This is a genomic window from Pedobacter sp. AK013 (assembly GCF_014205835.1).
In the GTDB taxonomy this organism is placed as follows: Bacteria; Bacteroidota; Bacteroidia; order Sphingobacteriales; family Sphingobacteriaceae; genus Pedobacter.
Map to the genome: position 1 here is coordinate 57,672 of NZ_JACHCQ010000022.1, position 56,337 is coordinate 114,008.

General features: G+C 37.8%; 56 protein-coding genes (1 of these 56 cut by a window edge). 32 read left to right on the forward strand and 24 right to left on the reverse strand.

The window, feature by feature from the left end; all coding sequences use genetic code 11:
• The 3 genes from uvrA to HDC90_RS15325 form a co-directional block, all read right to left on the reverse strand.
• On the reverse strand, positions 1 to 1,317 hold the 5' end (the start) of the coding sequence (gene uvrA, locus HDC90_RS15315; protein WP_184467841.1) for an excinuclease ABC subunit UvrA. Its footprint begins 1,599 nt before the window's first position; 1,317 of the gene's 2,916 nt are visible here — the first part of the coding sequence; the start codon lies at positions 1,315 to 1,317; its stop codon lies beyond the left edge, outside the window.
• Between the two features lie 361 nt (positions 1,318 to 1,678).
• Entirely contained in the window at positions 1,679 to 2,725 is a 1,047-nt protein-coding gene (locus HDC90_RS15320) for a ferredoxin--NADP reductase (protein WP_184467843.1), read from the reverse strand.
• 320 nt (positions 2,726 to 3,045) lie between these two features.
• Positions 3,046 to 3,828: a lytic transglycosylase domain-containing protein gene (locus tag HDC90_RS15325; protein ID WP_184467845.1), complete on the reverse strand. Its 783-nt coding sequence runs from the start codon at positions 3,826 to 3,828 to the stop codon at positions 3,046 to 3,048.
• Between the two features lie 264 nt (positions 3,829 to 4,092).
• On the opposite strand from HDC90_RS15325, the gene HDC90_RS15330 reads away from it, so the two are divergent.
• The 4 genes from HDC90_RS15330 (at position 4,093) to HDC90_RS15345 (ending at position 8,182) form a co-directional block, all read left to right on the forward strand.
• On the forward strand, positions 4,093 to 5,595 hold the full coding sequence (locus HDC90_RS15330; RefSeq protein ID WP_184467846.1) for a pseudouridine synthase: 1,503 nt from the start codon (positions 4,093 to 4,095) through the stop codon (positions 5,593 to 5,595).
• A gap of 240 nt (positions 5,596 to 5,835) precedes the next feature.
• Positions 5,836 to 6,945: a lactonase family protein gene (locus HDC90_RS15335; RefSeq protein ID WP_184467848.1), complete on the forward strand. Its 1,110-nt coding sequence runs from the start codon at positions 5,836 to 5,838 to the stop codon at positions 6,943 to 6,945.
• Positions 6,946 to 6,963: 18 nt separating this feature from the next.
• Positions 6,964 to 7,458 (forward strand): SRPBCC domain-containing protein, encoded by a 495-nt coding sequence (locus HDC90_RS15340; RefSeq protein WP_184467850.1) that lies wholly within the window; start codon positions 6,964 to 6,966, stop codon positions 7,456 to 7,458.
• Positions 7,459 to 7,462: 4 nt separating this feature from the next.
• Complete coding sequence (locus tag HDC90_RS15345; protein ID WP_184467853.1) at positions 7,463 to 8,182, forward strand: phytanoyl-CoA dioxygenase family protein; 720 nt, start codon at positions 7,463 to 7,465, stop codon at positions 8,180 to 8,182.
• A gap of 97 nt (positions 8,183 to 8,279) precedes the next feature.
• Here the strand turns inward: HDC90_RS15345 and HDC90_RS15350 are convergent, their stop codons facing one another.
• The 6 genes from HDC90_RS15350 to tilS all read right to left on the reverse strand — a co-directional run bounded on the left by HDC90_RS15350 (position 8,280) and on the right by tilS (position 13,263).
• Positions 8,280 to 8,726 (reverse strand): KTSC domain-containing protein, encoded by a 447-nt coding sequence (locus tag HDC90_RS15350; RefSeq protein WP_184467855.1) that lies wholly within the window; start codon positions 8,724 to 8,726, stop codon positions 8,280 to 8,282.
• Positions 8,727 to 8,878: 152 nt separating this feature from the next.
• Entirely contained in the window at positions 8,879 to 9,448 is a 570-nt protein-coding gene (locus HDC90_RS15355) for a hypothetical protein (protein ID WP_184467858.1), read from the reverse strand.
• Positions 9,449 to 9,589: 141 nt separating this feature from the next.
• Positions 9,590 to 10,732: an N-acetyl-alpha-D-glucosaminyl L-malate synthase BshA gene (bshA, locus tag HDC90_RS15360; protein WP_184467859.1), complete on the reverse strand. Its 1,143-nt coding sequence runs from the start codon at positions 10,730 to 10,732 to the stop codon at positions 9,590 to 9,592.
• Between the two features lie 138 nt (positions 10,733 to 10,870).
• On the reverse strand, positions 10,871 to 11,269 hold the full coding sequence (locus HDC90_RS15365; protein WP_184467861.1) for a GxxExxY protein: 399 nt from the start codon (positions 11,267 to 11,269) through the stop codon (positions 10,871 to 10,873).
• A 173-nt stretch (positions 11,270 to 11,442) separates the two neighbouring features.
• Entirely contained in the window at positions 11,443 to 11,931 is a 489-nt protein-coding gene (locus HDC90_RS15370; protein ID WP_029282618.1) for a hypothetical protein, read from the reverse strand.
• Complete coding sequence (tilS, locus tag HDC90_RS15375; RefSeq protein WP_184467863.1) at positions 11,932 to 13,263, reverse strand: tRNA lysidine(34) synthetase TilS; 1,332 nt, start codon at positions 13,261 to 13,263, stop codon at positions 11,932 to 11,934.
• A 65-nt stretch (positions 13,264 to 13,328) separates the two neighbouring features.
• Between tilS and HDC90_RS15380 the strand changes: the two genes are divergently transcribed.
• Positions 13,329 to 15,758: an OstA-like protein gene (locus HDC90_RS15380; protein WP_184467865.1), complete on the forward strand. Its 2,430-nt coding sequence runs from the start codon at positions 13,329 to 13,331 to the stop codon at positions 15,756 to 15,758.
• A gap of 102 nt (positions 15,759 to 15,860) precedes the next feature.
• Here HDC90_RS15380 and HDC90_RS15385 read toward each other — a convergent pair whose 3' ends face one another.
• Together HDC90_RS15385 and HDC90_RS15390 are read right to left on the reverse strand one after the other, a co-directional pair.
• Entirely contained in the window at positions 15,861 to 16,457 is a 597-nt protein-coding gene (locus HDC90_RS15385; protein WP_184467867.1) for a non-canonical purine NTP diphosphatase, read from the reverse strand.
• Positions 16,458 to 16,553: 96 nt separating this feature from the next.
• Positions 16,554 to 17,207, reverse strand: coding sequence for a hypothetical protein (locus HDC90_RS15390; protein WP_184467869.1), 654 nt, complete (start codon positions 17,205 to 17,207; stop codon positions 16,554 to 16,556).
• A gap of 209 nt (positions 17,208 to 17,416) precedes the next feature.
• On the opposite strand from HDC90_RS15390, the gene HDC90_RS15395 reads away from it, so the two are divergent.
• The 6 genes from HDC90_RS15395 (at position 17,417) to HDC90_RS15420 (ending at position 22,782) form a co-directional block, all read left to right on the forward strand.
• A complete protein-coding gene (locus HDC90_RS15395; RefSeq protein WP_255497696.1) occupies positions 17,417 to 17,899 on the forward strand; it encodes a hypothetical protein in 483 nt (160 codons plus the stop codon).
• A gap of 54 nt (positions 17,900 to 17,953) precedes the next feature.
• Positions 17,954 to 19,312 carry a peptidylprolyl isomerase gene (locus tag HDC90_RS15400; RefSeq protein WP_184467873.1) on the forward strand — a complete coding sequence of 453 codons (1,359 nt, stop codon included), beginning with the start codon at positions 17,954 to 17,956 and terminating at the stop codon, positions 19,310 to 19,312.
• Positions 19,313 to 19,317: 5 nt separating this feature from the next.
• Positions 19,318 to 20,280: a MoxR family ATPase gene (locus tag HDC90_RS15405; protein WP_184467875.1), complete on the forward strand. Its 963-nt coding sequence runs from the start codon at positions 19,318 to 19,320 to the stop codon at positions 20,278 to 20,280.
• A 916-nt stretch (positions 20,281 to 21,196) separates the two neighbouring features.
• Positions 21,197 to 21,682, forward strand: a complete 486-nt coding sequence (locus tag HDC90_RS15410) for a DinB family protein (protein ID WP_184467877.1) — start codon at positions 21,197 to 21,199, stop codon at positions 21,680 to 21,682.
• A 259-nt stretch (positions 21,683 to 21,941) separates the two neighbouring features.
• Entirely contained in the window at positions 21,942 to 22,463 is a 522-nt protein-coding gene (locus tag HDC90_RS15415) for a hypothetical protein (protein WP_184467878.1), read from the forward strand.
• 127 nt (positions 22,464 to 22,590) lie between these two features.
• A complete protein-coding gene (locus HDC90_RS15420) occupies positions 22,591 to 22,782 on the forward strand; it encodes a hypothetical protein (RefSeq protein WP_184467880.1) in 192 nt (63 codons plus the stop codon).
• Between the two features lie 208 nt (positions 22,783 to 22,990).
• Here HDC90_RS15420 and HDC90_RS15425 read toward each other — a convergent pair whose 3' ends face one another.
• From HDC90_RS15425 to cysS, 6 genes are all read right to left on the reverse strand, one after another.
• On the reverse strand, positions 22,991 to 23,875 hold the full coding sequence (locus HDC90_RS15425) for a glycerophosphodiester phosphodiesterase family protein (RefSeq protein ID WP_184467882.1): 885 nt from the start codon (positions 23,873 to 23,875) through the stop codon (positions 22,991 to 22,993).
• Positions 23,876 to 24,105: 230 nt separating this feature from the next.
• Positions 24,106 to 24,963, reverse strand: a complete 858-nt coding sequence (locus HDC90_RS15430; protein WP_184467884.1) for a nuclear transport factor 2 family protein — start codon at positions 24,961 to 24,963, stop codon at positions 24,106 to 24,108.
• An 88-nt stretch (positions 24,964 to 25,051) separates the two neighbouring features.
• Positions 25,052 to 26,026, reverse strand: a complete 975-nt coding sequence (locus tag HDC90_RS15435; RefSeq protein WP_184467886.1) for a M28 family peptidase — start codon at positions 26,024 to 26,026, stop codon at positions 25,052 to 25,054.
• 114 nt (positions 26,027 to 26,140) lie between these two features.
• Complete coding sequence (locus HDC90_RS15440; RefSeq protein ID WP_184467888.1) at positions 26,141 to 26,554, reverse strand: endonuclease domain-containing protein; 414 nt, start codon at positions 26,552 to 26,554, stop codon at positions 26,141 to 26,143.
• A gap of 168 nt (positions 26,555 to 26,722) precedes the next feature.
• Positions 26,723 to 27,403, reverse strand: coding sequence for an aspartate/glutamate racemase family protein (locus HDC90_RS15445; RefSeq protein ID WP_184467890.1), 681 nt, complete (start codon positions 27,401 to 27,403; stop codon positions 26,723 to 26,725).
• A gap of 41 nt (positions 27,404 to 27,444) precedes the next feature.
• Complete coding sequence (cysS, locus tag HDC90_RS15450; RefSeq protein WP_184467893.1) at positions 27,445 to 28,905, reverse strand: cysteine--tRNA ligase; 1,461 nt, start codon at positions 28,903 to 28,905, stop codon at positions 27,445 to 27,447.
• A gap of 399 nt (positions 28,906 to 29,304) precedes the next feature.
• Here cysS and HDC90_RS15455 point away from each other — a divergent pair, with 399 nt between their 5' ends.
• From HDC90_RS15455 to HDC90_RS15470, 4 genes are all read left to right on the forward strand, one after another.
• Complete coding sequence (locus HDC90_RS15455; protein WP_184467895.1) at positions 29,305 to 29,736, forward strand: GNAT family N-acetyltransferase; 432 nt, start codon at positions 29,305 to 29,307, stop codon at positions 29,734 to 29,736.
• Positions 29,737 to 30,130: 394 nt separating this feature from the next.
• A complete protein-coding gene (lipA, locus tag HDC90_RS15460) occupies positions 30,131 to 31,024 on the forward strand; it encodes a lipoyl synthase (RefSeq protein ID WP_184467897.1) in 894 nt (297 codons plus the stop codon).
• Positions 31,025 to 31,138: 114 nt separating this feature from the next.
• Entirely contained in the window at positions 31,139 to 31,690 is a 552-nt protein-coding gene (locus tag HDC90_RS15465; protein WP_184467899.1) for a sigma-70 family RNA polymerase sigma factor, read from the forward strand.
• Between the two features lie 2 nt (positions 31,691 to 31,692).
• The gene (locus HDC90_RS15470) at positions 31,693 to 32,550 is read left to right on the forward strand and encodes an anti-sigma factor (RefSeq protein WP_184467901.1); all 858 of its coding nucleotides are present in this window, start codon (positions 31,693 to 31,695) and stop codon (positions 32,548 to 32,550) included.
• A gap of 376 nt (positions 32,551 to 32,926) precedes the next feature.
• Here the strand turns inward: HDC90_RS15470 and HDC90_RS15475 are convergent, their stop codons facing one another.
• On the reverse strand, positions 32,927 to 34,423 hold the full coding sequence (locus HDC90_RS15475) for an NAD(P)H-hydrate dehydratase (protein WP_255497697.1): 1,497 nt from the start codon (positions 34,421 to 34,423) through the stop codon (positions 32,927 to 32,929).
• A gap of 168 nt (positions 34,424 to 34,591) precedes the next feature.
• Here HDC90_RS15475 and yiaA point away from each other — a divergent pair, with 168 nt between their 5' ends.
• The 12 genes from yiaA to HDC90_RS15535 all read left to right on the forward strand — a co-directional run bounded on the left by yiaA (position 34,592) and on the right by HDC90_RS15535 (position 46,209).
• Complete coding sequence (gene yiaA / locus HDC90_RS15480) at positions 34,592 to 34,999, forward strand: inner membrane protein YiaA (RefSeq protein WP_184467903.1); 408 nt, start codon at positions 34,592 to 34,594, stop codon at positions 34,997 to 34,999.
• Positions 35,000 to 35,194: 195 nt separating this feature from the next.
• Positions 35,195 to 36,508 (forward strand): ethanolamine permease, encoded by a 1,314-nt coding sequence (gene eat / locus HDC90_RS15485; RefSeq protein ID WP_184467904.1) that lies wholly within the window; start codon positions 35,195 to 35,197, stop codon positions 36,506 to 36,508.
• Positions 36,508 to 37,869, forward strand: a complete 1,362-nt coding sequence (locus HDC90_RS15490) for a glutamine synthetase family protein (protein WP_184467906.1) — start codon at positions 36,508 to 36,510, stop codon at positions 37,867 to 37,869. Before eat ends, HDC90_RS15490 begins: the two co-directional genes overlap by 1 nt.
• Before the next feature lie 131 nt (positions 37,870 to 38,000).
• Positions 38,001 to 39,149, forward strand: coding sequence for an iron-containing alcohol dehydrogenase (locus tag HDC90_RS15495; protein WP_184467908.1), 1,149 nt, complete (start codon positions 38,001 to 38,003; stop codon positions 39,147 to 39,149).
• A gap of 116 nt (positions 39,150 to 39,265) precedes the next feature.
• Complete coding sequence (locus HDC90_RS15500) at positions 39,266 to 39,979, forward strand: gamma-glutamyl-gamma-aminobutyrate hydrolase family protein (RefSeq protein ID WP_184467910.1); 714 nt, start codon at positions 39,266 to 39,268, stop codon at positions 39,977 to 39,979.
• A gap of 69 nt (positions 39,980 to 40,048) precedes the next feature.
• On the forward strand, positions 40,049 to 41,449 hold the full coding sequence (locus HDC90_RS15505) for an aldehyde dehydrogenase family protein (RefSeq protein ID WP_370576640.1): 1,401 nt from the start codon (positions 40,049 to 40,051) through the stop codon (positions 41,447 to 41,449).
• A gap of 4 nt (positions 41,450 to 41,453) precedes the next feature.
• Positions 41,454 to 41,843, forward strand: coding sequence for an STAS/SEC14 domain-containing protein (locus HDC90_RS15510; RefSeq protein ID WP_184467912.1), 390 nt, complete (start codon positions 41,454 to 41,456; stop codon positions 41,841 to 41,843).
• Positions 41,844 to 42,215: 372 nt separating this feature from the next.
• On the forward strand, positions 42,216 to 44,165 hold the full coding sequence (locus HDC90_RS15515) for a beta-N-acetylhexosaminidase (protein ID WP_184467914.1): 1,950 nt from the start codon (positions 42,216 to 42,218) through the stop codon (positions 44,163 to 44,165).
• A gap of 1 nt (position 44,166) precedes the next feature.
• Positions 44,167 to 44,559 (forward strand): ACT domain-containing protein, encoded by a 393-nt coding sequence (locus tag HDC90_RS15520; protein ID WP_184467916.1) that lies wholly within the window; start codon positions 44,167 to 44,169, stop codon positions 44,557 to 44,559.
• Positions 44,559 to 45,029, forward strand: a complete 471-nt coding sequence (locus HDC90_RS15525; RefSeq protein WP_184467917.1) for a CYTH domain-containing protein — start codon at positions 44,559 to 44,561, stop codon at positions 45,027 to 45,029. The genes HDC90_RS15520 and HDC90_RS15525 overlap by 1 nt, the downstream gene beginning before the upstream one ends.
• A gap of 286 nt (positions 45,030 to 45,315) precedes the next feature.
• Positions 45,316 to 45,780 carry a BON domain-containing protein gene (locus HDC90_RS15530; RefSeq protein WP_221451868.1) on the forward strand — a complete coding sequence of 155 codons (465 nt, stop codon included), beginning with the start codon at positions 45,316 to 45,318 and terminating at the stop codon, positions 45,778 to 45,780.
• A 6-nt stretch (positions 45,781 to 45,786) separates the two neighbouring features.
• Complete coding sequence (locus tag HDC90_RS15535) at positions 45,787 to 46,209, forward strand: SH3 domain-containing protein (RefSeq protein ID WP_184467919.1); 423 nt, start codon at positions 45,787 to 45,789, stop codon at positions 46,207 to 46,209.
• A gap of 52 nt (positions 46,210 to 46,261) precedes the next feature.
• Here the strand turns inward: HDC90_RS15535 and HDC90_RS15540 are convergent, their stop codons facing one another.
• The 4 genes from HDC90_RS15540 to HDC90_RS15555 all read right to left on the reverse strand — a co-directional run bounded on the left by HDC90_RS15540 (position 46,262) and on the right by HDC90_RS15555 (position 50,629).
• Positions 46,262 to 46,897: a response regulator transcription factor gene (locus tag HDC90_RS15540; protein WP_184467921.1), complete on the reverse strand. Its 636-nt coding sequence runs from the start codon at positions 46,895 to 46,897 to the stop codon at positions 46,262 to 46,264.
• A gap of 511 nt (positions 46,898 to 47,408) precedes the next feature.
• Positions 47,409 to 48,377, reverse strand: a complete 969-nt coding sequence (locus HDC90_RS15545; RefSeq protein ID WP_184467923.1) for an FKBP-type peptidyl-prolyl cis-trans isomerase — start codon at positions 48,375 to 48,377, stop codon at positions 47,409 to 47,411.
• Between the two features lie 201 nt (positions 48,378 to 48,578).
• Positions 48,579 to 49,574 carry an FKBP-type peptidyl-prolyl cis-trans isomerase gene (locus HDC90_RS15550; RefSeq protein ID WP_184467925.1) on the reverse strand — a complete coding sequence of 332 codons (996 nt, stop codon included), beginning with the start codon at positions 49,572 to 49,574 and terminating at the stop codon, positions 48,579 to 48,581.
• 44 nt (positions 49,575 to 49,618) lie between these two features.
• Positions 49,619 to 50,629: a bifunctional oligoribonuclease/PAP phosphatase NrnA gene (locus HDC90_RS15555; protein WP_184467927.1), complete on the reverse strand. Its 1,011-nt coding sequence runs from the start codon at positions 50,627 to 50,629 to the stop codon at positions 49,619 to 49,621.
• 240 nt (positions 50,630 to 50,869) lie between these two features.
• Between HDC90_RS15555 and HDC90_RS15560 the strand changes: the two genes are divergently transcribed.
• From HDC90_RS15560 to HDC90_RS15570, 3 genes are all read left to right on the forward strand, one after another.
• Positions 50,870 to 51,289: a nucleoside-diphosphate kinase gene (locus HDC90_RS15560; RefSeq protein ID WP_039479466.1), complete on the forward strand. Its 420-nt coding sequence runs from the start codon at positions 50,870 to 50,872 to the stop codon at positions 51,287 to 51,289.
• 157 nt (positions 51,290 to 51,446) lie between these two features.
• Positions 51,447 to 52,220 carry an FKBP-type peptidyl-prolyl cis-trans isomerase gene (locus HDC90_RS15565; RefSeq protein ID WP_184467929.1) on the forward strand — a complete coding sequence of 258 codons (774 nt, stop codon included), beginning with the start codon at positions 51,447 to 51,449 and terminating at the stop codon, positions 52,218 to 52,220.
• 334 nt (positions 52,221 to 52,554) lie between these two features.
• Positions 52,555 to 52,731: a hypothetical protein gene (locus tag HDC90_RS15570; protein WP_184467931.1), complete on the forward strand. Its 177-nt coding sequence runs from the start codon at positions 52,555 to 52,557 to the stop codon at positions 52,729 to 52,731.
• Between the two features lie 109 nt (positions 52,732 to 52,840).
• On the opposite strand, the gene HDC90_RS15575 is transcribed toward HDC90_RS15570, so the two are convergent.
• Positions 52,841 to 53,131 carry a DUF721 domain-containing protein gene (locus tag HDC90_RS15575; protein ID WP_184467933.1) on the reverse strand — a complete coding sequence of 97 codons (291 nt, stop codon included), beginning with the start codon at positions 53,129 to 53,131 and terminating at the stop codon, positions 52,841 to 52,843.
• Positions 53,124 to 54,227, reverse strand: a complete 1,104-nt coding sequence (locus HDC90_RS15580; protein WP_184467935.1) for a DNA replication/repair protein RecF — start codon at positions 54,225 to 54,227, stop codon at positions 53,124 to 53,126. Before HDC90_RS15580 ends, HDC90_RS15575 begins: the two co-directional genes overlap by 8 nt.
• 105 nt (positions 54,228 to 54,332) lie before the next feature.
• Between HDC90_RS15580 and HDC90_RS15585 the strand changes: the two genes are divergently transcribed.
• On the forward strand, positions 54,333 to 54,740 hold the full coding sequence (locus tag HDC90_RS15585) for a hypothetical protein (RefSeq protein WP_184467937.1): 408 nt from the start codon (positions 54,333 to 54,335) through the stop codon (positions 54,738 to 54,740).
• A gap of 123 nt (positions 54,741 to 54,863) precedes the next feature.
• Positions 54,864 to 55,529: a tetratricopeptide repeat protein gene (locus HDC90_RS15590; protein WP_184467939.1), complete on the forward strand. Its 666-nt coding sequence runs from the start codon at positions 54,864 to 54,866 to the stop codon at positions 55,527 to 55,529.
• Positions 55,530 to 56,337 lie beyond the last annotated feature (808 nt).

Genomic DNA, 56,337 nt, shown 5'->3' on the forward strand with positions numbered 1-56,337 from the left:
GGATGAAAGCTCGAAAATATTTTTGCCATCAACCTTAAAATGAAGGCTTTCTTTTTTTAAACGGGCACCATGACATTCCGGACAGGTTTTCAGTTTTCTGAATTCGTCCATATCGTCAGATGCTGATTCGCTTCGCTTCTCGTTTTGCTCTTCGAGCATTTTAATTATCCCATCAAAAGTGATGTTATAATTCTGAACGTTCCATTTGTTGTATTCTACTTCAACTTTGATCAGATCAGGCGAACCGTTTAAAATGATATTGATTATCTCGTCACTTAATTTTTCGATCGGAGCAGAAAGCGAGAAATTGTATTTTTTAGCTAAAGCTTTTAATACCTGGAACATCCAAATGTCTCTATATTCGCCCAAAGGCGCCAAACCACCGTTTAGGATACTCAGTTTTGGATTCGGGATAACCGATTCTTTATCCACCACGAAGATATAACCCAAACCATCACAACGCTCGCAGGCACCATAAGGCGAGTTGAACGAAAAACTATTTGGCTGGGGTTCATCGTAAGATATACCCGTGGTTGGACACATCAAAAACTTACTGAAATGCGCAACGTTATTGTCTTTATCGCTGATCTTGATTACACCTTTACCAATTTTCATTGCAGTTTGCAGCGAATCTAGTAAGCGTTTTTTATCTTTCACATCAATAATCAAACGGTCAATCACCACTTCGATATCGTGGATTTTATAGCGATCTACCTGCATTTTAGCGGTAATATCTTTTATTTCTCCATCTACACGAACCTTAACATAACCTTGTTTACGTATCTGCTCGAAAAGTTCGCGGTAATGCCCCTTCCTACCTTTAACAACAGGGGCAAGAATATTTACGGCTACGCCATCAAATTTATTAAAGATATTCTGCAGAATCTGATCTTCGCTCATCCGCTCCATCTTCTCGCCAGTATTGTACGAAAAAGCATCAGCAACACGTGCATAGAGCAAACGCATAAAATCGTAAATCTCGGTAATGGTACCTACTGTAGAGCGAGGGTTTTTACTGGTGGTTTTCTGTTCAATGGCAATAACCGGACTCAGCCCAGAAACTTTATCCACATCGGGGCGTTCCATCCCGCCCATAAACTGGCGGCTGTAGGCACTAAATGTTTCCATATACCGGCGCTGCCCCTCTGCGTAAATCGTATCAAAAGCCAGCGAAGATTTACCGCTACCACTTAAACCAGTGATTACAACCAGTTGGTTGCGCGGAAAACTTACATCTATATTTTTTAAATTATGTACCCTCGCACCATATACTTCTACATCTTTTTGCTCGCCGAGGTCGATAGATTTATTGCTCATATTTATTTAAAGTTGGAGGCAAAATTCAGTCTATAAAAAGACGAAATTTCAATCCGCAAAATTGCTAAAAATTTTATCAAAAAGAAAGTCAAAACCAATCTTGATTAAGGATTAAATGTCATAATGTAGACTTCTATTTCTAAGGAAACCAGAGGTAAACAAAAGAAGGAGATTAAAAACGCAAAAAAGTTTTCGTCATATTTCACAAACGCGGTAAATGATACAATGGTTTTGTATTTTTAGAAAAGACCGAAGAAACAAAATTTCATATTCATTAATTGGATTTAAGAGATCTCTCGACTCCGTTTCTCTCCGCTTGAGATGACAAAGTAACATCTCGTAACCAATGGTCAATAGACTATTACCACTCTATCGTCGTCCCATTCTCAGTCGGGTGCCCTGTACAAACCAACACCCTGCCTCTTTCCAATTCATCATCAGTAAGCACTTCATTATAATCCATCCTTACACCGCCCTTGGTACAATTGGCTACACACGTACTGCACACGCCCCCGCGACAACTATAAGGTAGTTTGATTTTATTTTCAAGTGCAACATCCAGAATTCTTTTTGGCCAAGGAACATCCAGTTGATAAGTTTCTCCTTTAAAGTTTAAAACTACCGAGTAAGTATTTTTATCAACAACTTTTTCTGCAGAACCGTCGTCTTCATCCCGCTCATCTTCCGGCAACACAAAGGTTTCTCTTTTAATCTGTTTAATGTCGAAGCCCATACCCAGTAAGGTAATCCGGCATAAATCCATATAAACGATCGGTCCGCAGCTATAAAACAGCGCATTGTTTCGATCAAAATGTAAATGCTCTTTGATTAGCTTTTCGATATAGAATTTATTCAGCCTGGCCGTCATTAAGTTTTTGTTATTGCTAAAAACCCAAACAATCTTTAACCTTTCAGGGTATTTCTTTTGCCACTCGTTCAGCTCATCATAAAACAACGCCTCCTCCATTGATCGGTTGCTATATACCAATGTAACCAACGATTTTTTCTCACGCACCAATGCCGTTTTCAAAATCGAGAACAATGGGGTGATCCCTACCCCTGCAGCGAACAAAAAAAGATCACGTTCCAGGTTTTCATCAGGCAAATAACTGAACATGCCTTGTGGTTCTTGGGCCAACAGAATATCGTTTACCGAAGTTTTATGGTGCAAAAACCTCGATATTTCTCCGTTTTCCACTCTTTTTACAGTAATCGCTAAAGGCTCATCCACATCGGGCGAGCTATTAAAAGAATACGAACGCCTGATTTCCTTATGCTTCCCTTCAAAAACCAGTGATAAAAACTGTCCAGCGAGATATTTAGGGTAATCCTCCCCTAAGGCTTCAAATTGGAAAGTAATGTTATCACCCGACTGGTTAATGATTTTTTGGATACGCAGTTTGAACATAGTACAAAGAAAGGAAATTGATTTATTAGTTCAATCGTTCATTGGTCATTAGTTCATCTTAGGGGTTAGGGAAAACACCATGAGATAAACTAGTGTTTTAAAATACTTATTTAATACGTTGCAGAGGCTTGAACATTGCTAACCGAGTCAATAACTGCTCATTTGGTTCATTAGTTGGCATGATGCAGAGAAATTAACCTTACGCCCTCTTATGCTAGATCTGTGTAATCGCATAATCAGTGTAATTACCTGTAAATAAAAAGCGTCCTGATTCGAAAACCAGGACGCTTTACCAAATGCTTGTCTTTATCTTAATTAGGTTATTCGCCGTTGTAGGCCAATAATACTCTCGGTTTTGCGTAACCGTAACGTTTCGGATGTTCCATAATCTGTTTCATGGAGATTACTTTATAAACATAGCCACCGGTTTCGCGGTTCAGCTTCATTTTGTAATAATTATCCTGATTTTGATTATCGATTTGCTTGCGCAGGCGTCCGTCGCCAATGTTGTAAGCTGCAGCAACTAATGTCCAGCTTTCTAGTCCCTGATACATTTCTTTAATGTATTTGCAGGCAGCGATAGTCGATTTACGCAAATTATAGCGTTCATCAACATTTCCATTTACTCTTAATCCATAGGTACGGGCTGTGCCTGGCATAAACTGCCAGATTCCGGCTGCACCTTTTGGAGAAACCCCTTCCGCCATTCCAGATTCGACTAAGGCCAAATACTTAAAATCGTTTGGAATTCCGTAGGCAGCAAGAATTGGCTCAATTACAGGAAACCATTTTGCAGCTTTTGCATGCAATTTATTGGTTTGTGTGTTTCCGTAAGTGTGTGCTGCAAGGATTTTTTTCATTTTGCGTTCTACCTTTTTATCGCCTAATGGCAGGGTTTCTTCTGCAAAATTTAACTGTGCCATTAAAGATAGCGGCTTTTCCGCATTTTCAACTTTTAGGCTATCAGATTTGGGTATTGTAGTGTTTAATTTTTCTTCTTTTAAAAGACTTTTTTGTGCTAAGGGCATTTGGTAAGCGAACACTTTTGCCAAGATAAATAGTGTTGCCACTACCGCAAATGGTACGATGTGTTTCTTTAACATTTTCCTCCTTTTTTTGGTGAACTTATATAAAAACGCTGGCAAAGCTAAAAAATAATAAGCACATTATCAAATAGTTACAAAATTACCTGCAAAAATCGTTGTTTAAAGCACTTTAAACAGCGATTTTCAATTTTGATTTTTAACCATTTTTTCTTATTTTAGATGCTATTTTTTTTATCTGATTTTTTCGCTCCGGAAATTGTTATGTTCAGCTATTTTTTATAAATTTGCAGCCCGCATTTTTAATGTGGTTAAAAGCGTATCATGATAAATAAAAACAACAGGAACAGTCGGGATGACAAGTCCAAACCAGGCAGTCGGAAAACAGAAGGCAGAAGTAATTCGGCCGGGTCTGACAGAAGAAGATCAGACGACAAAGACAGCAAATTCAAAAAATCATCCGATTCAAAAGATGGCTTCAAGCCTAGAAGCGCAGACGGTAAAGATTTCAGATCGAAATCTTTCGGAGATAAAAAAGATTCCAAACCAAGAACGGGAGACCGTGACTTTAAATCGAAAGATGGAGATTCGAAAGGATTCAAATTTGGAGACCGCGAGTTTAAATCAAGAGACAATAACTCAAAATCAGAAGATCGCAGGTTCAAATCGAGAGATGGGAGATCAAGAGATTACAAACCAAGAACAGGAGACAGAGATTTTAAACCCAGAGAAGGTGGTGCAAGAGATTATAAGCCAAGAACAGGAGAACGCGATTTCAAATCTAAGGATGGAGATTCGAGAGATTTTAAACCGAGAACTGGCGACCGCAATTTTAAATCTAGAGAAGGTGGATCAAGGGATTACAAGCCAAGAACAGGCGACCGCGATTTCAAACCGAGAGAAGGTGGCTATAAAGAATACAAATCGAGAAGCAAATCTGATGATTTCAAGCCAAGCGCTGGAAGTTCAAGAGATGTAAAGCCTAGAGAGCCAAGAGAGGGTGATACCCGTCCGTTTAGAAAACGCGAAGAGGTACAGCCAAGAGATACAGAATTTAACCGTCCACAACGCACTGTAATTACCCAAGGCCGCAAAACAAATGAAGATAAGGGTCTAATTCGCCTTAACAGATATATTTCAAATGCAGGCATCTGCTCTCGCCGTAAGGCTGATGAGCTAATTACTGCCGGCATTATTACGGTAAACGGCGAAGCCATTACCGAATTAGGACATAAAGTTGACCCTGCAAAAGATTTAGTGCGCTATAATGGCGAACTATTGAAACGCGAGAAGAAAGTTTACGTGTTATTGAATAAACCAAAAGACTACATTACCACTACCGACGATCCGCAGGAGCGCCGTACCGTAATGCAATTGGTTGACAAAGCGAGCCGCGAGCGCATTTATCCGGTTGGCCGTTTAGACCGTAATACAACAGGTTTATTGTTGATGACAAACGATGGTGATTTAGCAGATAAATTATCCCATCCTAAAAACGGGATTACCAAAATTTACAATGTTGAATTGGATAAATCTTTATCACAAGGCGATTTAAACAAAATTGCTTTTGGTTTAGAGCTGGAAGATGGACTGATTAAACCTGATAACATTTCTTATGTTGCGGGTGGAACCAAAAAAGAAATCGGTATCCAGATCCATAGTGGTAAAAACAGAATTGTTCGTCGTATTTTCGAACACCTGGGTTACAACGTAGAAAAATTAGACCGTGTAGTATATGGCAATCTGACGAAGAAAGACCTGCCACGCGGTAGATGGCGTTATCTCGAAGATCATGAATTGATCCAGATTAAACATTTAATAAAATAATACATAAAGGCAGCCGATCGGCTGCCTTTTTTTGTACATAACAGAGGTTGTCATTCTGAACGCAGTGAAGAATCCCCATCAATGGGAGTCAAATGCCTAACTTTTATACGACAAAAAGATCAAAGCATCCATCAACCGTCTGCGCAAATCAAAAACAGATTCTTCACTGCGTTCAGAATGACAGTTACCTCTTTTACATTAAAATTTTCCCATATTTGTTAAAATCAACATCATCGTTTCATGAAAAAATTTAGCTCATTACTTACGCTCACTATACTATCTACCTTAACATTTGCTCAAAAAACTAACTACAATCTGATTGTGGGCACCTATATAGCGCCAGGAAAAAGCGAGGGGATTTATACTTATAACTTTAACACCCTAACTGGGGCTGCTGCTGTAAAAAGTATTGCAAAAAACACCGCTAATCCAAGTTACGTAGCTGTTTCACCAGATAACCAATTTATTTATGCCGTTAATGAAACCGGGGCTACCAGCACAGTAAGTGCTTTTAAATACAACGCGGCAACCGGCGCCTTAACTTTTTTAAATAAAGTAGACAGCCACGGTGCCGATCCATGTTTTATTACCGTTGATGCCAAAAATGTAATTGTAGCCAATTATAGCGGAGGCAGTTTGGCCGTATTTTCGCGAAAAGCAGATGGTGCATTAACCGAAGCTTTACAAACAATCAAACATACCGGAAAAAGCATCGATCCTAAAGGCAGGCAGGAAAGCGCACATGTACACATGGTTAAATTCACCCCTGATCATAAATATTTAATTGTTAACGATTTGGGTGAAGATCAAATTTACATTTACAAATACAATCCTGCAGCTAAAGAAAAAATCCTAACCGTTAAGTCTGTAATTAAAACTAATGCAGGCACTGGTCCGAGGCACATCACTTTCAGTCCAAATGGAAAATTTGCCTATTTAGCGCACGAATTTAATGGCAGCGTAACTGTTTTCGGTTATTCAAATGGGAATTTAACCAAAATCCAGGAGATTGGCACTACACCAAAAGACTTTTCAGGAAAAGTTGATGGCGCCGATATCCATGTTTCGGCTGATGGAAAATTCCTTTACGAAACCAATCGCGGAGACGCCAATAGCATTTCTGCCTTTTCGGTCTTGCCGACTGGAAAATTGAAATTTATCGAAACAGTAAGTACAATGGGCAAAGGGCCAAGAAACTTCACCATCGATCCTACTGGAAAATTTCTCTTGATCGGCCACCAATACACCAATAACATCGTTATTTTTAATCGAAATAAAACCACTGGTAAATTAACCGATAGTGGTAAACGCATCGATGTGGGTGCCCCAGTTTGTTTGGTTTTTAATTAATCGCCTAAAATTAAACCAATGGAAAACTTCGACTGGACCAAATTCACCATTAAGATTGCTGTTAAGGCAAAACTTGAGGACATGTACAATGCCTGGACAAAAACCAGTGAAATTGAGAAATGGTTTTTAAGTGAGGCTGAATTCTCCGATGAGAACAGCGTATTGATCCCCAAAACACAAAACACACTTAAAGGCGATAGGTATAAATGGATTTGGTATCTGTATGATGATATTGAAAATGGAACGATAACCGAAGCCAACGGCAAAGACGAGTTTCAGTTTACCTTTGCAGGCGAATGTTTGGTTGATATTAAACTCAGAGAAGAGTTCGAATACGTAATTGTAGAATTAACTCAAAAAAATATTCCAATAGATGATAATGCCAAGAAAAATATTCGCCTGGGTTGTCATAATGGCTGGAGTTTTTATTTGGTCAATCTAAAATCTGTTTACGAAGGCGGCTTAGATTTAAGAAATAAAGATAACCGCTTTAAACCCATGTTGAATAATTGAGATAATGGATTTAATGGTTAAGGAAAGAGAACTTAAGGAATTAGGATTTTCGGTAATAGATGATGTATTTACTGATCAGGAAGTTGAAGATATCCTAACAATTATTAATAAGGCAGATTCTACAAAAGAAACCTTTAGAAAATCGGATGATCTCTTTGCCATACGTCAGTTCTTAAAGGAAGTACCGGAAACAATCGACCTTATTTTTAATCACAAACTCAAACATATCGTAAAAGAGGTTTTGGGCGAAGATTATTTTCTTGTTAAATCGATCTATTTCGACAAGCCCGAGACTTCGAACTGGTTTGTTTCCTATCATCAGGATTTAACCATTTCAGTTAACCAGAAACTGGAAATAGCCGGATTTGGCCCGTACACTAACAAACATAAGCAGTTTTCCGTACAGCCGCCACTTAATATACTCGAAAGTAATTCCACCATCCGCATCCACCTTGACAATACAAACGAGGAGAACGGTGCATTAAAAGTAATTGCCAATTCACATAGCAAAGGTATTTACCGTCCCGAAACCATAAACTGGGACATAGAAAAAGAAACAAGCTGCAATGTAGAGAGAGGTGGCGTGATGATTATGAAACCATTGCTCCTGCACAGCTCAAACAGAACAACCAACAATCAAAAAAGAAGGGTAATTCATCTTGAATTTAGCAACCAGCTTTTACCAGAAGAACTGCAATGGTCAGAATATCTTGAGTTTGAATAGTACATGATAGATACTAAAACAAGTTCAGCATGACGGAATAAAAAATAGCCCCAATTTTTATTGGGGCCATTCGAATATTATATTATACTATCGCTTATTATGCTGGTTCTGCAACCCTGGCCACATTACGATATGGAAATTCATTAAAGATATGCCTACGGGCAAAACGGCCTGGAGAATCGGCGTTAACCAGCTTCACGTATATTGCCCTTGGTACATCAAAATATTCGTAAGCACTTCCATCAAAAAACTGGATATTTAAAACCTGTTGTTTGTATTCGAAGTCCTGAATATTCGATAAGGTAGTAGTTTGCGTGTACGTTTCAATATTCTGTTCACGTGTTTCTGGCGCAATACTTACCAAGAAATGATAAGCTTCGATAATTTCTTTACTTCTAGCTTCTGCATCTAATTTCTCTTCTTCCTGCTGAAATTTATCGGGGTGACAATCTTTCATCAATGTGCGGTACACAGATTTAAGCTCTTTTAACTCAGCATTTTTATCTACGCTCAAAAGCTTTCTGTAATCAACTATTTTCTTCATTTGGGATAACCTCTTTTTAATTTTGCTGAAATGATTTTAGGAATCTTTATCCACCAAACCGCTTCAAGCGGCAAAGATACGATTTATAATCATTTGATTTTGAGAAAGTTTACTTTTGATGAGTATTTCTTTTTTGAGGTGTTCTCAGCAGTTCATTTTTTAGAACCGTCATCATTGATAAATTTGAATTTATAATCTGGATCAATTATCTCTCCACCAATATCCTGAAAAGATTCGAACATACCCCTCCAATCTTCAGTATCATTTTCAACATCAGTATCCCAGCAAATTAATCCGCAAAATTCATTGTCAGTATTTAATACAACACCAAATTCGCCTTCTAATGATACTTTGTCCCCCATCTTAAAGCCCTGGTTTCGCTTCCATCTACTTGATCTTCTATAAATTTCAGTTCCCAGTCTATCTCCTTTCAAAAATGGAAAAGAATCCCATTCTCCATTAGGTCTAAACAGATTCATAATACTTGTAAAATCAGGGACATTATCCCCATGAATATAATAAAGTTCTTCAACAAAGAGATCAGTAAATTTTTGTAATTCAACACCCCCTATATCTTCCTGAATTAAACCCTTTAACAATGTTTCTGCTTTGAATAAATCATCAAATAATTCTACGAGTTCAAATTTTTTCCAGTATTGACTTTTAGTAAGTTTATTAGATGACTTTTTCTTAAAGATATTTTTAAAAAAATTGTGAAGCATAGATTTAGATTTAAAAATCAAATATACATCTCATGCTCAGTAAGAAAAATATCAATATAAATCAATTTATCTTTATGTATATCGCAAAAAAGCCATCCGAAATATATCGGATGGCCAAATAAATTTTTCTAAACCTTGATTTTAATACTTAGCCTGCAAAGAGTTTTCAATTACTTCCTTATAATAGCTCACATAAATCGGTAGGATCTTTTTCAGATCAAAATCCTGTGCCCTTGCAAAAGCATTTTCTTTGAAACGGTTCAGGGTTTCATCATCTTTTAAAATTTCAATAGCATGAGCCGCCATCGCGTCAACATCTCCAACATTGCTCATGTAGCCACAAAAACCATCAACATTAAGTTCTGGCAAACCGCCAGCATTGGTGGTAATTGCCGGCACTTTACAAGCCATGGCCTCTAATGCTGCCAGGCCAAAGCTTTCGGATTCTGATGGCATTAAGAAAAGGTCTGAAACGGATAAAATCTCTTCTACTGCATCTTGCTTACCTAAAAACCTTACATTTTCACAAATATTCAACGATCTGCAAAGCTGCTCATCATAAACACGCTCAGGTCCATCGCCCACCATTAAAAGTTTTGATGGAATTACCGCCTGTACTTTTTCGAAAATCCTAATCACATCAGCCGTACGTTTCACTTTCCTGAAATTACTGGTGTGGATTAAAATGCGTTCGTTATTTGGCGCAATTGCTTTTTTGAAGTGCCCTTTTGCCTGTAAACTGAATCGTGAAAAGTCTATAAAATTTGGGATTACCTTAATTTCTTTTGTAATCTCGAAATGGTTATAAGTATCTTCTTTTAAATCTTCCGACACTGTAGTTACGCCATCACTTTGATTAATAGAAAAGGTAACCACAGGTTTATAGGTTGGATCTTTACCCACCAAGGTAATATCTGTGCCGTGCAAAGTGGTTACCACTGGAATGTGGATACCATAGCTTGCCAAAATCTGCTTTGCCATAAAGGCTGCAGAAGCATGCGGAATGGCATAATGAACGTGTAACACATCAAGCTGCTCAAAACGAACAACATCTACCAGTTTACTGGCCAAAGCCGATTCGTACGGAGCATAATCGAAGAGCGGATAATCTCTTACCGAAACCTCATGATAAAACAGATTAGCCGAAAAGAAATCGAGCCTAGCAGGCTGACTATAGGTAATAAAGTGAACCTGGTGCCCCTCGTTAGCAAGTGCTTTACCAAGTTCTGTTGCAACTACTCCACTACCGCCAAAAGTGGGGTAGCAAACAATTCCTATTTTCATCGTAAATGTATTGTTGTTACCGCAAATGTAGCCCATTTTACGCTATAATGCATGTCGGCTTATTGCAATAAAAACAGATAGCTTTTTGAGAACAATTGCCGCAGATTCGCAGATTAATTTCAGTTCGAAAATTGAAGCTTAATAGCTTCTAATGATTCTCTTGTACTGCAAAGATTTCTCATTAAAATTAATTAACAAACCTATTCCTAGTTTTGATATTGCCAGATAATTCAAAACTTGTGCATAATGTTCATTTATCAACTCAGATTTAGATTTCACCTCGATAATAACATTATCATCGACAACAAAATCAGCATAAGATTTATGTTTAAGTATAGTCCCTTTGTAATTTACAGAAAATTCTTTCTCTCTTTCGTACTTGATATTTCTATTCCTAAGTTCGAATTCTAGCGCATCCTTGTAGACAATTTCTGAAAATCCTTTCCCCAAAATACGATGTATTTCCATCATAATTCCAATTAACAAATAACATTCTTCCTGAAAAGGATAATCAATATCACTATATGAATCTCCCATAAATATAAGTTTATTTAATCTGCGAATCTGCGGCTAAAACATCCTCCCTTATATCAGCAAACTTTCAATTAAAATGCCAAATCAAAAAACCTCATGTAACCTTTAATAACAGGCAACATAGAAATCACTAAAATGTAAGATGGGGAAAATTGAGGAAATTTCTCCTCAAATAATTATTTTAGGTTTCTCATTTCCTCTTTTATCACCAAGAAAAGTTCGTTGGGCCTTTGGGTACCAATAAAATATTCCAAGCCATCGCGATCGGTTAAAACAACCGCATCTTTACCCGATGAATAAAATCGGATCGTACCTTTTGTGTGCAGGTTATAAACCGGATTATTGAAAAAATAACGGCTATAAGTAGCCTTACGAACATCAACAATACTGTTCAGATCAATTTTAACACGTTTGGTTGTCCAAAGACCATCCAAGATCATGCTGCCATTATCTACCACAATTTTGTATTGAATAAGGAAAAGCAAAAGCATGGAAACGCCTATAATCCCGAAACCTACAACGAGGAACAGATCTTGCGTATTGTCGCGATCGCGCTCATAAACGTAAGCTGCAAAACAGAATGCAGCCATAATAAGCCTAATGAAAATACGAACATAATCACGGCCAATGTACTGTTTTTCGATATAGGCGTATTTGCTTTCCAATTATTTAATTTTGAGTTCGAATATAGCAACTTTTTTTGTTGCTGAGGTTAATTTATATCTGTTATCCTGCCGCATACCTGCAATCCAAACAATTTCGCCATTTCCGTTAACCAAAATCGGCGTAACGCTTTTCAAATGTAAGGGAACTTTCTCGTCGATAAAATAATCACTTACCTTTTTGGGGTTACGCATACCGAGTGGAATAAATCTGTCTCCATTTTGCCAATTCCTCAGCACCAAAGGAAAAATTAATTTATCGGCATTAACAAAGGCTTTATTCAAATTCTTTTCGAATTTCACCTCATCTGTAAATGTTAAAGAAATTTCATCATTAGCAAAAACAATGTTTTCTGTTGTTGGATGGATAAACTGATTAGCGGCAACTGATGTGTTTTTTTCAACAATAACCAGATCATTTCTATTGATAATGGCCTGATGCGTGCTACTAAAAAAATGTGTACCACTTAAAGCTCTTAAACTATCTAAGATTTCCTGCACTACATTTTCGCCAAAATTAAAAGGCTTAAGTAACTCGTAAAGCAAGAGCTTTTGCGGGTTTAATTTAGAAACCTTTTCCAAAGGGATATAAATGCCATCTTTCCTTTTATTTAGAATTTTATCTGCAAGTTTCTGAACCCGGGTATTTAAAAAACTCTCCAATTCAGCAAAGCGTGAGATATTTTCGGCAAATGTTTTTTCAAGATTAGGATTAATCTCCTGTAAATGCGGCACTACCTGTAGCCTGATTTTATTCCGTGTATAATTCGTACTTACATTCGAGCTATCTTCCACAAAATCGATGTTATTGGTCCTTACTATTTCATTAATCTGCTGCCGATTTAAAAAGAGCAAGGGTCTGATCAGTAAATCACGTTTAGGTAAAATGCCATGCAATCCGCTTATGCCTGTGCCACGGGTAAGGTTAATGAGCACGGTTTCTACGGCATCGTTCTGGTGTTGGGCCAGTGCAATATAATCGTACCCTGCTGCACACCTAATTTCTTCAAACCAATTATAACGCAGATCGCGCGCTGCCATCTGAGTAGAAATTTTATTTTCGGCCGCATATTTTTTGGTATCAAAATGCGTTACGTAAAAAGGTAATCCTAAATTTTTGGCCAATAGTGCCACAAAACTTTCATCACGTTGTGCTTCATCAGCCCTTAAATTAAAATTACAATGTGCCACACCAATATCAATGCCTATTGCTTTAAACAAATGCAACATTAATACAGAATCTTTTCCTCCGCTTACGGCCAAAAGAATCTTGTTAGCCCGAACAAACAACTGTTGCTGTTCAATAAAATCCTGAAATTGTTTTACGGGTAACATCCACCAAAAATATTTAATTTTAACTGGTATTCCGAACGTTCGGAACAAAAAACTAACTTTGTAGTGTGCAAAAACTATTTGTCTTTTTATTTCTTTTAATCAGTCCAGTATTTTTATTCGGTCAGCAACCTGCTTCGAAAATTAAAATCGTCTCGTTTTCCAAAATAACTGGAGATACCAAGAAAAAAATCAGCTACCTGCGTAACCCTGTTTTTCAACAGGACAACGCCACTTTAACCTGCGACAGCGCCGTATTTTATAGCGAACGGAACTATTTTGAAGCTTTTAAAAACGTTCATATCAACCAGCTTACCACCGATATTTATTCAGACCAACTGGAGTATGATGGTAATAAAAAACATGCACATTTAACCGGAAATGTGGTGATGAAAGACCCCACATCCACTTTAACCACCAATATTTTAGATTACAATACCCTCAGCAAGATAGGCACTTATACCAGCGGAGGAAAAATTGTCAATCAAGATGTAACCCTTACCAGTAAAAACGGTTATTATTTTAGCAACTCAAACGATGCCTATTTTAAATATGATGTAGTTGTAGTTACGCCTCAATCGACCATAAAGTCTGATACCATGAGCTACAATACACAAAGTAAGTGGACTTTTTTTTACGGACCAACCAATATCAAGGGCAAAGATGACAATCTGTATACTGAAAATGGCCAATACAACACCTTGACGGAAGATGCTTTTTTTGGAAAGAAAAATCTTTATACACAAGGCACAAGATCTTTAAAAGGCGATAGCTTATACTATTATGGGAAGAAAGGCATTGGCAAAGCAGTTAAAAATATTGTTTTCTCTGACACGAAAGATAAGATGAAAATGTTCGGCGATTTAGGTTATTACTATAAGCTAGATCAGCGGACTTTAGTTACCAGAAATGCCTATTTAGGAATAGGCACGGAAGACTCTGTAATGGTAAAGAATAAAAAAAGACCTGATAGTTTATGGATGGGTGCGGATACACTGGAAACGCAAATGGTACTGCAAAAAACCTTAAAATTAATACCTAAAATCTCGATCAAGGCAGATAACCAGGTTGGTGAGGATGATGAAGATGGTGGAAAAAAAGAAAAAAGAGAGCCAAAATATAAACCTGAGGTTGAATCAACCCAAAAAGAAGACAGAAATAAGCGTAATGCTAGAAATAGCAAGGCCGACAAAAAGAAAAGGAACAAAGGCGATGCTGAAACAGAAGACCAGCTTAACCTGAAAGATAAAAGTATTGATAGCTTAAAATCGAAAATAGACTCCCTTAGCAAAGGACTGCCTAAAGTTAATTTAGATAGTTTACAGAAGAGCAACCTTTTAAAAGGAAAAGCCGATTCTATTATCAAAAACCTACCTAACCTTAAAACAGATAGCCTAAAAAAGTTAGCTGACAAAACCAGTCCGATTATAAAGGACGTATCGAAAACCAAAATCGATAGTTTGCAAAAAAAGGTAACCGACAAGGCTTCTCCAATTGTAAAGGATATTCCAAAAACGAAAATTGATAGCCTGCAAAAAAAAATAACAAAATCTGGCGTTAAAGATAGTTTAACAAAAGTTTTAGGGAACTTAAAACCTGGTGTATTTAAGACTGATACTGCCAAATTTAACCCGGCTGATACTGTTCAAACACGTATTATTAAAGCTTACCACGGTGTTAAAATTTTTAAAACGAATATACAGGCCAAAACCGACAGTCTGTTTTATACCAGTGCCGATTCTACTTTACGTTGCTACAGCAACCCGATCATCTGGTCTGAAGGCTCTCAACAGGTTGGCGACACCATATATGTTCAGTTCAAGAATAAAAAACTAAATAACTTACAGGCATTTAGAAATGCATTTTTAGTTAATACGCCAAAAGATTCATTAAGGTTTAACCAGATAAAGGGAAGGTTAATGACGGGGTTCTTTACCAACGGAAAATTCAAGAACCTATATGTAGATGGTAATGCCGAAAGCATTTATTATACCCAGGATGACAGCACAAAGGTGTACAAGGAAATGAACCAAACCCTAAGCAGCAGGATAAAGTTCATTTTTAAGGATAAGGAAAATGCCATTGAAGAAATTGTTTATATCAAGGGAATAGAAGGGGCTTTGAATCCTGAAAATACGATTGCAAAAGATCATGTATTAAAAGGTTTTTCATGGAAACCTACTGAGCGCCCAAAATCAAAAAAAGACGCAATAGGCTCTTCTGGCAAGCCCAAAACAAAGACCAAAACGGCTGTGGGTAAAACCATAGCTGGTGCTAAAACCACAGCCCCAACAAATAAACCATTAACAACGGTACCTGCGGTTAAGCCAAAAATCACATCGGAAAAAGATAGCTTAAATGTAGATAAGAAATTGCCACAAGTTAAACCGGCAGACACGGCCAATTTTGGCATAAAACCTATTTTACCGAAAAAGGACTCAGTTCAAACGAAAAAAGATTCTATTCAGGTGAAAAAGGTGGCTGGTAAAATGCAATAAATGTGATTGTCATTTCGACTGGAGCACAGCGGAATGGAGAAATCTTTGGACTTTTAATTAAAAGATTTCTCCACTACGGTCGAAATGACGATCCATCAAAATTTAATAATCCGGCAAAGCATCCACCTGTCCATTCAAAAAATCCAACATCTTTTTAAGTGCGATGGCCCGGTGGCTGATTTTATTCTTCTCTTCCATATCCATTTCAGCAAAAGTAATATCATAACCATCTGGCTGAAAAATAGGATCGTAACCGAAACCTTTCGAACCTGATAAACCTGTTCTGATTCTTCCTTCTATTATACCTTCAAAAATATGGTTTTTACCCTCTTGCATTAAAGAGATCACCGTTTTAAACCTTGCCTTTCTATTGGGGTTTCCTTCAAGCTTAGCCAAAACCATCTGAATATTCTCTAAACTATTCCGACTGCCAGAATATCGGGCAGAGTAAACGCCAGGTTCGTTATTTAAAGCTTCAACTTCCAAACCGCTATCATCGGCAAAACAATCTAAATTAAAATGTTCAACCACGTAGCAACTTTTTAAAGTTGCATTGCCCTCAAAAGTATCAGCAGTTTCGGGGATATCAGCCAAACAACCAATATCTTCCAAATTTAGCACTTCGTATTTGCCTTTAAGCGCAGCGCGTATTTCTTCGGTTTTATGTTGATTATTAGTAGCAAATACAAGTTTTTTCATTGTATGAAGGGTAAAAGGTTTAGGGTGTAGGGTTTAAGATTTCTGGAGCAGAATGAAAATACCATTATCTCAGCACTTGATACGCTTGCGAAACTGCTATTTAATTTTCTGAAGATGCCCCCAAAGTGTTTTCTTAGCGGTTAAATCACTATCAAGATGATGGAGATTTGGAGCAAAGATAATTCTTGTGCTTTCGTGAACGATGATTTCATTCTGCCAGGTAAGGTTCAGTTTCAGGTCGGCAATTTCTACTCCAAAAGATAACATAATGGCAGGCTTAAAAAACCGTTGCAGTTCTGCATAGTCAGTTCCGCTATAATTTGCATAATTTAAAATAGCAAAATCGGGTGTGCCCAAATCAACGGCTTTAACAATTTTCCGCAACAGTTCCCTGCCCTGCTCGGTGCTTACATCATGCTCATTATCGTTAACCAAAATGAGCACAGATTTTTTATTTCCACCTAAAAATTTAAACGTTTTTTCGGGCGCTGGTTCGGCCACAATATGCGGAATTTCAGGGCCTTGTGGATAAACTTTAGGTATATTTGTAGAATTAATCCCAGGAATTTGTGCTATTTCTGGTTTTAATACAGGTTCTTTTGCTTCAATAACAGAAACATTTTCGGCAACCAAAACAGGCTCTGGATTACGCAAAGGCAGAATTTCTACGCTTTCATCCTTTACCAAAAAAACCTCTTCAGTAAAAAATAAACGTAAAGCGTTCGCATTGTTGGTAACCTGGTTTTCCATTCGTATTTTTGTTGGATAATAATTTCTGTTAAAATTAGTTAAATATCTTATAATAGCGTCGCTAATTGTTACTTTTATCCCTTAAAATTTATAGAGTGCTCTGCGTGAAGAAAGCTTACTGCTTATTTGTTTTCAGCTTTATTTGTAGCATTTCATTTGCGCAAAATGTTGCTGTGGTAAACGGCAAATCAATAAGCGTTAAAGAATTTATGTGGGCATACAAAAAAAGCCATAACGGAAACGTTAGTGCTGCGTACGACACTTTACAAGCCTATTTAAACTTGTATATAAATTTTAAGCTCAAGGTTTTAGATGCCCGGGAGATGGGATTGGATAAAAACGCAAGCTACCAGGAAGAAATTAAAACTTATGAGGATGCATTGGCCACACATAAAAAAGTTGGGGTTAGCAGCAAAGATCAAGATTTCTTGTTGAATGAATACCGTGAAGGGGTTTTAATGTTCAATGTTTCTGAACAAAAAATATGGAACAAGGCACAGGAAGACGAGCAGGCGATAAACGAATTTTACACCAAAAACCAACAAAATTACAATAAACCTTTAAGCGAAGTTAGAGGAGAGGTAGTGGCCGATTACCAACTAAGTTTAGAAGAAAAATGGCTAAAAAGCCTAAAACAAAAATATCAGATCAAAATTAATGAAAACGAGTTGAAAAAGCTTGCCAAGTTATAACCAACCTGATTTTTTTGACCATAAGTATTAAATTTGCAAAATATAACAAATAGAATGAAGAAAGTTTTTTTAGTAGCAACCGCTTTAATTTGCCTGTTTTTAAACAGTTTCGCTCAAAAGCATACTGTAGATAAAGTTGCTGCTGTTGTAGGAAATAATATTATCCTACTATCAGATTTAAACCAACAATATACACAATATCTTTATCAGGGAAACCAACCCAACAATGATATTAAATGTAAAATATTACAACAAACTTTAACCCAAAAATTACTTAAACAACAGGCTGAAATCGATTCGGTGATGGTTGAAGATGGTGCTGTTGATGATGAAGTAAACAAGCGTATGCGTTACAGCATGCAACGTGCCGGCGGCCAAGAGCGTTTGGAGCAGTTCTTAAACAAATCGGTATTACAGTACAAAGATGAGATCAGACCATCAGTAAAAGATGAGTTGATTGCGCAAAAAATGCAGCAAAAAATTACCGAAAACATCAATGTTACTCCAATGGAGGTTGAAAAGTATTTCAAATCTTTGGGCGATAGCATCCCAGAATTTAATACCGAGGTAGAAGTTGGGGAAGTAATTTTAAACCCGCAGTTAACCAGAGCAGAAAAACAGAAATTCCGCGATAAAATTGAAGCCCTTCGTTTGAGGGTTAAAAGTGGCGAGGATATGGGGGTTTTAGCAAAAACTTATTCTGAAGATCCAGGTTCTGCTGCCGATGGCGGCGATTATGGTTTTATCGACAGAAATACCATGGTTAAAGAATTTACGGCCTGGGCATTTAAGCTAAAAGCGGGAGAAATTTCGCCTGTGTTCGAAACAGATTATGGTTTTCACTTTTTACAGGTTTTAGAACGTAGAGGTGAGCAGGTGCACGTGAGGCATATTTTAATCATGCCTAAAACTACACCAGAAAGTTTAACACGTTTAAAATTGCATGCAGATAGCATTTACAACAATATTATCGGTAAAAAACTAAGTTTCGCAGCTGCGGCAAACCTTTATTCAGATAATAAAGAGAGTAAATATAATGGTGGTATGATGCTTAATGCCGAAAATGTTCAGGCAAGAAGTACCTTTATTCCGGTTGATAAATTAGATCCTTCGGTGTTTTTGGTAATCGATAGCATGAAAATTGGTGGCATTTCTAAACCAAATTTATTTACTGCGCCTGATGGAAAACAAGGGTACCGTATTCTATATTTAAAGTCTAAAATTCCGCCGCACAAAGCAAACTTAGCCCAAGATTTTCCAAAAATCAGAGATGCGGCACAAAGTGATAAAATTAATCGTACTTTAAGCGAATGGTTTGAAAAACGTCGCGAAAGTACTTACATCAAGATCGACGATGAATTTAACACCTGTGATGAATTAAAAATTTGGACTAAAACCACAGCCGCAAAATAACACCAATGCAGTATAAGAACGAAGTAGAAGCTGTTGATGCACTTCATCAATCTTTCAACAACATTAAAGCCGAAATAAGCAAAGTAGTAGTTGGACAAGATGACATCATAAAATCTGTTTTAATCGCCATTTTTAGTAACGGACATTGTCTGTTGGTTGGCGTACCAGGATTAGCTAAAACTTTACTTGTACAAACAGTAGCTTCTGTTTTAGACCTCGATTTTAACCGTATCCAGTTTACACCCGATTTAATGCCAAGCGATATTATTGGTGCAGAGATTTTAGGGGAAGACAGGCACTTTAAATTTATAAAAGGGCCAGTTTTTTCTAATATTATCCTCGCTGATGAGATTAACCGTACTCCACCAAAAACTCAGGCTGCCTTACTTGAAGCCATGCAGGAGAAATCGGTTACCGCAGCCGGGCAAACTCATGTTTTACCAAAACCATTTTTCGTTTTGGCCACACAAAACCCTATTGAGCAGGAAGGAACTTACCCCCTACCCGAAGCTCAGTTAGATCGTTTCATGTTCAATATTCAGTTAAATTATCCTGCCTTTGCAGATGAATTGAACATTGTAAAAAACACCACAAGCAATAAAACCACGCCACTGCAGAAAATTATCCATGCAGATGATATTCAATATTTCCAGAAATTAATCCGCGATATTCCTATTACTGATAATGTTTTGGAATATGCCGTAAAACTGGCCGCTAAAACCCGCCCTAATAGCGAGTTTGCTACTGATGCAGTTAACAAATACATCAGCTGGGGTGCTGGTCCACGTGCTTCGCAATTTTTAGTACTGGGCGCAAAATGCCATGCCGCAGTAACAGGGAAATACTCACCAGATATTGAAGATGTTAAAGCTGTAGCTGAGCCTATTTTACGCCACCGCATTGTGCGTAACTACCGTGCAGAAGCCGAAGGTTTATCGATCGAAAAAATTATTAAAGATTTATTGTAATAGCTGATCGGAATTTCTAATCCCGACCTACCAGAATCGTCACCCTGAACCGAGCCTTAGCGAGCTTACCGAAGGTAATTTATTTCAGGGTTTACAGATTCCTGTGAATTATCTTTCTTTTAAAAAAAGAACACCAATATTAAACTTTGGTTACCTTTTTTACATTCCGGGCATTAAGAATAAAAGAGGTACATGGAAATCGTAAATCCCATCCTTACATTTATATGGCGAAGGATAATTTCATTAATATTCTTAGTTCTTTATATCGTTAGCTGGATATATACTTTCATATTTTTTCATACCCTGCCAGTAAGTACAAAACTAAGATGCGGCATGCCCGATTTTGGTATGATTGTAGGCATCCTATCTCTCACTTTTATCTACTTTGTCACTTTCCTGATCATCACCCTGGTGAGTAAAGGCCGGTCGAAAAAAGAATTCATGGTGATTTCAGCAATTATTCCTTTACCAGTGTACATAGGAATAATCGATATACTGACTTGAATCTTGCTTATCGGGACTACAAATCACGACCAACAAACAAAACCGTCACGTCGATCCCATAGTTATCGGATGAAATACAGCGGAACAGAGATTCTTCGACTTCGCTACCATTTACAGACTCTAAATAAAAACCGTCATCGACTGAAACGCAGTGGAATGGAGAGATCTATCTCGAGGTTAGATTTCTCGACTTCGCTATGCTCCGCTCGAAATGACGGTAACCTTTAGGAGTTATTTACGTTAACGTGTCTGTCGCTCATATTGATTTTATGCAAATAAATTATTCCGCCAGTCGGGATTTGTAATCCCGTCTAACGAACTAAGGATTTGAAATCCTTTTATACACCGGTTGGGATTACAAAATTCCGATTAAAAAACAAACTCATCATAAAGCATTATATTTGAGTTAACGATGAAAGACAGCAACCTTACAGGTGCCATTGCAGCACTGATGGATGAATATAAAAAGGCGGTAAACGAACTAATTGTGGTAATCGAACCAATTAGTCAGCACTTACTAACAAAAACCATTGAGCCAGAAAGTTCAAATACAGATTGTATTTCCATCCAGACTATTTTAACACATGTAGCCGCCTCGATGTTCAGTTATGCCGTTTATATCGAAAATTCTATTGGATTAAAAACAGTCAGACCGGAACGACTGCAGTTTGACCACATCACACCTTATATCTCAAGGCTCCGGGAAGCACTTAAATATAACGAGGACTTTTTCACCAGGTATCCCAACATCACGATGGAAGAGTTCGATCAATCTAAAAAGATAAACACAAGGTGGGGACAGCAATACGATGTGGAACAAATGTTAGAGCATGCCGTTGTTCATATTTTAAGGCATAGGCGGCAGATTAAAAATGCGCTTGGCAAGATGAAAAACTGATCAATCGAAAAAATAATTTGCAATCCACTGAAAATAAATATCTTTGCAACAAATTTTACAGAAATGCTATGTCAACTACATATCCAAAAATCGCACTTTAGCCAGTCTTGTGGCATAAAGGGCTTGGGTATTGGCTTAAATTTCCTTCCCAACCCTTAACACGGTTTTAAGTTTCAACCCTAAAACCCCAAATTTAAAAATCAATTTAATACGCATTTGTTAAGCATTTAACCGCTTATCAAAATTAATTATATCCGTTATGGACATTTATACCACTGCAGAAGAAAAATATCTGCAGGCCATTGAAGAATTGCACTGGGGCGAATTACCTAAGGCACTTCAGTATTTTAACGAAATTATTGTTTTCGACCCTGATTATGCAAGGGCTTATTTTCAGCTAGGTGATATTTATCAAAACCATTTTAAAGATTATAAAACCGCAGGTTATTATTATAAACGCTGTATTGAGCTGGATCGCGATTTCCCTGAGGTCTATAAACCTTATCTGGAACTTGTTATTACACTTAAAATGCACAAATTGGTGAAACAGGTTGCAGAAAAGGCTTTACTTATACCTGGGGTTTGCGAAGCACATATATATGAGTGTTTAGGCTTACATGCCGAGCAACAGCAAAATTTTGCAGAGGCAGCAAACTATTTCAAAAAAGCGGAACTGTTTAATGCCGTTCAGGATGAACAAAACACTTTACAGGAACACCAAAACCGCATTAAAAGCAAAATGAACAGCACAAAAGCAATGATTTATGATTTACAGGGATAAAAGGCATGGCCTTTTATCCCTGTAATTAGCTGGAATATCTTAAAATACTCCCCTTGTTATTTTAATTTTGTTGCTATCTTTACCCCACAATTACAAAGCATAAATTTTTAAATCAAAAATATTCGATATGTCAGCTCACGATTCACACGCACCGGTTCAGCAAACAAAAGGCATTTGGGCTTTGCCATTAACGGCATGGATTATTGTTTTAATCCTTCTAGTGGCTTTCACAAGACCTATTTTCCACCATGAAGAAGAAAGTTCTTCACATGAGAAAACTGAGGCACACCACACAGAAGCTCCTGAATCGCACCACTAGGCATTAGTAAAAAATCAAAAAAAAGCGCTGTAAAACAGCGCTTTTTTTGTTCCTTGCCTACAACATACATAATCTTTCCGTTTAGTTCCGAAGGTCTCTACCAATTAGAGAATGGATAAGCATCTCTGACTCGCTCTTCAAATTGAGTTTGAAACTTAATCTTATTCCAGAATCCGTATAGAGATCCGCTTAATTCTACGGATAGAATCTATTTAAGCTGCCCCATAATATTGGGATAATCCGTAATGATGCCATCTACCCCAAGGCTCATAAAATAATTCACTTCCTTTACCGTATTCACCGTCCAAGGGATAATTTTGATACCCATTTCATGGCAACGGTCTACCAAACCCTTACCAACCAAAACCGAGTAAGGACTATAAATAGTCGGTTTAAAACCTAGTTTATCAATATAATCTTCAAAGGGTTCTTTTTCATCAATCAACAATGAGGTTTGTACTTTTGGGTATTTCTCGTGCAGGTATTGCAGCGTACGCATATCAAAAGATTCGATAATCACTCTTTTGGCAAGTTTTTTCGAATTAATTACATCCATAATCAGGTCTACAAATTCTGCTGGCTCCGGATGAAATTCATTATCACCATTTTTAATCGTTTTCGTTTCGATGCTATATACAGGTTTGGCCAGTTTGTGTTCTTTAACATAAGCCTCAACCGCATCTATTGTTTCAGAAAGCAATGGTTTATAAGCTTTAAACTTCATCTGTCCAGGAAAGCGGTTGTGAACTTTACTCCCTACATCAAATTTTTTAATTTCCTCATAATCCATCTTGTAGATGTTATAACTCTTTTGGTCTTTTAAGGTAATGGGCTTACCGTTGGGCAGCAAAGAAATCTCGTTGTTAAAATAAGGTTCTTGAGAAAGCACTACCTGTTTATCTTTCGAAATTACGGCATCCATTTCTAATGTGTTTACACCTAAATCGATGGCTTTTAACATTCCTTCAATGGTATTTTCGGGCATAATACCGCGCGCACCAGCTTTGCCCTGTACATCGAATTTCTTTTTTTGGGCAGAAACATGAAAACACAATAAAATTAGGGTAGAGAGCAGAAGTAATTTTTTATACATGGGTTTTAAATGTAAAATAGGCTGTTTGATTAGTGATATCTCTGTTTTGAAGCGCAAAAACTGTGCTACTTTTACCGTTTGTTCCCACTACGCTATATCTTTCCGCTGCGCTCCAAGGATGCTACTTCAATCGGGGCTACGCTAGAACGTTATTGTGGGTAAAAGCAAAATGCCGACATAAAAAAAGGGCTTCTTTTTATGGAGAGCCCTCTTTAATTCACATTTGTTATTTATCTTTCTGCTGGTACAAAGGCCTGTACAATTAAGTTCCAGCTTGCATCGGCTCCCTTTTCATAAACGAAAACATAGTTAAAACTTTCGCGTAAATCGGCCTTGTAATCGATTGTAGCAATACCATAAGTATAAGCCAAATCGCTACCAATTGCTTTATCTACACCTGTTGTTTTTAAATTAATTTTACTGATCATTCCATTATAGAATGCAATAATTTTTCCTTTTCCATCAATGGCTTCGTTACCAGGAAAAAGTAAACGTGCATCGTTAGTTAAAAAACCTCCAAATGCAGCAATTCCGTGTGTTTTTAACAAAGTATTTAATGTTTTCTCGGTTGTTAAGATAATTTCTTTCCCAGCCTTAATTTCTTTTTCATTTAAGAACTTTGGTGCAACATGATCTTTAGGTTCGATAAATTGTGGTGTAACTTTAGCCAAAGGTTTATTGCTTTCTGTTCCTAAATCGATAGCTAATTTCCATCTGCCGTTTTCCGGTTTCCATATTGATAAATATTGACCGTATTTTTTCTCTGAAGTGCCAACTTCATATGGCCCTGTAGTAAAACCTAAATCGCCACTGCGCGATACTTTGGCCAGGTTTGGTGTCCACGTTACGTCGTTTTCTGCGGCTGCTTTACCTGCGTAAAAAGTTTTGGCATTAACCGGATTTGGTCTGAACACTAACGTGCTTGTAGTTGAATAGTCTATAAAAGCTTCTTTATCTCCATTTTTGGCAATTGACTTAGCAAAATCCTTTTCAGCATTTACTAAAGATTTGGTTGTTCCATCGCTTTTTTGGGCAAAAGCACTTAGGGCTAAAAGCGAAGCTATTGCAGTTGAAAATAATTGTTTCATTATTAATTAAGATAATATGTTTGGCGAATATAAAATTTTCTTTAATGCATGGCCTTAAAAGTAATTAACAATTACACATTGAGGCTACTTATTTTTCTCTATAAATGGTTTCTAAAACAGTTTGACCGGTGGCTTTCAAAGTATTTTTATCAATATTGGCTAAGTTATCCAATTGTGTGTGCCAATTGATATAAAAACCACTGTTATCATTATAATGGATAATATCGATAGAAGGAACGCCTGCTTTATTCATCCAAAAATGATCATCAACTAATTTTCCACTTGGAATTTTTGTAAAGTAAGACGCATAGCCAATTTCATTACCAATGTCCCAGACCCGATTTACTACATTTGGAGCAGCTTGACGAGAGACTTCATCCTGCGTAAACTGTGCACTACCGCCACCAACCATGTCGAGGTTGATACCATACAAAGCTTTATATCCTGATGCAATTGCTTTTTTAGCCCAGTACTGAGAGCCTAAACACCACGTAGTTTCATCTGGTGTTTCATCATTGGCCTTGCCATAATCTTCTAAATCCCACAATACGAAATCAACTCCAACATCTGGTTGTTTCTGATTGATCTGACGGGCCATTTCCAAAATTACCGCTACGCCACTGGCACCATCATTTGCCGCATCGAAAGGTTTTACATGGTTTGCAGGATCCGTATCCTGATCAGAAAACGGGCGAGCATCCCAATGTGCGGTAATTAAAACCCTTTTCTTTTTATCTGGATTAAAAGCCGCAACAATATTTTTCAGTTGAAAGCTCTTGCCATCATAGGTTTGCATTTTTTCACCCTCAATACTTACTTTGGCACCAAACGACTTTAATTTTGCCACCAAATAATCTGCGCATTTTTGATGTGCTGTGGTTCCCGGAATCCTCGGACCAAAATCTACCTGCGTTTTGGTATAAGTATAAGCACTATCGGCATTAAAATCAGGAGATGCCAGTGTTATTTTTTCTTCGCCCTGGTTGGTATCAGCTTGCTTATTTCTACAAGCCTGTAATCCCATCAGGGTAATAAAAGGCAGGATTAAAAGTTTTTTATTCATTGTTTAATCTAACGGAAGATTGTTTAAAGTAGTGTGTTTTATCTCTCATTCTCCCCGGCTCCTTAAAAAGTGACAGACCCCTCGGTAAACTCAAAATGCATAGGATTTATTTTTTCACGACTCACTCGTCCCCCTTCTGAAGGGGGCAGGGGGATGACGTTGCTCCCAATCTGTTATGAAATTCTGAATCGTCCTATTCACATTCTCAATATCGTTCATTACCTCATCATCGCTAAACCTTAGCACATGAAAACCCAATGTTTTCAAAATGCTTTCACGTACTCGATCTTTTTCAAATTGACCTTCCCATTCATGTGAAAGTCCATCAACCTCGATAACTAATTTTAAATCTTTTGAGAAAAAATCTGCAATATAATTTGCGATCGGTCGCTGTCTTAAAAAAGAATATCCCAACATTTTTTTATTCCTCAACAATTCACACCACATTCTTATCTCTGCTTTTGTACTATCATTTCGATGGCCTCTCGCATAAGTTTTTAATTTAGAATTATTCTGGTTGTTATCCATTGCGTTTTAAACCTTTTCTTAGAAAGGAAAATGAAGATAGCAATCGATTTGCGTTTTTAATTAATCTTTTAAATTAATCTAATCTTCATCCCCCTTGCCCCTTTCAAAGGGGGACAGACTTCCCGATAAATTCAAAATGCATCGGATTTATTTTTTCACGGTTAACTTCTAAGAAAGAATATAATCCACAATCGCCTCGCAATGGATTTTAGTGGTATCGAATATTGGCATATCAAAATCATCCTGACTAATAAGCATTGGAATTTCGGTACAGCCCAGAATAATACCTTCGGCCCCCTCTGCAACCAGTTCTTTAACAATCTCTACATAACGCGCCTTAGTGTTTTGTAAAATCAACCCTCTGCCCAGTTCTTCTTTTAATGTATACTGTATATAATTTCGGGTATCCTGCTGTCGGGGAATTAAAACCTCTAATCCGCTATCCTGAAGTTTTTTGATATAGAAATCTTTTTCCATGGTAAATATGGTACCCAAAAGGCCAATTTTTCTAAGCCCGGCATTATTTAAAGCTTTAGCGGTTTCAGTGCCAATGTGGATAATAGGCACCGCAATACGACTTTCAATTTCATCAGCAAATAAATGGGCTGTATTGGCACATAACACAATAGCCTCTACCCCACTGCTTTTTAAACTCTGGCAGGCATTTAAAAGCAGTTCAAATGATCCTTCCCAGGTTTTATCCTGCACATCGCCAAAATTAAGGGAGTAAATTAAACACTCGGCAAAATTTAATCCGCCCAAATGCCTATTTACGCCCTCATTTATAAATTTATAGTAATCTAAGGTCGATACCCAACTTATTCCGCCGACCAAACCAATTTTTTTCATGATAAAAACCGACTAATGATTTTTTACTATGAAATAATGCTTTAAGCCTTACTCCAGGTTGTGCCTTCTTTACCATCTTTAAGCTGAATACCCAATTCCTGCAGGCCAATACGGATACGATCGGAAGTGGCATAATCTTTATTGGCTTTTGCTTCAGTTCTTAGGTTAATTACCATATCTAAAACGCCATTTAAGTCATTTCCTCCAGCGTCTTCATCTTTCAATCCTAATATATCGAATACGAAATCGTTAATCAGTTGTGTTAATTTTTGTAGGGCTTCGGCAGAAATTTTTCCTTTACCATCGTAAACCGTATTGATAATCCTTACTGCTTCAAACAATTCGGCAATCAGAATCGGACTGTTAAAATCGTCATTCATGGCATTAACGCATTTTTCTTTCAATGCATCAATATCAAAATCGTTCTGCTCTGAAACCGATAGTTTATCCAAAAGGCCAATTGCCGACATTAAACGGCGGAATCCTTTTTCTGAGGCATCCAATGCATCGTTAGAGAAGTCTAAAGTACTGCGATAATGCGCCTGCAGCATGAAAAACTTCACCGTCATCGGGCTATAACCTTTTTTCAATAAAGGATGATCTCCCGTAAACAACTCCAAAGGAAGAAAACCATTACCAGCTGATTTAGACATCCGCGTACCATTTACGGTAAGCATATTGGTGTGCATCCAGTAACGTGCAGGCTGTTTATGGCTACAAGCTTCAGACTGTGCAATTTCATTGGTATGGTGCGTTGCCGCCAAATCCATTCCACCACCATGAATATCAAATTCGGCGCCCAAATATTTAGCGCTCATGGCCGAGCATTCGATATGCCAGCCTGGAAAGCCCATGCCCCATGGCGATTGCCATTGCATTAGCGTTTCTGGTTTCGCTTTTATCCAAAGGGCAAAATCTAACCTGCCACGTTTCTCATCCTGCCCACCCAGTTCGCGGGTATTGTTCAGCATATCTTCGAGATTGCGGTTGGTTAAAATGGTATAATTGTATTCTTTACTATATTTTTCTACGTCGAAGTATATATTACCATCAACCTCATAACCGTATCCATTGGCAATAATTACCTTTATCATTTCGATCTGCTCAATAATGTGGCCTGTGGCAGTAGGTTCGATACTTGGCGGCAGCGTGTTGAACATACGCAATACATCATGAAAGCCTAAAGTGTATTTCTGCACAATTTCCATTGGCTCAAGCTGCTCTAATTTTGCGCGTTTTGCAAACTTATCGTCGCCCTCGTCTCTATCGCCCTCTAAATGGCCTGCATCTGTAATATTACGTACATAACGCACTTTATAACCAGCATACTTCAGGTACCTAAAAATTAAATCGAAAGAAATAAACGTGCGACAATTGCCCAAGTGTACATCACTGTAAACCGTAGGACCGCAAACATACATCCCAACATTGGGTGCACTAAAGGGTTGAAAAAGTTCTTTTTTGCGCGAAAGCGTATTATAAAGCTGTAAGCCAGTATTCATATTGCAAATGTAATATTAAGTTAGAAAGTTAAAATGATTAAATGATGGAATGTTGCCCATTGCCCCGCTTATGATTTTTCTTTAACATTTATCCATGTTGTCAGGTGCCACCTTCTGACTGAAGTAAAATTCCACTTTATTTTTTTTATTAAGTGTCGGGTAGAAATATCTAATACCAAACAAGATAGTTGCAAGGTTTAAATTATTGTTTTATTATTAGAAAAGGTACGCAACTGCTCATCGGTAACAGCAGTCTCTCTTTCCGCTGTAGCTTCGCCGAAGGGGCTCAGGCTGCCGCTTCAATAGGGTTTAGTTTGGTTATTTGTGTACTTTTGGCTTGTAAACCCATAGAACAAATTTTAAATCCTTATTTTAGGTTTACCTATCAAACATCAATAAATGATTCAGATCAGAGAAATTTCGGAAAAAGATGCCGCAAGCGTAGCCATACTTTCTACACAACTGGGTTACGAAAGTGATATCGAGCAAACATCAGCCAGGATTAAACACATCAATAACAGTAACGAAAACTGTGCATTTGTTGCGGTAGCCGAAAATAAAGTGGTAGGCTGGATTCATGGTTTTTATACACTCAGAATAGAAGCCGATCATTTTGTAGAAATAGGTGGTTTAATTATAGACGCTCATTATCGTGGCCAGCAAATAGGAAAACAGCTTATTGAACGTGTAAAACTCTGGGCCAAAAAGCATGAAGTGAAAAAACTAAAGGTAAGGTGTAACACCAAACGCACCGAAAGTCATGGGTTTTACGAGCAGATTGGCTTTAAAGAAAATAAACGACAAATTGCTTTTGAAATGGAGCTGGATTAATTTTTTCGCGTCAGATAGAAATACCTGGCACCATAGGCAATGGTATTGTTAGCTTATGATTTTTAGCTAACATTTACAAGCAGCATATTTCATTATTTACCTTGCCCGAAAGCTTTCAGATTGTTTGTTTTTTTTTTGTGAAAAGGTACTGTACCGCTCATCGGCAAAAGTAGTCCCTCTTTCCGCTGTAGTCCCGATGGAAAAATCGGGAGCTGCCACTTCAATAGGGTTTAGATAGCACAACCTACCACGTTTAGGCAACTGAACTTGTGCAACACTAAAGTATACGACTTAGCCACAGTTAACCGATTTAAACAATTAACCTAACTTATTATTACAACGCTCAAACATTTCTACATTGTAACATTTCAATCCTATTCGTTAACTTTGTATCATGATTGATTTACCGGTAGTACCTGCTGTAACTGAAGTTAAACGTAAACCAGATTGGTTACGTGTAAAATTGCCTGTTGGTAAAGAATACGCACAAGTTCGCAGTTTAGTAGACACGCACAAGCTCCATACCATCTGCGAAAGTGGGAATTGTCCTAATATGGGCGAGTGTTGGGGTGCAGGTACGGCAACATTTATGATTTTAGGGAACATTTGCACACGTAGCTGCTCTTTTTGTGCAGTAGCCACAGGCCGCCCTTTGGCTGTTGATGTAGATGAGCCGAACCGCGTAGCCAATTCGGTAAAACTGATGGGTGTTAAACATTGTGTAATCACTTCGGTAGATCGAGATGATTTAAAAGATGGTGGCTCAATTATCTGGGCAGAAACCTTACAGGCTATCCGGAGAGAAAGTCCAATTACCACTTTAGAAACCTTAATCCCTGATTTTAAAGGTCAGTGGGATAATTTATACCGCGTATTAGAAGAAAGACCTGAAGTGGTTTCGCACAATATGGAAACGGTTAAGCGTTTAACCAAACAAGTAAGGATTCAGGCTAAATACGACAGGAGTTTAGAAGCACTAAAAAGAATTTCTGAATTTGGTTTAAGAACAAAAACCGGAATTATGCTAGGATTAGGCGAAACCGAAGAAGATATTTTCGAAGCTATGGACGACCTGGTTGCCAATGGCGCGCATATTTTAACATTGGGTCAGTATTTACAGCCAACACGCAACCACCACCCGGTTGTAGACTGGATACACCCTGATACTTTTGCCATGTACAAAGAAGTTGGCTTGGCAAAAGGCTTAAAATATGTTGAAAGCGGGCCATTGGTACGTTCATCTTACCATGCAGAAAAACACCTTTTCCCTATTGATGGGATAGCATAATTACAGTATTAAGCGACCCTTGTTAAAATGTTTTATAAGGCACTCCTATACGGAATACGTTTATAAAACATTTTTTTGTTTTTGCTGTTCTGTGTTGTATCTTAGTAACCAATAGTGACTGCATTAAAAAAATTAACCCTAACCGAGCCCGAACTTGTTCAAGCACTGCATTCAAAAGATCCTGCGGTTCTAAAAACACTGTACAGCATGTACTCATCAGCGCTTTATGGCGTTATTTCGCGCATTATCACCCATACAGAGCTTGCTGAAGATGTGCTACAAGAAACTTTTGTAAAAATCTGGCAGTCTGCTGCACACTATGATCATACTAAAGGACGTTTGTTTACGTGGATGATGAATATTGCCCGCAATTTATCGATCGACAAACTACGTTCTAAAGATTTTAAGAATTCACTCAAAAACCAAGATATAGAAAATAACGTAAATTTCGTTGATGAACAAAACAAGGTAACGTTTAACCCTGATATTCTTGGAGTTAAGCAACTTGTAGATAGCCTTAAACCGGATCTACAAGCAGTTCTTGATTTAGTTTATTATAAAGGTTTTACCCATGTGGAAGCCGCAGAAAAGTTAGATCTGCCATTAGGTACGGTGAAAACCCGGATCCGTTTGGCCATTATTGAATTGAGAAGGAATTTTAATTGAGCGTGGAAAATTTAAAAGCATATATAGAATCTGGAGTACTTGAGCTGTACGTTTTAGGTGATTTATCTCCTGAAGAAACGTTGCAGGTAGAGGAAATGGCATCTCAATACCCCGAGGTTAGAGATGAAATAGCTGCCATTGAGCAAGCTATGGAGCAATATGCTATACAAAATGCTGTAGAACCATCTGCAGATGTAGAAACAAGATTATTCGAAAAGTTGGGTTTAAGTGAAGTTGAAGAGGATGTGAATGTTCAACCCGAGCCCATTTATACAGAAGAACCAAGAATTATACGTTTAGATGGAAGTGATGCCAAAGTAAGAACTTTGCGTTACGCCTTAGTTGCTTGTATAGCTTTATTGGTAGTAAGTACGGCTGCATTGTTTATTACCTATAACAAGCTAAATGCTGCACACCAGCAAATTGCTAGTTTAAACCTTGATAAACAAAAATTTGCTGGTATAGTAAGCAAATTAGAATTTGAAAACCAAGGTTTAGATAACATGGCTGCAATGGCCGATAGCAAAGAATGGGCAACCATCAGAATGGCTGGCCAGGCTTTTAGCCCTACTTCTAAAATGAAAGTTTACTGGAACAAGAAAGATAAAAGTGTGCTGATTAATTATGTAGCTATGGATTTACCCAAAACCGATGCAGAACATCAATATCAGCTGTGGGCTTTGGTAAATGGGAAACCCGTAAGTTTAGGCGTATTCGGAAAAACCGATTCGACGAACAACGAGGCATTGGTAAAAATGCAGGCCATTCAAGAAGCGCAGGCTTTTGCAGTAACCTTAGAGCCAGTGGGCGGAAGCGTTAACCCAACAATGGATAAGTTAACCGTAATGGGTGGTGTTTAAATAGAAGTTATTTATTCAAAACATTAAATCCCAGCATTTTATCAATGCTGGGATTCTGTTTTTATACCTTCTGAATCGTCACCCTGAATTTATTTCAGGGTCTTAACTGCAATAAAGATGCTGAAATAAATTCAGCATGACGACCATCGCATTCACTGGCGTCTTAGTTTGTTTTCTAGCAAACCAAACATTAAGATTTGGCCGCACATTTCACCTCTTCATAGGACTATACCAAAACACATTGCCCGCCAAAAAACTCTAACTGGAAAGATTCGACACTTCCTCTTCCGATAAACGAACCGAAAATTATAAACAAGAACTATAGTACATTAATAGCGTTTTTTTCACAATTGAGGCTAGGCACGTGGTAAATAAACTATGTAGATATGAGCACTTTAATTTCTTTTGATATCCTGGCTGCAACCTGCGATGCGGTAACCACAAATTGTTCGTGCGCTAAATAATCGCCAGCTTTTCCATGAATGTAGCACGCCAGAATAGCGGCATCTGTTACCGAATACCGCTGTGCTACAAAGCCTGCAATAATACCGGTAAGAACATCGCCCATTCCGCCTTGCGCCATAGCCGGATTGCCCGTAGGATTGATAAGCACCTTACCTGCGGGCAGGCAGATAAAAGTATACTGGTTTTTAAGCACGATAATGATCTTCTGTTTTCTGGCCCGTGCTGCAGCTGTTTGCACCCTGTCCCACCAATTATCATGTTCACCAAATAACCGATCGAACTCTTTCACGTGAGGGGTGATAATGCTATTTGCGGCAATTTTAGCAATCAAGTCGGGCCGTTCGCCCAAGATATTTAAAGCATCTGCATCAATGATCATTGCTTGGTTGGCCATAATCAAACTTTCCAGGAGTTTTTCATTTTCAGCTTCGGTACCTAAGCCAGGGCCGATAGCAATTGCTTGGTATTTCTTTGGATTCCCTATCCTGGTGTATTCATCCCTTGGCAATGCCATTACCTCTGGTAAAGTGGCATTTAAGGCGGTAAATCCACCCTGTGGAATACACGCGGTAATTAATCCTGCCCCTGCGCGTAAACAAGCCGCCGAAGAAAGCAAAGCCGCACCCATGGTATTGCTATTGCCTGCAATAATCAATGCGTGGCCGTAAGTACCTTTATGGCTGAACAATTTTCGGGGCCGCAGAATGTTCTCAATATCATTTTCTTCCACTAAATAAAAATCTGCCTCTTGCTTCTGGATAAAAGCCTCATCCAGATCAATATCAACCACCTCATATTTTTCTGTCGCCATGGCTGACTCAGGGAAGAAAAAATTAATCTTAGGCCGTTGAAAGCAAATTGTTTTATAGGCTTTTATGCCATTATAATCTTTAGCGAGTTTACCTTCAGCAAAAAAGCCTGTGGGTATGTCAACCGCATATACTTTTTTATTCAGCTTGTTAATGGCCTGAACAAGCGCTTCAAATTCTCCGCTTAAAGGTTTATTTAGGCCAGAGCCTAAAATCGCATCAATAATTAAATCGGCTTTCAGATTTTTTAAATCGGAAGCCTGATTAACGATTGTTTTTTTACAGCGTGTTTCCTCAATCCGTTGCAGGTTGATCGCAAAATCGTCGCTCTGTTTTTTACTGAAGTTGACGATGTAAATTTTTAAATTCTCATACCCGTTTGCGAGAAGCAAATGTGCAATAGCCAGTCCATCTCCCCCATTATTTCCTTTTCCGCAGATTATGGCCACGCTTTTATTGGTATCGAACTCATCTCTTAAAAAAGTTTGAACAAAAGCCTTTGCAGCTTTTTCCATCAGGTCGAGAGAAGCAATGGGTTTATTGACAATCGTAAACTGATCAGCACTGCGCATTTGGGCAGAAGTAAGCAATGTTCGCATATAACTAAGATAAGATTATACAGCTATAATGCAAAAGACAGGATTTTGTTTGTTTTTTATACCCAACAGGCTAATCTTCCAAAATAATTTAAAATACTATCTTTTAATTTTTATACCTTTTGCCAATCTTTAGCGTTGTCTATTGAATTAAATTAAATCTCAAAAACAATGAATCAAAAACCATCGAATGCATTCGTGGCTGCCGCCTGGATTGCATTAGGTATCGGAATGATCGGCTTTATTGTAGGCCTGTGGCGTTCTGATATGCTTCTCAATGAAAAAGGATATTATTTTACCGTATTGATGTTTGGCCTTTTCGCTGTAATTTCTTTACAAAAAGCTGTTCGCGATAAATTGGAAGGAATTCCGGTTACTGAAATTTATTATGGCCTGAGCTGGTTTTCTACCCTCTTAACCATTACTTTATTGGTAATCGGTTTGTGGAATGCTACTTTGTTGCCCAGCGAAAAAGGGTTTTATGCCTTTGCCTTTTTACTCTCGCTTTTTGGCGCCATTACGGTGCAGAAAAATACAAGAGACAGCCAGATTGCGAATAAAAACCGTGATTCGGAATAGCCAAAACAGCATATTCTTAACGAATTTATTGAAACCAATGCTCAGGCATTGGTTTTTTATTTTTAACCAAAAACGAAATATATTATCATCTTAACTAAAAAATAATTACTACTTTAAACATCAGATACCGAAGCTAATAGTTTATCATTTTCGAGCAAATTTTATAAACCTATTTAAATCTTGTAAATCCTGCCAATGGAACAAAAAGATGGCTTAAAGAAAACGCTTACCCCATTTATGCTGTGGGGACTCGGAGTTGGCTACGTAATTTCGGGAATGTATTTTGGTTGGAACTTAGGCCTCGAAAAGGGCGGCACACTTGGTATGGCCATCGCAACGGTTGCCATTATGGTGATGTATGTTACCTTTAGTTTCAGTTATGCCGAACTGGCCTGCGCTATACCAAAAGCGGGTGGCGTTTTCGATTACGCTAATACCGCGCTCGGCAAAAACATTGGTTTTATTGCCGGTATCGCTCAAATGGTCGAGTTTATATTTGCCCCTCCTGCCATAGCCTTTGCAATTGGGGCTTATTTTAATGCCTTTTTTCCGCAGGTACCCATTCTTACGAGCGCAATTGCTGTTTATTTTATTTTCACCGCCCTAAATGTATATGGCGTAAAAGCCGCAGCTTCGTTCGAAGTAATTATTACCGTTCTAGCAGTCGGCGAACTGCTCTTATTCTCTGGAATTACATTGCCTAAATTTCATGCAGAAAATCTGGCCCACAATAACTTTCCAAATGGTTGGAGCGGTGTTTTTGCAGCTATCCCTTTTGCCATCTGGTTTTTCCTGGGCATTGAGGGCGTTGCAAATGTAGCGGAAGAAACCAAGAACCCACAGCGCGATATCAGCAAAGGTTTTGGCTGGGGTATATTTACTTTGGTTGTGTTATGTGTGCTTGTTTTCACCTCCACAATTGGCATAGGTGGTTGGGAAGCCATTGTATATAAAAACGGAAAATCAGGCGAAACTTCTGATTCGCCTTTGCCACTTGCCCTTTCGATGATTACAGGCGATAATCACCTGATGTATCATTTACTTATCACGGTAGGGTTATTTGGTCTGGTCGCATCATTTCATGGATTGGTTTTGGCAGCTGGTCGTTCTACTTATGAGATGGGCCGCGTAAAAAGTATCCCAGCTATCCTCGGAAAAATTTCTGCTAAATTTCAAACGCCCGCAAATGCGTTAATTGGTAATATGGTAATTGGCATCATTGCGCTCTTATCAGGTAAAACTGCCGAAATTATTATCATTTCGGTATTTGGGGCATTAACCTTATATATCATTTCGATGATTTCGGTTATGGTACTACGGAAAAATAAACCTGAAATGGCACGACCATTCAAAGCCCCGGTTTATCCCCTGTTTCCCATTATTGCCTTAATTATTTCCTGCGTTTCTTTCATCGCAATGCTGATTTATAATCTTAAATTAGGTTTAATTTATTTGGGCATTGTTTTAGGCATATTTCTTCTATACAAAATCTTTAAAAAGGCAGATTAATGAGTACGAGCAAAGAAATTCTGGATTACGTTAAAAATCATCCCTCTGGAAAAGTAAAATTAGCTGTTGCCGATATCGACGGCATTTTAAGAGGAAAATATGTAGCTGCCGAAAAATTTGCATCACTGGTTAAAGGCCGTCTGGGTTTTTGTGACGTTACCTTTGGTTGGGATGCGGGCGATGTGGCTTACGAAAACGGAAAATATACGGGTTGGCATACTGGCTATCCCGATGCACAGGTGAAAATTGATCTGAGTACATTCCGGAAAATCCCTTGGGAGAATGGGGTACCTTTCTTTTTAGGAGATTTTATTGACGATCAGGATCAGGCAAATGACGTCTGTCCGAGGCAGTTGCTAAAGAAAGTAATTGCAGAATGCGAAAATGAAGGATTTTCGCCGCTTTTTGCACAGGAATTTGAATGGTTTAATTTTTCGGAAACACCAGAAACCATCCACGAGAAAGGTTTTACCAATTTAAAGCCCCTAAGTCCCGGCATGTTTGGCTATTCCATTTTGAGAAGCACTTACCAGAACGAGTTTATGAGCGACCTGTTCGAACTGCTCAATAAATTCAATATTCCGATTGAAGGTTTGCATACCGAAACCGGGCCAGGAGTTTATGAAGCAGCCATCAAATATGCGCCTGCCTTGCAAGCTGCAGATCAGGCTATACTATTTAAAACGGCCGTAAAGGAAATTGCCTATAAACATGGTATCATCGCTACATTTATGGCTAAAATAAGTGAAAGCTTACCAGGATGCAGCGGTCATGTACATCAAAGCCTGTGGGATACCGATAAAAAGACCAACTTGTTCTACGACGAAAAAGATGCCGATAAAATGAGCGAGACGATGAAAAGTTATATCGCAGGTCAGCTACACTGCCTTCCGTACCTTTTACCCATGATAGCCCCTACCATAAACAGTTACAAACGTTTAGTTGAAGGTGCATGGGCGCCCACTACGGTAACCTGGGGAATCGATAACCGTACAACGGCATTACGAGCGCTGCCTGGAAGCAAAAAGGCATCACGTTTAGAAACCAGGATAGTGGGTTCAGATACAAACCCTTACCTGGCACTTTCTGCCTGTTTGGCAGCTGGGATGTACGGGGTTAAAAATAAGCTGAAACTCGAACAACCTGCTACCAAGGGAAATGGATATACCGATCTCTCGAATGGGGTATTATCACGCAATTTATTTGAGGCTACGCAAAAGATGAAAAATTCTGACTTAGCCGCAGCATTATTGGGTAGCGATTTCGTTGATCATTTTACGATGACTCGCGAATGGGAATGTAAGCAATATGCTAAAGTAGTAACCGACTGGGAGTTGAAAAGATATTTAGAAATTATTTAACAATAGAGTCGTCATTCTGGAACGTTAATAGCCGTCATTCTGAACTTGGTTCAGAATCTTTTGCAGGATAGATGCTGAAATAAATTCAGCATGACGTGAATTTGAGAAACAAAAGATAAAAAACAATTGTCATGATATTTGATAAAATCCATCAGTTTAATTTCCCTACAACCATCCGTTTTGGTGCCGGTGCAGTAAGAGAGTTGCCCACCTATTTAAGCGCGAATAATTTAAAAGCGCCATTAATTGTAACCGACCCCACCATTGCGCAACTTCCGTTTTTTAAAAAAATTGTCGAAGATTTAAAGACAAAAGGTATTTCTGTTGAGGTTTTTAACGACATCCACAAAAACCCTGTAAAGAGCGATGTTTACAAAGGCACTGATGTTTGGGATGCCACCAATCGCGACAGTATTGTTGGTATTGGCGGTGGTGCCGCTTTAGATGTTGCCCGTGCAATTGTGTTACGTGTTAACCACCGCGACGATTTATTCAAATATGATGATCTAATCGGTGGTGATATTTACGTAACAAACGATGTTCCGCATTTTATTACCATCCCAACTACATCTGGTACCGGAAGTGAGGTTGGCCGTAGCGCAATTATTGCCGACGATGAAACTCACCAAAAAAAAATTCTTTTCTCCCCCAAATTAATGGCTCAGATTGTTTTTGCAGATCCGGAGCTCACCATGGATCTACCCCCATTCATCACTGCCGCAACCGGTATGGATGCATTAACACATAACATGGAAGCTTATCTGGCCAAAAATTTCCATCCCATGTGTGATGGGATCGCACTGGAGGGAATTTCATTAATCAAAGATTCTCTGGAACGCGCAACTAACAATCCTGATCTAGAAAGCCGCAGTAAAATGTTAATGGCTTCGATGATGGGTGCTATTGCCTTTCAAAAAGGTTTAGGTGTAGTACACTCGCTGGCGCATCCGCTTTCATCGCTTTTAGATACCCACCATGGTTTGGCTAACGCCGTGAATATTCCTTACGGTATGCAGTTTAACATTGCAGGTTTTGAAGACCGTTTTAAAAAAATCGCCCGTACTTTGGACCTTAAAGATGAAAATGGTGAAGCTGTTGTAAAATATCTATTCGATTTGAACACGAAAGTGAATATTCCGCATAAATTGAGTGATATTGGCGTTAAAAATGAACATATCGAAACACTTGCCGATTTAGCCTTTGCAGATTTTGCACATCCGAACAATCCAAAACCGGTAAGCAGAGCAGATTTTAAACAATTGTATTTAACTGCACTTTAAAAAATATTAACCACGGATAAAAGGATAAACACAGATAAAAAAATCTTTTAAACACATTGTCGACCATCAAAAATCTGTGTTGATTTGTGAAATCTGTGGTAAAAAACATAGTTATAATGTCTGATAAAATAATAATTGGTGTTACCGACTGTAGCAAATTCGACATCTATCGGGATTGGGTCTTATCTTATAATAAAAGTGTGGAGGTAATCCAACTCGGATACAAGCTCAACAATTTCGAAGAGATCAAAAAATGCGACGGTATTGTTTTAACAGGGGGCGAAGACGTGCATCCGAGGCTTTACAATCTGCCAGAATACTACCCTTACTGTTATGATGATGATATTGATGAAGAACGTGATGAGTTTGAATTTAAGGTTTTAGCCTATACCGAAGCCAATTCTGTTCCTGTTTTGGGCATTTGCCGTGGTATGCAGGTGGGTAATGTGTTTTTTGGCGGAACTTTGATCCCTGATATCCCGACGTGGGGCAAATTTGATCATTCCAAAATGCACGATAAATCAGATCGCTATCACGAGATTATGGTAAATCCTTCCTCGTGGCTGAACCAGATTGTAAATACCGATAAGGGCTTAGTAAACAGCAACCATCACCAAAGCACTGATAAAACAGGGAAAGGTTTGGTGGTGTGCGCAATATCACCAGATGGCGTTACTGAAGCAATGGAACGAATTGAAGCCAAAGGAAAATCCTTTTTGTTATTTGTACAATGGCATCCCGAACGTTTAAAAGATCAGCACAGCCCATTTAGCAAAAATATACACGAGGCTTTTATTAACGCGATAAAATTAAATATCAACCACAGGTAAAAGGGATAAACACAGATAGAGATCGGTAAGCTAATTTAAGGTATTAGTCTTAAACCCTATATAAGATCTGTGTCCTATGAAATCCGTGGCAAGAAAATGAAGAACATGCAGATCATCAACCCAGCAACAGAAGAAATTATTACCAGTTTGACGGAAGATAACTCATCTACGCTTCAAACCAAATTAGCAACTTTAAAAAAGGCTCAACCACAATGGGCTAACAGAACCCTCAACGAAAGGATTTCAATTATCGCCCAATTCAGTGATTTGCTGGAGGCTGAAATAGAAGAACTGGCTGCTGTGCTAACCAGCGAAGTAGGCAAACCGCTCCAGCAATCGCGTAATGAAATTAACGGCGCAAGGGCCCGTATTAAATGGATGCTCAATAATGCTGAAAAATATTTAAGTGATGAGGCGATGGTTGATGAACCAGGTTTGAAAGAAATCATTAAATATGAACCATTGGGTGTGGTATGCAACATTTCAGCATGGAATTACCCTTACCTGGTTGGCGTAAATGTTTTTATCCCGGCATTATTAAGTGGCAATGCGGTGTTGTACAAACCTTCAGAATACGCTACTTTAACTGGACTACAGATTGAAAAATTATTAAAAAAAGCGGGGGTGCCTGATGATATTTTCCAAATCGCTATTGGCGCGAAAGAAACGGGATCTGCATTGTTAGAGATGGATTTTAATGGTTATTTCTTCACGGGCTCCTATAAAACGGGGAAATTCATCTACGAGAAAGTGGCGGCAAAAATGGTTCCATGTCAATTGGAGTTAGGTGGAAAAGATCCATTATACATTGCCGAAGATGTAACCGATGTGGCTTCTGCTGCTATTGGTACTGCCGATGGTGCTTTTTACAATAATGGACAAAGTTGTTGTTCAGTTGAGCGCATTTATGTGCACGAGAAAAATTACGACAATTACTTAAGCGCCTTTGTTACTGAAGTTAAGAGCTGGAAAACAGGCCAACCAACAACCGATGGTGTATATATTGGTGCTTTAACACGGAAGGAACAAATTTTGGTGTTGGAAAACCAAATTAAAGATGCCTTAAATAAAGGTGCAAAATTATTAACAGGCGGAAAGGCCATTGCGGGAAAAGGTTATTATTTTGAACCAACGGTTTTAACTGAGGTAACCAATGATATGCTGGTGATGCAAGAAGAAAGTTTCGGACCAATTATCGGTATAATGAAAGTGAAAGATGATACTGAGGCCTTAAGTATGATGAAAGATACCGATTATGGGTTAACCGCGTCGGTTTATACGGCCGACCAAGCAAAGGCCGAAAAAATATTGGCCCAGTTAGATGCTGGCTCGGGTTATTGGAATTGCTGTGATCGGGTAAGTGCAGCACTGCCCTGGAGCGGAAGAAAATATTCGGGTATTGGCGCTACCCTGTCACATCAGGGGTTAAGAGCCTTTACTAAACCAAAAGGTTATCATTTGAGAGGATAATAAAATGAGAAACGATAGCGATAAACAGCTTATTGAAGGCGAAATTGCCGATTATTTATTAACGGATGATGGGATATTGATTTCTTACAGTAAAAGCACCTTACGTACCGTAGAAAATATTACAGCCAATGTTGCACTGGTGAAGGAAATTACCGGAAATAAGAAAGTCCCACTGTTAATTTACTTAAAAAATTCTCCTGTTCCGGACAAAGAAACCCGAAAGTTTTCTACGGAGCAGCTGCCTCAAATTTATACTGCCATGGCGATGGTTTCGAAACCTGGTTTGTCGCAACTGATTATGAAGATCCTGTTTAAGTTTCAAAATCCACCTATCCCGATTAAATCATTTACGGACGATGAAAAAGCAATAGAATGGCTGAAACAGTTTTTGTAAATTACGAGAAACGTCATTGCGAGAAGGCTTTTTCTGCCGACGAAGCAATCTTAAAGCACACGCCAGTAATAATGGTTGTAAGATTGCTTCGTGCCTCAGCAATGACGACCGATCTTTTTAAATCCGTTATTGGTAGTGCAATGAAGTATCTGGTGTAGACGAACTTTGCAATTAAGTCTTTGACTCCGCTCAGACCGACAAATCTCTAATAATATCATAAATTCAATTACGATTTTCATCCAACACTAACCGCTATACGCTCCGCTATCTGCCTTCTTGTGCATTTCCTTCCGCACAAATACCACCCATTAAAATCTTTTTTAATAAATTGCGGAATTATACTTATCCGGTTAAACCGTTGTAATTATTTTAATGAAAAAATTATTCCTGATTATCTCCTGCTGTTTTTTTGCAGCCAATACCTTCGCTCAATCTATTGTTACAGAAACTGAAATCGGTGATTCCGAAAGCGCGATTGTACAAACACCCATCGCCATTATACCCGAGCCTGTATCCTTAATGAAAAAGGCAGGTACTTTCACACTACCTGAAAATGTAACGATCCAAGCTGTTAAAAGTGGGGAATTAAAACAATCAATCGCATATCTTTCTGAACGGATTACTACTGCTACAGGGAAATTTGTAAGTACAGTGAGTAATTCAAGCCACCCAGCTATTAAACTAATTTTAAACACGCAAGAAGATGCACAGCTTGGTAAGGAAGGTTATAAATTAAATGTTAATCCTACTCAGGTTGTCATCACTGCAAATCAACCGGCAGGTATTTTTTATGGCGTTCAATCGCTACTTCAGCTTTTCCCGGCCGAAATAGAAAGTAAAGAGCAGGTAAGCGGCATTAAATGGAAAGTGCCCTGCGTTGATGTAGTAGACTATCCAAAATTGGGCTGGAGAGGTTTAATGTTCGATGTTGCCCGTCATTTTTTCACTAAACAGGAAGTAAAACAGTTTATTGACGACATGGTACGCTATAAATTTAACCTCCTGCATTTACACCTTGCCGATGATGAAGGCTGGAGAATTGAAATTAAAGGTTTGCCTAAGTTAACTGAAATAGGTGCCTGGAGCGTTAAAAAAACCGGAACTTTTGGTGATTTCATCCCACCTACCGCTGATGAGCCCCGTACTTACGGCGGCTTTTATACTCAGGAGGATATTAAAGAACTTGTTCAGTATGCGCAAGAACGTTTTGTAAACATATTGCCTGAAATTGATGTTCCGGGACATAGTTTAGCCATTATCTCCTCCTACCCAGAATTATCATGCACGCCAGATGCCGTTAATTATAAAGTTCGCTCAGGTGAAAAAATTATGGATTGGAGCCGTGGTGCGCCACCAACTGCTTTAGTTGATAATACGCTTTGCCCGGCAAACGAAAAAGTTTATGTGTTCTTAGATTCGGTACTTACCCAGGTTGCTAAACTTTTCCCTTTCGAATACATCCATATGGGTGGCGATGAAGCCCCTCATAATTTCTGGGAAAAGAACGATCAGGTTAAAGCTTTAATGATTCGCGAAGGTTTAAAAACTATTCCCCAGGTTCAGGCTTATTTTGAAAAACGTGTAGAACAGATCGTGATTTCGAAAGGAAAAAAGTTTATGGGCTGGGACGAAATTCTTGAAGGAGGTGTATCGCCAACAGCAGCTGTAATGAGCTGGAGAGGAATGAAATATGGCATCCAGGCAGCGAACGAAAAGCACAATGTGGTAATGAGCCCAACTGATTTTGCATATCTGGATTACATGCAGGCTGATGCCATTACCGAGCCTAAAGTGTATGCTTCGCTAAGATTAAACAAAGCTTATCAATTTAACCCTATTCCAGCTGGTGTAAACGCACAATATGTAATTGGTGCACAGGCTAACCTTTGGACAGAACAGGTTTTTACTTTCCGCCAGGCAGAATATATGGTTTGGCCACGTGCATTTGCCATTTCGGAATCGATCTGGAGTCCGATTGAAAAGAAAAACTGGACAAATTTTGTTGATCGTACACAACAGCATTTCAAACGATTAGATTTCGCAGAAATTAAATATTCACCTGCCATTTACGATCCGATTTTTACAGTAAAACGCAGTGCTGATAGACAGTTAATGATCGAATTAACTACAGAAATAGACGGCCTGGATATCTACTATAGCTTTGATAATTCTACTCCCGATCGTTTTTATCCGAAATACACAGCCGCATTACAAGTACCAAAAGATGCCAGTATGTTACGTGTAATTACTTATCGGGGTAAACAACCTATTGGAAGATTGATCAGCATGCCTGTTGCTGATTTACAGAAAAGGGCAAGATAAAATGGCAGGGGAAAAAAGTTTAGCAAAACTGTTAAAAACAATGAAACCAGTGCATAACCCCGGCGAATTTGTATTCTGTAGGGTTGAACATCCAAACACAATAGATATCAACCTGGCAATTGGTTTATTCAAAGAACAAGAAGCAACCACGGTTGTCTTAAAAAAAGAAATTGCAGATCATTTAGGTCTTGAATATACTTTTATTGCTTCTTGGATCACATTAACAGTACACTCTTCTTTAGAAGCCGTAGGTTTAACAGCAGCATTTTCAACTGCACTATCCAAAAAAAGTATAAGCTGCAACGTAATCGCAGGCTATTATCACGACCATATATTTGTGAATGTGAAAGATAATGAGGCAGCGATGAGTATTTTAGAACAACTCTCCAAATAATGGGAAAAGAAATAGAACGCAAGTTTTTGATCGATCAGCAAAAATGGGATACCCTGAGCAAACCAGAAGGAAAACTTCTTAGACAAGGTTATTTGCTTAGCGATAAAGATAAAACCATACGCGTAAGGGCAACCGATACCAAAGGCTTTTTAACCATAAAAGGTCAAACCATTGGTGCCACCAGGATGGAATACGAATATGAAATACCTGTTGGTGAAGCCACAGAATTATTAGATAACTTTTCCTTATCTGAACTTTCGAAAATCCGTTATGAAATTACATATAACGGTAAGGTTTGGGAGATAGATGTATTTTTAGGCGATAATAAAGGACTAATTGTTGCCGAAATTGAACTTGAAAGTGAAAACGAAATATTCGACCTTCCAGATTGGGTAAGCAGAGAGGTTACTGAAGAAGAAAAATATTATAATTCCAATTTAACAGTTAAGCCCTTTAAAGATTGGATCTAATTTTTGGTCATCTTAAGTTTTTAACGCCTGAGCAGGTTGTTAGCATGATTGATCACTTCATTCCCCTTTTTGGTCACAAATCCACTGTTATAAATACAGATTATCAAATCTCGATTAAGCCAGGGCGCTGTTTAAAATTTATTCATAAATAAATAAAAGATTTTAGTTTCTAGTTAAACGTATTTCATATATTAGCTTTAACGAAGTCATCCCACCGAGTAAAAAGGAAATTATTTTAATTTCTAAACATTGTATTATCAAATAATATCAATATAAAATCAAAAGGATGAAAACAACTAAATTATTAATGAGCATGGTTATTGCAACTACACTATTTTTTGTAGGCTGTAAACCAAAAGATGCGGCAATCCAGGCTGCAATCCAAGCCAAAGAAGCTGCTGGTATTACCGTAGCTGTTACTAAGGGCGAAGTAACTTTAACTGGTGAAGTTGATGATGAAGCCACAAAAGCCAAAGCAGCAGAAATTGCAAAGGCAGAAAAAGGGGTAAAATCTGTAATCAACAATTTAACAGTTAAACCAACAGATGTACCTGTCGTAATTGCAGAAGACCCAACCTTAATTAAAAATGTTGCTGATGCTACCAAAGATTTCCCAACGGTGAAAGCCGAAGTTAAAGATGGTGTAGTTCTCTTAACCGGCGAAATTAAAAAAGCCTCACTAATAACTTTAATGCAACATTTGAGTGCATTAAAACCTAAAAAAATCGACAATAAATTAACCGTTAAATAACTGACCATGGCATTAGCAGATAAATATAAAGCACTAACTGACGCAGCAACTGCGGCAGGCATAGCAGATTTAGCGGTAAGGGAGCAAGACGGGGTTTTATACATCGATGGAACGGCCGCCGATGGCGCAACTAAAGATCATCTTTGGGAAGTTTATAATCAGATTGACCCTAACTTTACATCAGGCGACCTGGTTCTGAACGTAAACGTGGCTATTGATGCTGCAGTTACACACGCAAAAGTTATCACTGAGAGCAGTAACTTAAATATCCGTAAAGGTCCGGGAACGGATCAACCTATTGTAGGTAAAGCTGCACACGGCGAGGTGATTACCCTCGTAAACAGAAGCAACGATTTATGGTGGCTGGTACGGACTAACGATGGCGAAGAAGGCTATTGTTATGCACAATATCTAGAAGCTCAGTCTTAAAAATACCAACAGACCTCGCAGGTTTCTGAAACCCGTGAGGTCTGTTTCAAAATTAAATCAACTGGTGCTCATGTGCAAAATTCAGTAAACCAACAATTGATTTAACACCAGTTTTACGCCATATATTTTTACGATGGGTTTCTACTGTATGCTCTGAAATAAATAGCATTCTGCCTATATCTGCAGAAGTGTATTCTTTGGCAATCAACCTAATAATTTCTACTTCTCTAGACGATAAAATATTCACTTCTTCTGTATGGTTTTCACGCTGGTAACCATTAATAAATTTAGCCGTAATGGAATTTTGTATATAGGTTTCGCCAAGCATAACTTTATTAACTGCTTTATACAGCTCGTGAAACTTTACATTTTTTAAAAGATAACCAGTTGCGCCAGATTTGATCATTTTCGAAATATTGATAAAATCATCCTGCATAGAAAGTACAATAACCTTAATTTTGGGAAATTCTCTTTTAATCAATTTAGTTAAATCAGCTCCAACCTTCTCGCAAACACTAACATCTGCAACTACAATATCTGGTGTCTTAGTCCTGATCAATTGTTCGGCAAGCGCAGCAGAGTTGGCCTTACCAACAACAGCAATACTTTCTAAATCACTTAGAATAGATTCAACACTATCCATTAATGAATCATGATCGTGAATTAAAAAGACCTTGATCTTTTCCATAAAGTTTAGTTTTAAACGTTAATCATTTTCACCTGAAGTTTGGAAAAACAGTTTGAATAGATTTTTAAACAAAAGTTTAATATAGCTATTCAAAACTTATCCAATATTCTATCAAAAGCTTTAAATTTTATGTTTTTAACTAAGGTAGTAGCAATTTGTTCTTGCATCTTCAATAAATTAGTCCTCCGCTTTTGTATAACGGTTGAGTGAAGCCATTCTGAAATAATATGTTTTTTATGTAGGGATCGATATGAAGCTATTAAATGGGCACTATATCCATCCTTTATAAACAGCCTAAAAAATATGCCGGGCAACATCTTTTTCAGGCTCAGAAGCATAATATTACTGCTTGAGCACATAGTAATAATAAGGATGATTTGTTGTTTTGTTAATCTAATTTAAACAAAAATTTTATTTTGTTATTATATTATCAATTTCTTAATACAAAAAAAGCGCAAAACCAGTATTGAAATTTACTGCTCTTTGCGCTTTATATATTATGGTAAATATTTTACTTGCTTAGGGGTACCGCCACATTTGGTTTAATAATACCTTTAAGTTCTACATCAAAAACCAGGGGTGTAAATGGATTAATGGGTCCGCCCCCATTTTCACCAAAACCTAATCTTGATGGCAAAATCATTTTGATCTTACCACCAACACCAATAAGTTGGATTCCCTGAATAACGCCTTGTGGCAATTGGCCTAATGGTAAGCTACGCGGTACATATTGTACGTTTTCAGAGAAAATACCAGCCTCTTTTGCTATTTTAGCATTTGAAGTATCAAAAACATTTAATGCTCCATTCGATTTTTTATTGGTAAACTGGCCTGTGTAGTCCATTAATACCGTATCAGTTAAAGTTGCCCTTTCTGAGTTGCCAGGGGCAGAAATAACATACTGTAGTCCAGATGGCGCAGTAGTTACCTTTAAATTATTCTCGGCAACGTATTTTGCAATTTTAGCAGGCTCTACCACTTTATTTTTTTCATTTAGCGCCTTGTATTCCGTTTCAAAGAAAAGGCGTTTCTTCGCTTCGAAAATAGAATCGGGATCTTTCCCTTTGTGCAATACTTTCTCAATTTTAATGGTAAAAGAGGCAATATTTGATTTCAGTCCTTTTGGTTTTGGCTGCCCCGAATATTTCTCCATCGAATCCAGGTTCAATTTAAAAACGGCGCTATCGCCTTCTCCAAGCAGTTTTAGTCCTGAAGCTAAATCGCCTTTAAACATCGATTTGCTGATGGCAAAGAAAGCCGGACGTTCATTGTCGTAAGTATTTACCATTACCGAATCGGGATTGGTATTGGTTTCTACCGTTTGAACACCGTTTAACTTTACGTAATCGCCATCCTGAATTTTCGGCTTACCATCACTTTTATAGATCTTGTAAGTCATATCTCCTTCACCCTTTTCGAATTTGTTACAGGCAGACAGGCCCAAAGCCGCTACCAAGAGAATAATAATTCCGTTCTTCATTTAAATTTTATTTGTATAAAAACAGCCCGCATATCTTTTTTTCAAAATACCCGCTATTTATTTAGATCACTACAAAGATAGGTTATAATAAGTTTTTATAAATCTTTGAAATGTTTTATTTATCGGTTCAACGTAGAAAAAAGTGGATAAAAAAAATCCTGCTTAAATAAATAAGCAGGATTTTAAAATATCTTAAAGAAATTATTTTTTAACTACCGGAGCAGGCACTTGAACTGGAGCCGCTGCAGCTGGTTTTCCTTTGATAATATCTTTGATTTCTAAATCGAAAGCAATTGGGCTGAAAGGCATAATACCTACCTGAGGTGCACCTTGCTCGCCATAACCTAAGTTAGAAGGAATAATCACTTTAATTTTACCACCTTTACCAATTAACTGTAAAGCTTCAGTAAATCCTGGGATTGTACCGCCAACTGGCATTTTTTGAGGACCGTAAGGTTTACCTGGTTTAAATTCCTTTTCTGCTTTAGCCAGTTTCTCATCACTTGTATCGAAGATTTTGTATTTACCATCTTTACCTTTTTTAGTTACTCTACCAGTATATTCAATTAGTACAGTATCGCCTAAAGCCGGTTTTTCTGCACTGCCTGCATTTTCGATAATGTAGTGTAAACCACTTGCTGTAGTTTTGGTTGCCAGTTTAGTATCTTCTAAATAAGCTTTTAGCTTAGCAGGTTCAGCAGCTTTCTTTTTTTCTGAACTAGCTTTATAATCAGCCTGGAAAAATTCCTGTGCTCTTTTGTTAAAAGTAGAGTCAGCTTCGCCAGCTTTTTTCTTGAATACTTTCTCGATTTTCACCGTAAAAGTCATGTACTTATCATTCTTGAACTGCTCTGGTTTAGGTTGTTTACTATGAAATGCCATAGTATCTAAGTTTACTTTAAATGTAGCGCTATCGCCTTCTCCAAACAATGTTAAAACATCGTTCATATCACCAGCATACATTTTTTTCTGTGCAGGAAATAATGCAGGTGTTTCGCTATCGAAAGTGCTTGATAAAACTGAATCCTTATCGTTTTTCTGGATAAAATTCATTTTAACGATATCACCTTCTTTGATTTTCTCGTTACCTGCCGAGTGGTGAATGGTATACAATAAGCCACCAGCTCCCTTTTTCTCTTGTTTACATGCTGCTAAGCCTAAAGTAGCTGCTGCTAGAATAATAATTCCCTTTTTCATTTATTAATTTGACTTTTTTAAGTTTTAGTGTTTATTTCTTGCCCTTAGGCGATCAATTGTTCTTTATATTCTGCTAATATCGATTTAAATTCGTTAACTACATCATTTAATGGTTTTTCTGCTGCACCACCTGCCGCATTTCTATGACCACCGCCATTAAAATACTTTTTGCAGATTTCATTGGCAGGGAAATCGCCTGTAGACCTAACAGATAATTTAACTTTATCTGGTCGTTCAATAATTAACGCGGCCAAACGGATACCGTTGATGGAAAGCGCATAATTTACCACGCCTTCTGTGTCGCCGGTAATGCTATGGTACTGTGCCAATTCTTCTTTGGTAACCGAAATAATCGCGGTATTGTAATCTCTTAAAACCTCTAGTTTATTAGATAGGCAATAGCCTAAAAAGCGCAATCGGTTTTCACTTGAGTTATCGTATACCAACTCGTGAATTTTCGATTGGTCGGCCCCCAAATCAATCAGGTTTGCGGCAATACGATATACTTCTGAAGTTGCCGATGGGAAGCGGAAAGATCCCGAATCGGTCATAATACCCGTGTACAGGCAAGAAGCTACATCTTTATTGATCAACCCGCCATCCTGTAATTGATTTACAATAAAATCGTAAACCAACTGCGCAGCAGCACAAGCATTGATATCCCAGTGACGGTAGTCATCAAAATCTTCAGGTTCCAGGTGATGATCGATCATGATTTTTTTTGCTCCTGAAGCCCTCACCAATTCGCCTAATTCATTAATACGGCTTAAGGTGTTAAAATCAAGACAAAAAATGAGTGAAGCTTCTTCCACTAACCTGGCTGCCGCTTCTTGTTGTTCAGTAAAAATAATTACGTCGCCATTATTTGGCATCCAATGCAAAAAGGTTGGGTAATCTGTTGGCGTGATTACCTTAACATGGTGGCCCTTTTGAATTAAATACCCATATAGCCCCAGAGATGAACCCATTGCATCGCCATCGGGTTTATGATGCGTAGTGATCACAATACGTTGTGGCGTAGCCAATAATGTTTTTAATTCAGTTAGTGTAAGCATATATTTTTTGCGCTGCAAAGCTAAGTAAATTTAGATTAGGATTAAAGAATTTTAGGATGAGTAGGATCATAGTTTTAAAAGAGATGGAGATTAACAGGATTGTAAAGTCACAAAAAGCGTAATTAGCCATTTAAAGCCTATAATCTATTACTAACATCGATTTGCAAACCGAAAAACAATGTTTATTGATTATTCATCAATTAAAACGTAATTTTGCAAAAAAATTGATATCAAAACACAATGAGCACTAACAGAACTTTTACCATGATTAAGCCTGATGCAGTAGCAAACGGCCATATCGGATCAATCATTAACGACATTACTAATGCTGGCTTCAAAATCATCGCATTAAAATATACTAAACTTACAGAAGAAACTGCTGGTCAGTTTTATGCTGTTCATGCTGAGCGTCCTTTTTACAAAGATTTGGTAAGCTTTATGTCTTCAGGGCCTATTGTTGCTGCTATTTTAGAAAAAGACAATGCCATTGAAGATTTCAGAAAACTGATCGGAGCGACTAACCCTGCTGAAGCTGCAGAAGGTACAATCCGTCAGAAATATGCAAAATCAATCGATGCAAACGCAGTTCACGGTTCAGATTCTGACGAAAATGCAGAAATTGAAGGTAACTTCTTCTTCAAGGCAGACGAACGTTTCTAGTTCCCGACACAAAAAACTTACAATAAAACCCCGAATATCCGGGGTTTTATTGTTTTATCTATTTTGTATCTTTCGGCCTTAAAAAAAATAATCAATGAAACTACCCTCATTTATAAATGATGGTAGCTTCATCACAAATGAAAACAAACTAATACAAATGAAAAGAATTCTTTTAGCGGTATGTCTATCTGGTATCGCTGTTGCATCTTATGCACAAACCAAAACAGCAGCAAAGAAACCTGTTGCCAAAAAACCAACTACAACCACTAAAACATCAACTTTTGCGCCTGTTGGTTTAAAATCTACATTAGATTCTACCAGTTATGCTTTTGGTACTTCAATCGGTGCCGGTTTAAAAACAACTGGCCTTTCGACCTTAAATTACGATATCTTGTTAAGAGGATTAAAAGATGCGTTTACAGGCGGCAAAGTTGTATTAACCCAACAGCAGGCCCAACAATGTATAAATGAAGCATTAACAAAGGCATCATCGGTAAAAAACAAAGCCGAAGAAGCAGCAAATAAAATTAAATACGCACCAATTATGAAAGAAGGACAAGATTTCTTAGAACAGAACAAAAAACGTGCAGGTGTACAAACAACTGCAAGCGGTTTACAATACGAAGTTTTAACTGCTGGTACAGGCATTAAACCACAGGCTACCGATTCGGTATTGGTACATTACAAAGGCACATTATTAAATGGGAAACAATTTGATAGCTCTTACGACAGAGGAGAACCTATCTCATTTCCTTTAAACCAGGTAATTAAAGGCTGGACCGAGGGTGTACAATTAATGCCTGCTGGTTCGAAATACAAATTCTTTATCCCTTACAACCTGGCTTATGGCGAACGTGGTGCAGGACAGGATATTCCACCTTATAGCACTTTAATCTTTGAGGTTGAATTGCTAAAAGTAAATGGGAAATAAAAATCTCTATTCGTCATCTAGATCTGATAGCTATCGGATGTAGCATAGCAAAATGGAGAAATCTTTTAAAAATGTCTGTTTATTCTTAAGCAGACATTTTTTTTGAAAATGAATGTTCAGCATTTCATCGCACCTACAGTCCCGCCACCGCTTATAGTCCTCGCTACGCTCCGGGCTATTCCGCTTTGTCGGGTTTATTAAACAAACAGGCAGTGGCCTTAAATCTGCAGTCAGAGTTACCATCTGACGCCACAACTAGAACGACTAAAGCAAATAAGTCATTTACCAAAACTTTCTCCCGTATTCAATGTTAGCTATTACAAATTAACATGATATGAAAAAAGCATTCCCATTAGTATTAATTGCATTTTTATGCACCACCTTAAGCAGTTGCGAACTGGTAGAAGGTATATTTAAAGCCGGCGTTTGGGTTGGCGTTATTGTAGTTGTAGTAGTTGTTGCACTGCTGATCTGGATTTTGTCAAAGATATTTGGCGGAGGAAAGAGTTAGTTTTTCTATCTGTCACGTTGAGCCTATCGAAACGCCTGAAACTAAACATGTCCTTCGGCAAGCTCAGTATAACAAATCCATATTATGGATGCAATTTCTTTTATTATACCTATAAAAAAATCATTTCGGTAATCACTTCGCTACCCGCATGTTCATTTAGTTTCTGGATTATTCCATGCCGCACCATAATCAGCTCATTTTTGATTACTGAAGATTCTATCCGTAAAAAAAGCTTTTTATCGTGGATATAAATCTGTTTGGTTCGGTTGGCAATTGCAGTGCCCATAATTTCCGGCCAGACAGATAAGATCGAAGTTTCGTCGAATTTACGGCGCAAACGGTATACATCCAGCATTTTGCTGATGGCATCTTTTACGGTAACGTCATTAGGCTTACGCATTTTGTATCTTTCCGTTATCTACTTCGAACAAAGTTACATCAACTTCTATTTTTTCAAAAATTGATTTTACTCTTTCTCTTCCTGTATCTGTAATAAATATCTGCCCAAAATCATGGTGGGAAACCATTTGCATTAATTTTTGAACGCGGTTATCATCCAGCTTATCAAAAATATCATCCAACAAAAGCAAAGGTTTAAATCCTTTGTTTTTAGCCAGGTAAGCATACTGCGCAATTTTCAAGGCAATTAAAAAAGACTTTTGCTGGCCTTGTGAGCCAAACTTTTTTAAAGGCATTCCACTGATTACAAAAGCCAATTCATCTTTATGTATGCCCGTTGTGGTACGCTCCAGCACACGATCCTTTTCTACCGATTTTTTCAACAGTTCATCGAAAGTAGACTCATTCAATTGCGATTGATAATTCAGTTCCACCGTTTCCTTGTTGTCTGTAAGATAGGTATAATATTGATTAAACAGCGGAATAAACCCATCCATAAAGGCTTTACGGATGGCGAATATCTTATTGCCTGCTATAATCAGCTGTTCATCCAAAATTTCGAGCAGTGTAGGATCGTATTTTCTGGTAATGGCAATCTGCTTTAGCAAAGCATTCCGGTTTAATAAAATACGGTTATAGGTAATCAATTGATCCAGATAATGTGCATCCGTTTGCGAAATTACATTATCGATAAACTTTCTCCGCTCCTCACTACCTTCCATAATCAGGTTCACATCATATGGAGAAACCATCACTACCGGGAAAAGACCAACATGATCGGCCAATTTATCGTATTCTTTTTTATTACGTTTGAACTGCTTTTTCTGATTGCGCTTTACCCCACACGAAATTTTTTCGTTTTTTTCGTTACGTTCGAAATCGCCCTGGATCATAAAAACCTCTTCATCGGTTTTAATCTGCTGGCTATCGATGGGGTTAAAGTAACTTTTACATAGACAAAGGTAGTGAATGGCATCGAGCATATTCGTTTTGCCTGAACCATTATTACCCGTAAAAACGTTCACAGTTTCCGAGAAATGGAGATCTGCATCACTATAGTTTTTAAAATTTAGAAGGGTAATATTTTTTAACCACATAAATATGTCACAAATTTACCGTTTTTTAGCCTCTTAACATCCATTCTTTAAAATAAACGTTAATAACATTTAAAAAAATTGTACTTTCATAACAAGTAAAATTAGATGGTTGCACAAAAAATGTTAGAAGGTAATGTTCTATGGTCTTATGACCATGAACTAACCAATGAGAAAAATTCGGGCTGGATTAAAAAAATTGCAGGTTTATTTTCGTTTTTAAAGCCTATTCACAATCACGAAGGCAATATCCTATTAGCCTCTAACGGTCTTTTTATTACGGGAGATGAACAATTGGAACTTCCATTATCTCATATAGAAGAGGTTTACATGGGCTTCGACGATTTATTCCCAGCTTCATCTGCAAAAAATTTCGGTGCATTTTGGCAACCCATCAGAATTAGATCTACAGTGAGCCGTTCCGAAAGTCAAACGGTATACCTGGTGATTAACCACACTGGTATTTTTAGCGACAACCAAACCTGGTTTAACACACTGATTAGCTTGTTACGCTAATTATCATAACGATTTTACAATCTGCGCGCCTAAATAACTAATGTTTAATCAAATACTTCAAAATAAAGATTGATACTTTGATTGAAAAATGTATTTTTGCAATCTTAAATTTTTTAAATAAACATGTCTACAACAGATAACCAGACAATTCAACCAACTAAAAAAGGTTCATTTTTACAAGAGAATAATAAGAGCTTACTGTTTATTGCAGGTGCTGTAGTTTTATTAGTTTTAATATATCTTTGGTATCAAGGCGTGTATTTAAAAGGTCGTGCTGAAGAAGCCGCTAGCAAAATGTACAAAGCAGAGCAGTTTGTTGGTGTAGATTCATTATCGAATAGAGCTGTTAAAGGCGAAGGTGGTTACCCAGGCTTAGAGCAAATAGCTAAAGAATACGACAACACAAAATCGGCAAACTTAGCTAACCTTTATTTAGGCGGTATTTACTTGCGTAAGGGCGAATATAAACAAGCTATAGAGGCACTAAGCAAATATAGTGCTACTGGCAGCCCGGTTGCAGATCCATTGGCTTTGGGTTTATTAGGCGATGCTTACAGCGAATTGAAAGATTATAAACAAGCTTCTACGTATTACAAAAAAGCAGCAGATAAAGCGAGCAAATTTACTTCACCTATGTTTCTAAAGAAATTAGGATTGGTTAGCGAAAACCAAAATGATTTTAAAGGTGCTGTTGAAGCTTATACTAAAGTAAAAACACAATATCCTGAGAGTGCAGAAGCGCAATTAATTGATGCTTATATTGCAAGAGCTCAAGAAAAAGTTAAATAATCATTTAACTTAAAACATATTTACGAAAAGATCATCGAAAGATGGTCTTTTTTTGTTTAAAAGCTTTTCTAAATGAGTTCGTCATTTCCTGGAGTGCAACGAAATGGAGAATTCTATAAAAGTAGCTGATACATTTCTCCATAGAGTTAAAGCAAACTGATAGCTTGACTTGCAAAAAAAGGGTAGGTAACTTTTTTTTTGGAAATCAGGTGCAGTGGCTTTTAGGCTTGTGCAGCCCCGCTCTCCGTTCCTTCCGATGAAACCTGTGAAACAAGCAAGCACACAATAAAAAAAAGCAAAGAATAGTGATTAAATCGGAACCACTGCGATCAGGTTTAAGTGGCGCAATCAGCAATACTATTTGGGGTTGAATGGTGCAGAAAAAACGAAATTGCCCTTATCACAACCTGTCTCATATCAGATGATCTGTGAGGACACAGACCATGGCCCAAAAAGGAAATTTATATAAAACTATGCTATCCTACTCTTAATAGTAGCAAAGACATTACTTTATAGACCTGATTGACGCGTTAGCTCCCGATTTCTTTCTAATCGGGACTATAAGCAAAAAGCAGGACGAATACTAAAAAGCGCTACTGCAATTGCTCTTCAGAAAAACCTTCCTTTTCTATTTATCCGTATTACAGCCAAACTATTCGTTGGCCTGAATTTTATTTTAGGATTGTTTTCCTTTTGCCAAAGATGCTGAAATAAATTCACTGTTGTCCGGAGAAATATTTTTTTGTTTATAAAAAAGGGTAGCTTTAAGTCTACCCTTTGTAGTGTTATATTTGAGTTACCACACCTA

Coding starts and splice junctions, on each gene's coding strand:
- HDC90_RS15400 (WP_184467873.1), top strand. CDS start 17,954: ATGAAGAAAGTTTTTTTAGTAGCAACCGCTTTAATTTGCCTGTTTTTA.
- HDC90_RS15545 (WP_184467923.1), bottom strand. CDS start 48,377: ATGAAGAACGGAATTATTATTCTCTTGGTAGCGGCTTTGGGCCTGTCT.
- HDC90_RS15585 (WP_184467937.1), top strand. CDS start 54,333: ATGGTTGCACAAAAAATGTTAGAAGGTAATGTTCTATGGTCTTATGAC.
- HDC90_RS15540 (WP_184467921.1), bottom strand. CDS start 46,897: ATGGAAAAGATCAAGGTCTTTTTAATTCACGATCATGATTCATTAATG.
- HDC90_RS15455 (WP_184467895.1), top strand. CDS start 29,305: ATGATTCAGATCAGAGAAATTTCGGAAAAAGATGCCGCAAGCGTAGCC.
- HDC90_RS15475 (WP_255497697.1), bottom strand. CDS start 34,423: ATGCGAACATTGCTTACTTCTGCCCAAATGCGCAGTGCTGATCAGTTT.
- HDC90_RS15325 (WP_184467845.1), bottom strand. CDS start 3,828: ATGTTAAAGAAACACATCGTACCATTTGCGGTAGTGGCAACACTATTT.
- HDC90_RS15435 (WP_184467886.1), bottom strand. CDS start 26,026: ATGAATAAAAAACTTTTAATCCTGCCTTTTATTACCCTGATGGGATTA.
- HDC90_RS15350 (WP_184467855.1), bottom strand. CDS start 8,726: ATGAAGAAAATAGTTGATTACAGAAAGCTTTTGAGCGTAGATAAAAAT.
- HDC90_RS15355 (WP_184467858.1), bottom strand. CDS start 9,448: ATGCTTCACAATTTTTTTAAAAATATCTTTAAGAAAAAGTCATCTAAT.
- tilS (WP_184467863.1), bottom strand. CDS start 13,263: ATGTTACCCGTAAAACAATTTCAGGATTTTATTGAACAGCAACAGTTG.
- HDC90_RS15425 (WP_184467882.1), bottom strand. CDS start 23,875: ATGTATAAAAAATTACTTCTGCTCTCTACCCTAATTTTATTGTGTTTT.
- HDC90_RS15560 (WP_039479466.1), top strand. CDS start 50,870: ATGAGCACTAACAGAACTTTTACCATGATTAAGCCTGATGCAGTAGCA.
- HDC90_RS15575 (WP_184467933.1), bottom strand. CDS start 53,131: ATGCGTAAGCCTAATGACGTTACCGTAAAAGATGCCATCAGCAAAATG.
- HDC90_RS15365 (WP_184467861.1), bottom strand. CDS start 11,269: ATGGGAGATTCATATAGTGATATTGATTATCCTTTTCAGGAAGAATGT.
- HDC90_RS15495 (WP_184467908.1), top strand. CDS start 38,001: ATGATATTTGATAAAATCCATCAGTTTAATTTCCCTACAACCATCCGT.
- HDC90_RS15330 (WP_184467846.1), top strand. CDS start 4,093: ATGATAAATAAAAACAACAGGAACAGTCGGGATGACAAGTCCAAACCA.
- HDC90_RS15345 (WP_184467853.1), top strand. CDS start 7,463: ATGGATTTAATGGTTAAGGAAAGAGAACTTAAGGAATTAGGATTTTCG.
- HDC90_RS15550 (WP_184467925.1), bottom strand. CDS start 49,574: ATGAAAAAGGGAATTATTATTCTAGCAGCAGCTACTTTAGGCTTAGCA.
- HDC90_RS15430 (WP_184467884.1), bottom strand. CDS start 24,963: ATGAAACAATTATTTTCAACTGCAATAGCTTCGCTTTTAGCCCTAAGT.
- HDC90_RS15590 (WP_184467939.1), top strand. CDS start 54,864: ATGTCTACAACAGATAACCAGACAATTCAACCAACTAAAAAAGGTTCA.
- HDC90_RS15410 (WP_184467877.1), top strand. CDS start 21,197: ATGAAAGACAGCAACCTTACAGGTGCCATTGCAGCACTGATGGATGAA.
- HDC90_RS15530 (WP_221451868.1), top strand. CDS start 45,316: ATGAAAACAACTAAATTATTAATGAGCATGGTTATTGCAACTACACTA.
- HDC90_RS15320 (WP_184467843.1), bottom strand. CDS start 2,725: ATGTTCAAACTGCGTATCCAAAAAATCATTAACCAGTCGGGTGATAAC.
- eat (WP_184467904.1), top strand. CDS start 35,195: ATGGAACAAAAAGATGGCTTAAAGAAAACGCTTACCCCATTTATGCTG.
- cysS (WP_184467893.1), bottom strand. CDS start 28,905: ATGAATACTGGCTTACAGCTTTATAATACGCTTTCGCGCAAAAAAGAA.
- HDC90_RS15570 (WP_184467931.1), top strand. CDS start 52,555: ATGAAAAAAGCATTCCCATTAGTATTAATTGCATTTTTATGCACCACC.
- HDC90_RS15420 (WP_184467880.1), top strand. CDS start 22,591: ATGTCAGCTCACGATTCACACGCACCGGTTCAGCAAACAAAAGGCATT.
- HDC90_RS15385 (WP_184467867.1), bottom strand. CDS start 16,457: ATGAAAAAACTTGTATTTGCTACTAATAATCAACATAAAACCGAAGAA.
- HDC90_RS15440 (WP_184467888.1), bottom strand. CDS start 26,554: ATGGATAACAACCAGAATAATTCTAAATTAAAAACTTATGCGAGAGGC.
- HDC90_RS15390 (WP_184467869.1), bottom strand. CDS start 17,207: ATGGAAAACCAGGTTACCAACAATGCGAACGCTTTACGTTTATTTTTT.
- HDC90_RS15415 (WP_184467878.1), top strand. CDS start 21,942: ATGGACATTTATACCACTGCAGAAGAAAAATATCTGCAGGCCATTGAA.
- HDC90_RS15520 (WP_184467916.1), top strand. CDS start 44,167: ATGGCAGGGGAAAAAAGTTTAGCAAAACTGTTAAAAACAATGAAACCA.
- yiaA (WP_184467903.1), top strand. CDS start 34,592: ATGAATCAAAAACCATCGAATGCATTCGTGGCTGCCGCCTGGATTGCA.
- HDC90_RS15565 (WP_184467929.1), top strand. CDS start 51,447: ATGAAAAGAATTCTTTTAGCGGTATGTCTATCTGGTATCGCTGTTGCA.
- HDC90_RS15580 (WP_184467935.1), bottom strand. CDS start 54,227: ATGTGGTTAAAAAATATTACCCTTCTAAATTTTAAAAACTATAGTGAT.
- HDC90_RS15525 (WP_184467917.1), top strand. CDS start 44,559: ATGGGAAAAGAAATAGAACGCAAGTTTTTGATCGATCAGCAAAAATGG.
- HDC90_RS15395 (WP_255497696.1), top strand. CDS start 17,417: ATGTGGGCATACAAAAAAAGCCATAACGGAAACGTTAGTGCTGCGTAC.
- HDC90_RS15500 (WP_184467910.1), top strand. CDS start 39,266: ATGTCTGATAAAATAATAATTGGTGTTACCGACTGTAGCAAATTCGAC.
- bshA (WP_184467859.1), bottom strand. CDS start 10,732: ATGAAAATAGGAATTGTTTGCTACCCCACTTTTGGCGGTAGTGGAGTA.
- lipA (WP_184467897.1), top strand. CDS start 30,131: ATGATTGATTTACCGGTAGTACCTGCTGTAACTGAAGTTAAACGTAAA.
- HDC90_RS15515 (WP_184467914.1), top strand. CDS start 42,216: ATGAAAAAATTATTCCTGATTATCTCCTGCTGTTTTTTTGCAGCCAAT.
- HDC90_RS15490 (WP_184467906.1), top strand. CDS start 36,508: ATGAGTACGAGCAAAGAAATTCTGGATTACGTTAAAAATCATCCCTCT.
- HDC90_RS15555 (WP_184467927.1), bottom strand. CDS start 50,629: ATGCTTACACTAACTGAATTAAAAACATTATTGGCTACGCCACAACGT.
- HDC90_RS15335 (WP_184467848.1), top strand. CDS start 5,836: ATGAAAAAATTTAGCTCATTACTTACGCTCACTATACTATCTACCTTA.
- HDC90_RS15405 (WP_184467875.1), top strand. CDS start 19,318: ATGCAGTATAAGAACGAAGTAGAAGCTGTTGATGCACTTCATCAATCT.
- HDC90_RS15510 (WP_184467912.1), top strand. CDS start 41,454: ATGAGAAACGATAGCGATAAACAGCTTATTGAAGGCGAAATTGCCGAT.
- HDC90_RS15445 (WP_184467890.1), bottom strand. CDS start 27,403: ATGAAAAAAATTGGTTTGGTCGGCGGAATAAGTTGGGTATCGACCTTA.
- HDC90_RS15340 (WP_184467850.1), top strand. CDS start 6,964: ATGGAAAACTTCGACTGGACCAAATTCACCATTAAGATTGCTGTTAAG.
- HDC90_RS15535 (WP_184467919.1), top strand. CDS start 45,787: ATGGCATTAGCAGATAAATATAAAGCACTAACTGACGCAGCAACTGCG.